Genomic DNA, 57,671 nt, shown 5'->3' on the forward strand with positions numbered 1-57,671 from the left:
CGGGATGAAATAGATTTAGTAGAAATACATGAACAAAAGTCTTTAGGCAAGTTTGGCACATACAACTACATGGTAATTGTTCTAAAAAGTGCCGTTAAAATAACCATTACCCAATTCACAGTTCCTCTTTTGGCTTACGACAACATTATGCAATCCTTTTTAAGGGAAAAGCCACGTCAGTATTATAAAAAGACATTTAATTATATCAGGCTGTAAACTCACAGAGCTTGTCGAAGATTTTAAAAATGGACAGTGGTTCCAAAGGCCTAATGACATAATGCTTTGAATTTATCTGCTTAGTGGCAGTATCTGCTGATCTAATCCTCCGTCAACCCTTTGTAAACATCCTTTTACGAAACAATCTTAGCGGAGCATTTGTCGTATATTTATGTGTGAGCGAGGGTAGTAAAATCGCTCATTCACTCACTCCATAATTCAGTAACTAAAAATGTCATATAATCAATTAACCCCCGAAGAAGAATACGTAATACTGCATAAAGGCACCGAGCGCCCATTTACCGGCGACCTGCTTAATAATAAAGCACAAGGCGTATATGTGTGCAAACGTTGCGATACGCCACTTTACCAGTCAGAAGATAAATTTGAATCTTTTTGCGGTTGGCCAAGTTTTGATGATGAGATACCGGGCGCGGTAAAACGCGTACGCGATGCTGATGGCAGAAGAGTAGAGATCGTATGCGCTAATTGCGGTGCCCACCTGGGCCACGTTTTTGAGGGAGAGTACATGACCCCTAAAAACACCCGCCATTGTGTAAACTCTATCTCCATGAAATTTGTGCCGATAGAACAATTAAAGAAATAATCACATCACCGGGACATTAATATCATCCCCACGGTTGTAAAAACCGGTGGGGATTTTTCTTTTTCCACATTAATTGTTGTTAAGAAAACGGAAAAAAAATTGGTGCAGATAAGTGCTTGAAAAAGCGCGTTTTTAGAGCCTTTTACCTTTGAGTTTTAGGGTTGTTTATAACGTGTGGAAATCGCACAAATGCCGATGTATTTTTGTTTTGATAAACAATATTTTTTGTTGTGGTAGGCTATAATAAGTTGATGGTTAGATGCTTAAAATTTTAAAGCACTTACAATAATCTCAATGTCATCTTGCCGATTGTGGACAACTTATAGGTGATGTTAAGAACTTAGACTATCTCGGAATTGCCTGATGCCCTATCTTTGAATTACAAGTTCTTTCAAGTACTATCTATGATGCCGGTTACCTACTGGCAAATTTGAAAAATGAACCATATTGTATGTGGTTTAGAACGTGCAACTAATAACAAGTTGAAGAAGGCAAGAGGGGTTTGAAATTGAGTGAGTAATATGCGCAAGTCGATGTCGACTGCTAATTTTTTATAACTCGCCATGGTAAACCTGTCTGCTGTTGTCACGTAGGTAAATTGAATATGAACGCGTAACGGAGCTATTAAAATAATATAAAGAGGCAATGCAAGAGGAAACCGAATTACTGTTAAAAGAGAACAAAGACCGCTTTGTTATCCTGCCGATAAAGTACCCGGCAATATGGGAAATGTACAAAAAGTCTGAAGCCAGTTTCTGGACAGCAGAAGAGATAGATCTTTCTGATGACCTTAAACACTGGGAAAGCCTAAACTCGGGCGAAAGACACTTTATATCACACGTACTTGCCTTTTTTGCTGCCAGCGATGGTATTGTAAATGAAAACCTTGCAGTGAACTTCATGAGCGAAGTGCAATTGCCGGAGGCGCGTTGTTTCTATGGTTTCCAAATCATGATGGAGAATATCCACTCTGAAACCTACGCATTGCTGATCGATACTTACATCAAAGATCCGGTTGAGAAAGATCGCCTGTTCCACGCTATTGAAACCGTGCCTTGTGTAGGTAAAAAAGCAGAGTGGGCGCTGCGTTGGATAAACAATGGTTCGTTTGCAGAGCGTTTGGTAGCATTTGCCGCTGTTGAAGGTATCTTCTTCTCAGGTAGTTTCTGCTCTATCTTCTGGTTAAAGAAACGCGGTTTAATGCCGGGCTTAACCTTTAGTAATGAGCTGATCTCTCGTGACGAAGGTTCGCACTGTGAGTTTGCTTGTTTGCTTTACAGCATGCTGGAGAACAAGCTGAGTAAAGAAGCTGCAACAGCTATTATCACTGATGCTGTAGAAATTGAAAAAGAGTTTGTTACCGATGCATTGCCCGTAAACCTGATAGGTATGAACGCTAAACTGATGCAGCAATACATCGAGTTTGTTGCCGATAGATGGTTGGTAGAGCTGGGTTACGATAGAGTGTATAACGCAACCAATCCGTTCGACTTTATGGAGATGATAAGCTTGCAGGGTAAAACCAACTTCTTTGAAAAACGTGTTGGTGATTATCAAAAAAGCGGTGTAATGAATAGTGCCGAAAGCAAATCATTCTCGTTAGACGAGGATTTTTAAGGGTAGAGACCAGAGATTTGTGATTAGAGATTAGGAAAAGAAAATCATGAAATCCACTAATCAGGCAGATCAAGGTTCAGAAAAAAGAGAACAAGAATAATTAATATATAAACTTAAACCATCCGGCGGGCGGCCGGGTAAATAAGGAGGCGGTAAAAAAATGTTTGTAGTAAAAAGAGACGGCAGAAAAGAGTCGGTTAAGTTCGACAAGATCACAGCTCGTATTGAGAAGCTGTGCTACGGGTTCAAGCTGGTTGATCCAATTGATGTAGCGAAAAAAGTAATTGAAGGTTTGTTTGATGGGGTTACCACATCAGAGTTGGATAACCTTGCAGCAGAAACAGCAGCATCATTAACCACCAAACACCCTGATTATGCTTTGCTTGCATCGCGTATTGCGGTATCAAACCTGCACAAAAATACCACGAAGTCGTTCTCTGAGACCATGAAACGCCTTTATGAGTACATTGACCCTAAGACAGGCAAAAGCGCTGCTTTATTGGCTGATGATGTACACGAGATCATCCAAAAAAATGCAGATATCCTGGATAGCAGCATTATCTACGACCGCGACTTCGGTTTTGATTACTTCGGCTTTAAAACGCTTGAGAAATCATACCTGTTAAAATTGGACGGTAAAATTGCCGAGCGCCCTCAGCATTTGTTTATGCGTGTATCTGTTGGTATCCACAAAGAGGATATCGAAAGCGCAATCAAAACATACAACCTGATGAGCGAGCGCTGGTTTACGCACGCAACGCCTACTTTATTTAACGCCGGTACACCAAAACCTCAAATGTCATCATGCTTCCTGTTAACCATGAAGGATGACAGTATTGAGGGTATTTATGATACATTGAAACAAACCGCCAAAATATCGCAAAGCGCGGGTGGTATTGGCCTAAGCATCCACAATGTGCGTGCAACAGGATCATATATCAGCGGTACAAACGGTACGAGCAACGGTATTATCCCAATGCTGCGCGTGTTTAACGATACTGCCCGCTACGTTGACCAGGGTGGTGGCAAGCGTAAAGGCGCTTTCGCTATCTATCTTGAACCTTGGCATGCAGATATCTTTGAATTCCTGGATCTGCGTAAGAACCACGGTAAAGAGGAAATGCGTGCACGTGACCTGTTCTATGCCCTTTGGGTATCAGACCTGTTCATGAAGCGTGTTGAGGCAAACGAGGACTGGAGCCTGTTTTGCCCGCATGAAGCACCTGGTTTAGCTGATTGCTTTGGTGCCGAGTTTGAAGCTTTGTATACTAAATATGAAAGAGAAGGACGCGCACGTAAAACCATCAAAGCACAAGAGCTTTGGTTTGCCGTGTTAGATTCACAAGTTGAAACCGGTACGCCTTACTTGCTGTACAAAGATGCTGCTAACAGCAAATCAAACCAGCAAAACCTGGGTACTATAAAAAGCTCAAACCTTTGTACCGAAATTATCGAGTACACTTCTGCCGATGAGGTAGCGGTTTGTAACCTTGCTTCTTTAGCATTGCCACGCTTTGTTATCGATGGTAAGTTTGATCATCAGAAATTATATGATGTTACCTACCAGGCAACGTTAAACCTTAACAAGATCATTGATCATAATTTTTACCCGGTAGTAGAGGCAGAGCGTTCAAACCTGCGCCACCGCCCGGTTGGTTTAGGTGTACAGGGTTTGGCTGATGCTTTTATCCTGTTACGTTTACCTTTCGAGAGCGAAGAAGCAAAACAATTGAACAAAGAGATCTTTGAGACCATTTACTTTGCCTCAATGACGGCTTCTAAAGACCTGGCTATAAAAGACGGTGCTTATGAAACTTTCAAAGGTTCACCTTTATCAGAAGGTAAATTCCAGTTTGATCTGTGGGATGTTAAACCGGCAAGTGATCGTTGGGATTGGGAGAACCTGCGCCTGGATGTAATGAACCACGGTGTACGTAACTCATTATTAGTTGCGCCGATGCCTACAGCTTCAACATCACAAATTTTGGGTAATAACGAGTGTTTTGAACCATATACTTCAAACATATACACCCGCCGTGTATTAAGCGGAGAGTTTGTGATCGTTAACAAACACTTGTTAAGAGACCTGGTTGACCTTGGCTTATGGAACAACACCATGAAAGACAGGATCATCAGCGCAAATGGTTCTATTCAGGATATTGCCGAAATACCTGCCGATATCAAAGAACTGTACAAAACAGTATGGGAAATTAAAATGCGTAACATCATTGATATGGCAGCCGATAGGGGTGCTTATATCTGCCAGTCGCAGTCGCTTAACTTGTTCATTAATTCGCCAAATGCATCTAAACTAACTTCAATGCACTTCTATGCATGGAAGAAAGGCCTTAAAACAGGTATGTACTACCTGCGTACGCAAGCTGCGTCACAAGCTGTTAAATTTACAGTTGAGAATCAGGGTGGTAAAAACATGGAAGCCGTTATACCAGAAGTTGTTGGTAATACCAGCGAAGAGGAAATGCCGGCAGGCCCAACCTGTTCAATGGAAGAAGGTTGCGTTACCTGCTCTGCATAATTTCGCCTAATACGATATAAATAGAATTAAGTAGTCGGAAAGTCAGAAAGTCCGCACAAGTCCGAAAGTTAAAAGATGTTTTCTCATCTTTGCTTTCGGACTTTTTTATTGATCGATTTTCCGGCTTTTTGGACTTTCGGTCTTCCCAACTTCCTACTCAAAATATGCTCACCTCCGCCAAACACGAAATACTCCATTGCGAACGCTGCAGCAAGCCGTTTGAGTGTAAAGCCAATGCCTACACCAAATGCCAGTGCAGTACTGTGCAGTTAAGTATAAATGAGGTACAGTACGTAAGCGAGCTATATGATGGCTGCTTGTGCGCCGGTTGTTTATTGGAGTTGCAGAAGGAGTATCAGGAGAGTTTGTAATTCTTAATCCTGTGTTTCACAGTCTCAACGTTTTCATTATCTTAGGGCAACATTTAAACTATTCTTTATCACAACATGTACCCTAATTCCCCAAGGAAAACTGCACTGCGGGCCTCTTTCATTATCTTAATGTTAAGCACCTTTTTCTTATTGCCGGCTAATGCACAACGCCGGGGCCTTGGCCTAAATGCTGACGGCGACCTGCTTGGCGGTAGCAACAGCAGCAGTGGTGGCGGCTCTACCGTTGATAGGGAGAACGGTTGGGGTGTAGCCATTAACCTTGGTTATGAAAGTCCTGACAAGGATCTTAGGGATTATTACAAAGCTGCACCTACTTTCGGCTTAACAGTTATAAAGCGCTTAAACAACTGGCGTTTCTCCGGCAGTGCCGATTATCGTTCATATAAACCCAAACAAGACGTTTTTGTGACCGAGAGTGATTATGGTAATGCATATACGGCTTTCAGTAATTTCCGCGGAATAGGGTTATATGCGGGCATAGCTTATAGTTTACCAATTACTGATGCGGTTGAAATTTATGGCGGTATCAATGCCGGTTCGGTATTTATAAGCCAGTCTTTTTACACTGAAGATGATGCCGGAAATCAGTTTTCATTTTCGGGCAATTCATCTTTAAACTACCTGGGTCCAAAACTTGGGGTTAATTTTGCAAGCGCCGGTAATATCACCATCGGTATTGAAGGTAGGTATGGCTTAAACATTACCGGCTTTAACTCAAATACACAAACCGGTACAGAGGTTTACAAGGGGTTCAGTGCGGCGTCGGCTAATTTAATGCTAACTTATAACTTTTAAGCCTGTCTGGCGTGCCAGTTAGGCTTGCGGTCTTCAAGGTTGGCTTCGATGATACCGTAAATCTCTTTCGCTTCCCCATTGACCCAGTTCAGTCGAGTCCAGACCCTATCATGAGAACCATTTGGCCCCTTAAAATAAAAGTACAGCGCGGTAACTGATCTGCCTTGTGATAGCTTGATATCTGTTATATCACCCCATTCAATAATAAAATTTTGCGAATGGTCTACAACGCCTATTTGATTTATCTCGAAAGCTATTTTTCCTCTCAACATAGGAATAGTGTACCTTATAGTTATATATAAAAAGATAGTGATGAGTGTAAGCACTGCTGTACCATAATATAATTCATCTACAATATTTTTTGAAAGTGCTTTAGAAAACGGACTGCTTATGAGATATAAAGCCCATGCTAAAAGTCCATAATTAATTAAGCAATAACTCCAACTATAGCGGTACGTTATTTTGTCCTCCATTAGGTAAAAGATAGCTTTATGTTGCGTGGTGTTGCCATTTGAAGTTGCGTTCTTCTAAATTGGCTTCAATAATACCAAAAACATCCTCGTCGTCGCAATCTACCCAAGTTAGCGACATTTTGATGCAAGTTTCGCGGCCATTAAAAAGGTTGTAATAACAATGCAGGGTAGAGAAACCTTGCGTATTATTGGCAAGCCTCAGGTCGGTAATGTCAGTCCACTCTATAATTACGTTTTGCGGGTAATAAATAATGCCTTGCTGGTTTATCTCTAAGGCAGTACTTTTCTTAAACGCCGGTATAACGTATTTGTAGGTGGTAAAAGCTGCGTAAACCATGAAGAACGCAAAAAATACGCTCATCACAAATACGCCGCTAACGCTGCCAACGCTAAAGTAATCATAAAGGTCTATTCCCAGCCAAACCACAGGAATAGCAAAAAAAGAAGCGTATAGCAGGCTGCTGATCAAGCTATAGCGAAAACTGATCTTTTCTTCACGTGCCATAAGGGTGATAATTGGTTAAACCTAATATACATAAATTTATTTGCAAGAAGTTCACAGTTTTTTGGGTTTCATATAGATTGCCTATCTTCACGCACTCATAAAAAGCATACTTAAATTATGAAATTGTTAGAAGGAAAAACCGCACTGGTTACCGGTGCTTCAAAAGGGATAGGCCGCAAAATTGCCGAAAAATTTGCTGAACATGGTGCCAATGTAGCTTTTACTTATTTGTCATCTGTTGAAAAGGGACAAGCCTTAGAGCAGGAACTGCAAAGCTTTGGTACCAAAGTAAAAGGTTACCGCAGCGATGCTTCTAAGTTTAATGAAGCAGAAAAGCTTATAAATGATATTGTTGCTGATTTCGGTGGTTTAGATATTGTGGTAAATAACGCCGGTATCACTAAAGATGGCCTGCTGATGCGCATGACCGAAGACCAGTGGGATGAGGTGCTTGACGTAAATCTCAAGTCGATATTCAACGTTACCAAAGCGGCTTCAAAAATTATGATGAAAGTACGTAAAGGTGTGTTCATTAACATGAGTTCGGTTGTTGGTGTGCAGGGCAATGCCGGCCAGGCTAACTATGCAGCATCAAAGGCGGGTATCATTGGTTTCTCAAAATCGGTTGCAAAAGAATTAGGTTCACGCAACATCCGCACCAACGTGGTTGCACCGGGCTTTATTCGCACCGAAATGACCGACGTATTAGACCCTAAAGTTGTTGAAGGCTGGGAAGCAAATATTCCATTAAAACGCGCAGGAGAGGTTGACGATGTGGCCAATGCCTGCGTTTTCCTGGCATCAGATATGGCAGCATACATCACCGGGCAGGTTATCCCTGTCGATGGTGGAATGCTGTAGGTCTAAGTCAAAATTCAAAATTAAAAAGTCAAAGGTTGCGGAGTGCGGCTTTTGGCTTTTTAATTTTGGTATCTTATCCCAAGATCTGCTGATACAGCTTAAAATAATCCTCAGCCATTTTTTCTTTAGAGAATTTTGAAGCAGCCCAATCGTGGCAGTATTGCCTGTTGATGGATGGGATGCTCTTGATCGTGTCTACAGCTTCATCAATTGTGTTGACTAAAAAACCCGTTTTTTCGTGCTGTATCAACTCCGGCATTGAACCTTTGTTGAAGGCAATTACAGGAGTTCCGCACAGCATGGATTCTGCCACGCTCATTCCAAATGGCTCGGCAAAATTGATAGGGTGGAGAAGGGCAAGGGCATTACCTAAAAGTTCGTTACGTTTTTCCGGGCCCGCTGAGCCTACATAAACTATCTGCTCGTTTAAGTGTGGCTCAACCTTTTCGCGCCAGTAGTTCTCATCTTGCTTGATACCAGCTATGAGTAATCGCTTGTTTGCCTTCTTAGCTATTTCTATGGCTTCTGCAGCGCCTTTATCATGATGAATACGACCAAAGTACAGCAGGTAGTCTTTAGGCTTCTCTGTAAACTTAAAATCTGCGGTGTCTAAACCGTTGTAAACCGTAGCCATATATTCCAACTCCGGGCTGCGGTCCGCATCGCTTATAGATACATAATGCCCGCGCTTATTATACTTTTTATAAACGGGTATTATTCTCTGCGATGAAAAGCCATGTATAGTGGTAATAACCGGGGTATTGATAAGCCCGGTATAAGTTAGCGGCAAAAAATCAAAGTTGTTATGAATGATATCAAACTCGCCGGCTTTTTCCATCAGGTTGCTGATATGCAAACACTCGAGCACCTTAGCATCCTGCGTTCGGTCTTCCTCATAGCCTTGTTCGCAAATTGCATCCAGTTTGCCTGCAGTAATGGAGTCGCCGGTAGCAAAAAGGGTAACATCAACGCCAAGCTTTATCAAACCTTCGGCAATGTTAGAAGCAACCTGTTCCCATGGCCCGTAATGCCTGGGCGGTGTGCGCCAGGCAACGGGAGCTAAAATCGCTGCTTTCATTTTTGTTAGCAGATCTTAACTTTTTGTTCCAATTTGTTGTACTCGTACTCCAGTTCAAAAGCTTTAAGCACTGTGAGGTGCGATATCATGTAGGCAAGCGTACTTTCTGCGCCCTGGTTACGGTTAATACCGGTAGGCAACAAGCCATCGCAGCAGCCTTTTGTTTCGTGATCATAAAGCGGTGCGCGCAGTGTATTCTCACCCAGGAACCATTTGTAGCTTAGGAACATCTTTTCAATATACTCAGGCTTACGGAAAGTTTGATAGGCCTGGAAGTGCATCAGCACCATGGCCATAGTTTCTATAGCTTGCTGATCGAAAGTAGGAAATGTACCGCCGCGGTAGTACCAGCCATCGTTACCAACTGGGCTTAAGTAACCATTTGATAATGTTAACTGATCAAGGAAAGCCATGGTTTTCATTGCTACTTCCTTGGCTTTAGGGCTGCCCGTAATTTCGTAAGAATGAAGTAGCGCTAAAGGCAATATAGCATTGTCATAGGTCATGCTTTCTTCAAACCATTCCCAGTCATCAGAACGGGTATTGTCGTAAGCATCCAATAATGGTTGCGTTAGGCGTATCAACTCGGCAACCATACCTTCGTCGGTTGGGTAAACCTGCAGGTACAGCGCAATACCGATAATGGTATTTGCCTGGCCGCGGATATGTTTAAGTGCTTTAAAGTGAGTGTATGATTTATGAAACAGCTCTAAAGCAAATTCGCGGTAAGAGTTGCTGGCAGCACAGCTAATCAAATGACCCAGAGCCCAGATGGTGCGGCCAAATGAATCCTCTGAACCTACCTCATCCAGGTAACGCCTATCAAAGCTTAGGAAGTTACGGAAGTTACCGTCATCCGTTTGCATGTAGTGAATATAGCTCAGGTAGATAGGGAGCAGGCGATAAGCTTCGCTGCTTTTGTTACGCTGGTAGGCCATTAAAGCCATTATCAGCGCACGGGCGTTATCATCAAGGCAGTAACCCTCTTTTAAGTTAGGGATACCGTATTTGGCATGCTGAACGATACCGGTATCGTCAGTTAAACGCAGTACGTGCGCCAAGCTAAACTTTGGTAATATCTCAGGATCAACGATGCTGTTTTTTAATATCTTGTCGCTAAAGTCGTGCCTTGCAGAAGCCTCTTGTGCTACTTTGATGAACTCGGCACCAATTACCGGCCAGCGCAGATGCAAGCCGTACTCATAGGCGTTTTGTTTTAATTCTTTCAGTTGTGCATCATCGCCCAATAACTCGTTAATTGTGTCAGCTAAAGCATCTGAGTTTTTAAAATCAAACAGACGACCACGGTCATCAGCCAACAATTCAGTTGCGTGCCAGTATGGGGTTGAAACTACTGCTGCACCTGCACCAACGGCGTATGATAATGTACCGCTGGTAATTTGCGCTTCGTTAAGATAAGGGGTTACGTATACCTCTGCTGCGGTAAGGTAATTGATCAATTCATCTTCGGCAACAAACTTGTTGATGAATGCCAGGTGTTGCGATACTTTCAATTGAGCAGCTAAACTTTTAAGGTGGTCGCGGTATTCCTCGCCCGAGCTTTTAATAACGCCGGGGTGGGTGTTACCCAATACCACATACATCACATCCGGGTGTTTCTCTACAATTTTGGGTAGTGCCTTAACAACCGTTTCTAAACCTTTGTTACGGCTTAACAAACCGAATGTTAACATTACACGGCGATTCTTAAACTGGCTTAAGCTTTTAACCGGGTTGGGTTCTGGTGCTTCAACATCAGGTACGCCGTGCTCAATTATTTGTATCTTCTCTGCAGGTATATCGTATATGGTGGTTAAAAACTCCACTGCGCGTTTGCTCATTACAATGATCTTTGATGACTGCTCGGCAATCTCGCGGATAACGATACGCTGTACGTAGCTTGGGTCTTTTAAAACCGTATGCAGTATAGAGATAAGTGGTTTCTCTAAACGGTTTATCAACGGTAATACATATATGCCGCTCTCTCCACCGTAAATGCCAAACTCGTGTTCCAATATCACTGCTTCTACGTTACTGGTGTTGATGTAAGATGCTGCGCGGATATAATCCTTTTGATGATTTTGACGGATAACGAATTTAACGTGCGATGGGTATTCGTACTCTTGCAGATCCTCAGAATCATTTAGTGCAACTACATAACCACCATCAAGCGGATCCTTCCTGTCCGGGAAGTTAGCGTTAATGGCGTTCATTAAGTTGTGGTTAAAGGTAGCAATACCACATTCTCGCGGCGGATAGGTTGATATATAAGCGATTTTCATAGTGTATGTAGAGGTCCGTTATTTATTGCTTAGTTGTCAAGATGCGTTAAAAACACTAATTGACCCGAAAACTGTGCACTGCTGACCTTAAATAAGGCTATTATAGCCATACAGCGGATCAATTTACGCAGGCATTAACCTATATGCATAAAGTATACCATAAACATCAATAAAAGCCCGTTACAGCATTTATTGAAGCATTTTTGATAGCATAAAGGTAAAACTAATAGTTGTTCGGATGATAACTGCTTAATCTTCTGTATGTTGGGCGATGGCTTGCACAATGATATGGCAAGCTTTAACAAGCTCTTCTGTCGTAATAATTAAAGGCGGTGCAAGGCGCATGGAGTTACTACAGTGCAAAAACCAGTCTGTAATTACACCATTTTGTATACAGGTGTCGATGATTCTCTTATTAGTATCAAAACTTTCAAATTCCACAGCCAGCATAAGGCCCTTGCCGCGTATCTCTTTTATAGCCGGGTGCTGCAATTCGCGGCGGATAATTGCTTCTTTCTCCGCAACGTCATCTATCAGGTTCTCCTCAAGCAAAACATCTAAAGCTGCCAGCCCCGCAGCACATGATACCGGGTGCCCGCCAAAAGTAGTGATGTGCCCGAGGATAGGGTTCTCTTTAAATGCCGACATGATCTCTACCGATGACACAAACGCACCTACGGGCATGCCGCCGCCCAAGGCTTTAGCCATCAGCAAAATATCCGGAACGATATCGAAATGCTCAAAGGCGAACAATTTGCCTGTACGGCCGAGCGCGGCCTGTATCTCATCTAATATAAGCAGCGTACCTGTTTCAGAACAGCGCTTGCGCAGGGCTTGCATCCACTCGTAGTCCGGAACCCTGATACCCGCCTCGCCCTGTATGGTTTCGAGGATAATGCAAGCGGTTTGATGATTGATGAGTTCAAGATCATCATGATTATTCAATCGCATAAAGCCAATGCCGGGTAGCAATGGGCGGTAGGCTTGTTTAAATTCCTCGTTACCCATAACACTGAGTGCACCATGTGTGCTGCCATGGTATGAGTTATTAAACGCTAATACATTTGGCCTGCCGGTGTAACGCTTAGCAAGTTTGATAGCTCCCTCAACAGCTTCGGCTCCTGAGTTGGTGAAGTAGACGGAGTTTAACGAGTCCGGTAGAATACTCACCAGTTTTTCAGCAAAGCGCACCTGCGGGGTTTGTACATATTCTCCATATACCATCAGGTGCATGTATTTCTCTGCCTGATCCTTTACAGCCTGCACAACTTTAGGGTGGCTGTGGCCCAGGTTACTTACGCCAATGCCGGAGATAAGATCCATATAACCTTTGCCACCTTCTTCATAGATATACACACCTTCGGCACGGTCAAATTCCAACAGTAGCGGGAAGTGAGTGGTTTGTGCATTATTGTTAAGAAAAAGCTGGCGAAGGGTGAGCATATTCTTTAATTGTAATTTGCAAAGATAGATAAGTTGTAAAGTTTAGGGCTGCGGTATAAACAAAAAAGCAGCGCTTGTGCACTGCTTCTATATTTTGTTCAAGTTAGTGACCTTTCAAATGTTACAACTTTCCAACCTTCTAACAATTTAATTGCCTGCCCTGATGCTGCGTTCGCTTAATTGTTTAATCAGTTCATCTGTAAACTCGCGCTCGCTTTTGTATAGAAGGCTTACCTTCTCAGGAGGAAGGATCTTCATAAACTCATCGCGGTAGCGCTGGCGTATCTCAACCAGTTGTTTTTCGTAAGCTATTTCTTTATCTACCTGTTCGGTACCGTTTGCAGCAGCGGTAGAGTTGTTTGCACGCTTTAATATACGTACTGCAGTAAGGTCTTGTTGGTATTGGTTATACAGGGGCCAAAACTTACGCGCTTCGTCACCGGTAAGGTTTAACTGCTGCCCTATAAAGTTATTTCGTGCAGCCAATATTTTCTGGCCTTTACCAGTACGCGGGCGGTTAAACTGTGCGTTAGGTGCCGCCTGGCTGCGGAAACCCGCACGCAGACTGTTCACCTGTGCAAAAGCATCAACCCCGGCTACTGCCAGTACACCAATAAATATGTATTTTAAAAGCTTACTCATGTTAGTTAACATCCAAATAGTCCTGTAAATCTTGCGACAGGGCATCTGTATTTATTTGTTCTTCGTTGGCATTCTCCAACAGCTGGCGATTATCGCTTGCGTCTATATGCAGCTCTAAATAGTCCTTTATCTCATCTGCCGGTATTTGCGACAGTTGCGAATGCAGGTAGCTTCTTTGATGCTCAACCGGTTGTGGTACTTGTGCATTCCTTAAAAAAGCACCGGCGCCAATTATCAAAGCTAAACAAGCAGCTGTTGCATACTTAAAGGTATTTGAAGCCCAAAGTTTACGTACAATGGTTTTACGGATAACCTCTTCGCGGCCAACGCCCGTAGTTTTAGCCAGTATATTTTTATTCAGTGTTTCAAAGTAGTTTTCAGGTACTTCAAACACCGGTTCTTTTTGTAAAATTTCTACCGCTATACGGCTGTTTATCTGTTGTTGCAGGTTATCAAAATATCCGGCAGGCACAGTAAAGCCAATATCTTCTTTGTTTGCTGCATCCTCAATGGCAATGCGGCTTTGTATGTTAGCGCTAAGCTGGTCAAAATATCCCTGCGGAACAGCAAAAGACGGCTCGTTTGGATCTGCCGCCGCCTCAATATTTATCCTGCTTTGGATATTGTTAGTTAAATTCTCAAAATAATCTGCAGGCACGGCAAAGCCTTGTGCCGTATCATCAGTTTTTAAACCCTCAATGTTCACCAGGGATAATATGCGCTGACCGGCCTCTTCAAAATAGCCGGCTGGCACTGCAAACGGCGTTTCTTTCGAAAACCGTTGAAGTGACATTTCTTCACCTGCCCATTCCTTATTCTCCATATCGCTTTTCATACATCCTTATAGATGACTTTACTTTCAAAAGGTTTAATACTAAATTAAAAATTAATCATTTGATAGTATAAAGCTCTCTATCTTTTTTCACTGCGAGGTGATATGACGCTTTTAGTGCACCAACGCTTGTGCCTAAAACCTCGCTCATTTCTTCGTACTTCATATCATCAAAGTACTTCATGTTAAAAACCAGGCGTTGCTTGTCGGGCAGTGTTAAAATGGCCTGCTGTAACTTCATTTGTATCTTATCGCCGCTGAACTGATCAGAGCTTGATAAAGTATCAGACAGTTCATAGTCCACATCGTCAAGTGAGACGTTATTTTTTTGTTTCTTTTTATTTAAGAAGGTGATGCACTCGTTGGTAGCTATACGGTACATCCAGGTGTACAATTGTGCATCATTACGGAAACCGGGCAGGTTTTTCCAGATCTTTATAAAAACATCCTGCGTAATGTCATCGGCATCATCATGGTCTATCACCATGCGCCGCACGTGCCAATATATTTTCTGCTGATATTTTTTCAGCAATATATTAAAAGCCTCGTTGCGGGTTTTCTCGTCCCTAAACTTGCTTAAAATTTCTTCGTCTTCTGCCTGTATGGCCATTTATTGAATTTTAATCTACTTTAATAAGTATAAAGCGTTTTTGTTTGAGATATGTTTTAACTACGGTTATTTGCCCAGCAGTTCAAGCACCTGCTGTGATGATGCTTTGGTATCAACCTTTTCAATAATATGGGTAATTATGCCATCGCCATCTATCACAAAAGTTGTGCGGGCAGTACCCATATATTTTTTTCCGTACATATTTTTCTCAACCCAAACGCCATAAGCCTCAACTATGCTGTGTTCAGTATCGGCTATCAGCGTAAACGGCAATTGATATTTGGTTTCAAACTTTTTGTGCGATTTTTCATCGTCAACACTTACACCTATCACCTCAAAGCCTTTACCTGCAAGCGATTGATAGTTGTCTCTAAAATCGCATGATTCGGCCGTACAGCCAGGGGTATCATCCTTTGGATAAAAATAGAGTATAACGTTTTTACCCTTGTAATCAGACAATGAAACAGGGTTGCCATTCTGGTCGTTTGCGGTAAAATCCGGGGCTTTGTCGCCGGCTTTAAGTTGGGTTGCCATGTTTTCTATCGGTTAAAATCTGCCTTAAATGTAGATGTGTTGTTTTTAGCATCAATAACAGTAAACTCAAAAGTGTGTTTGCCCGGGGAAATGCTACCGTCAAATGTATAACTTAATATCTTGGTTTTAAAGTTACGTTCAACCAGTACCCATTTTCCATCTATTTTACCGGCATAACTTTTAATGCCCGATAGGTTATCGCTCATTCTAAGCTTGATCGCCTTGATAGCACCTAAGTTTGCGCCGTTGCGGATATTAATAGGTGTAATGATTGGCGCTACCGTGTCTATTTTTATATAATAATCGCCAAAGGCACGTGCCGAACCTTTTACCCAGCCGTTCTCCCAGGTGCTTGGGATAGCGCCCGTTGCGGCGTTTACTATCACAGCCTTTTCAGCATTGGCACCCAGGTCTGCATCTGGTTTTATCCAAATATCAAAGCTATCGTGTATAGGTGTAAGCTTGTTGTGCAGGCGGTGAGTAGCAGAAAATGCGCCCGGTTTAGCGGGTAGTTCTGAGTAAATAAAGTCCAGATCATCATATAGGTTACCCGCCGGAATAATCACCTTAACCTTATTGTTGACAAATTTACTCTCTCTATCGTAATGCAGCAATGTTCCCTCCGGTTTAGCCGGAGCAAGATTGGCCGACGAGGTGTTAGACTGCACCTTCAGGTTCAATGTAGAAGTATTACCTGCCACATCTTTAACCACAAACTCAACGTCGTGTAGTTTATCATCGTTAAACGCTAAGATACCCCGGTTAATGGATTGAGGATAAAGCGTGATGCGACTGCCCGGCAGGATAAAGCATTTCTGCATCCAGCGGCGGGAGGTGAGAAAGGCCGGATAATCGATGTAGGCGTTTATAGCATGGGTTTGATCAAAGGCGAAACGCTCTACCGAGAAAGTGTACATGGTTGTGCCATCCAGCTTCATCTCAATAGAATAAATGCCGTTTTTATTGGCTGATGCACTATTCCTGTCCGTAACCGAGATACCGAAACCTGTGTTGCCGCTAAGGGTTAACACCTGCGGTTTCAGTAAATGATAGCTGTTGCCTGCGCCACCAACGGCCAAAAATTCTTTAGGCGTTTTATCGCTGAAGGGGTTGCCGTTAAGATGATATATGCCCAGTGCCGTAATGGTTGGCGGTATCTCATCAGGGATGGTTAGGCCAAAGAGCTGCGGATTGATGGTCTCTTGTGTTGTAGTGTCTCGTAATTCAAAGTGTACGTGTGGGCCTGCAGATGCGCCCTCGTTACCTGATATGGCAACTACATCGCTTTTTTTAACAGGGAATACACCAGCTGGTATGGCGATATCGGCCTCGTAACTTTGATTTTTGTACTGCCAGTCGTGGATGTATTTCTCCACCTCGGGCATAAAGTTGTTGATGTGGCCATAAACCGAGATGTATCCGTTTGGATGGGTGATATAAAGGGCTTTGCCAAAGCCACCGAACTGGATGCGCACCCGCGATATGTATCCGTCATAAACCGCATGCACAGGATAGCCTATACGCTGGTTGGTGCGAAAATCTAACCCGGAGTGAAAATGATTCGGCCTCAATTCGCCGAAAGAACCTGCGGTAGATGGTGGCAGATCAAGCGGGTAACGGAACTGGTCTTTAGGGTATTGCCTGGTTTGGATAACATCCTGCGCACTGGCAGTAGTAAATGCAAAAAAAGCAATTATTGATAGAAAAGTACTTTGTGTTCTATTTAACATGGGTATGTGATCTCGCTAAGAAGCAAAGCCGCTCTGTTTAATGAATGGGCTCCCGGAGAGATAATGTTTTATTTAACGTGAAAATCTAAAAGCTTTTCGCCCTCTAAAAAACCTTCGAGCCTGTCGCCAATGGCAACTTTACCAACACCTTCGGGCGTGCCGGTAAATATCAGGTCGCCTTTCTTTAGCGTGATGTATTGGGATACAAAGGCAATGATTCGCTCGAACGAGAAAAGCAGATCTTTGGTGTTGCCTTGCTGGCGCGTTTCGCCGTTAATGTTTAAGCTGAAGTTGATGTTATAGATATCGGCAAAGTTTGCCTTTGGTACAAAATTACTAACAGGTGCCGAGCCATCAAAAGCTTTAGCCAGCTCCCATGGCAAGCCTTTTTCTTTGTGTTTAGATTGAATATCACGCGCGGTAAAATCAACCCCAAGGGCTATCTCCTCAAAATAATTGCCCGCAAATTTTTCGCTGATGTGTTTGCCTTCTTTGCTCACCTTTAATACAAGTTCTATCTCGTGGTGCACATCCTGCGAAAACTCGGGGTGGTAGAATGGTTTGTTATCCTTTAAAAGCGCTGTATCCGGTTTCATAAATATCACCGGGGTAGTTGGTACCGGGTTGTTCAGCTCTTTTGCATGCTCTGCATAGTTGCGGCCAATGGCAATTATTTTCATAGGCACGCAAATTATAAACTATGCGAGGTAAATCCTAAAATTGAAACAGAAAAAGAATAAGGGAAGAATTGGATGATTAGTAAACTACAGAAATACGCCTGTTCACTGTTTCGTTACCAACAACAATGCGCAAAAAGTAAAAGCCCTTTTGTAGTTTATTAGCAACACTAAAGGTGAAGTTTTGATCGCCGGTCTCAACACGCTGCGAAGTAAGCGTAAGCACATCATTACCTAAAACATCCATTATCTTAACATTTACGGTAGCGTTGCGCGATAGCGTATATTTTAGGTTGATAACATCGGTTACCAGTGTAGTTACCTGCACGTTGGTTAACAGTTTATCATCTGCTCGCGGCAGATTGATCTTAGCACTTGATGTAGCGGCAGGCTTAAGCGGCGGTAATGCGAGATGTAAACCTGTTTTTAGAATTGATTTGTTTTGGCGGGCACGAAGCGCCCGCAAATATGATGAATCGCTCTTTTGTGCATTAACTCCTCTTGCAAGCGCAAAGTTAACCGCTATTGCAAGCACAATTACAGTTAACCAGGAATTAATATAAGTAGACCTTTTCACCATATGTATAATACACGTTTCGCAAAAGTATAAATAAACTTAGTATCAATTTTAAATCGATACAGATAAATAATACTTTTAACAAATTTTAACAAAAAGTAGTTTTAATAGTTACTACTTGCAATAGACTTATACGCTTTATTATAGTTTAAGTTGTAATTGTTTTTTTAAGTAGTTTTGCATCGATTTTAAAACAACTGTGTCAAGTCATAAAGATCTACAACGTCTATCCGCCGCCGGTCTGCTTATTAGTTTAGGGATAATCTACGGCGATATAGGTACATCACCGCTGTATGTGTTTAAGGCCATAGTAGGGTTAGAGCATTCAACCAATTCGCAGCCGCTTACGCAGGCACTTGTATTGGGCGGTGTATCACTTATATTTTGGACGCTTACGCTGCAAACAACACTCAAATATGTAGTTATAACCTTACGGGCTGATAACAAAGGCGAGGGTGGTATATTCTCACTTTTCTCTTTGGTGCGGCGTAAGGCAAAGTGGCTTATTGTGCCCGCGGTTGTAGGTGGTTGCGCTTTGCTGGCCGATGGTATTATTACCCCGCCAATTACCATCTCATCTGCTATTGAAGGGCTTACCGCGTATTATCCGCGCCTGCCAACGGTACAGATCGTTATTGGTATTATAGCCATATTATTTATTATCCAGCAGTTTGGTACCTCTTTAGTAGGAAAGGCCTTTGGGCCGCTAATGTTCTTATGGTTCACCATGATGGGTGTTTTGGGGATTAGTTACATTGTGCAAATGCCGGTGATTTTTAAGGCGCTTAATCCTTATTATGCCTTCCAGCTATTAACATCAAGCACCTATGATGCGTTCATCATACTGGGTGCGGTTTTCCTGTGTACTACAGGCGCCGAGGCCTTATATTCAGACCTGGGCCATTGCGGGCGCGATAACATCCGTATCAGTTGGATCTACGTTAAATCCTGTTTGGTGCTAAACTATTTGGGTCAGGCGGTTTGGTTACTGCAGCGCGAGGGCAAAGTGATAGACCTTAGCGTTAACAACCCTTTTTACAAGATAATGCCCGACTGGTTCCTGATATATGGTATCGGTATCGCCACAATTGCGGCGGTTATTGCCAGCCAGGCGCTTATATCAGGTTCGTTTACGCTTATTGCAGAGGCGGTTCGGTTAAACCTTTGGCCAAAGGTTAAGATCAATTATCCGTCCGATCAGAAAGGACAATTATATGTGCCAAGCGTTAACTGGTTGCTTTGCGCAGGTTGTATTGGCGTTGTGTTATTGTTTCAGCACTCCAGTAAAATGGAAGCGGCCTATGGGTTAAGTATTACCGTAGCCATGTTGATGACCACCATATTGGTTTCTAAATTCTTACAGCGTAAAAAAGTACCAACGTATATCATCATATCGTTTTTTGCGGTATATGTGATCATAGAGGGTATCTTCCTATTGGGTAATCTGGTGAAGTTTATACACGGCGGCTGGTTCACTTTATCAATCGGCTTAATACTGTTCATCATCATGTGGACCTGGCACATTGCCCGCAGGATCAAAAACCGCTATGTTAAGTTTATTGAGATTGACGATTATTTCAACATTATAAAAGAAATGAGCGAGGATGAGAGCGTACCTAAGTATGCTTCTCAACTTGTTTACCTAACAAGTGCCAATTTCAACTCAGAAATAGAATCAAAGATCATTTACTCTATTCTACAAAAACAGCCAAAACGTGCCGATGTGTATTGGCTGGTACACGTTGATGTGGTTGATGAACCTTATAAACGTGAATATGAGGTAGATTTTTTGGTGCCCGGTAAACTGATCCGTATCGACTTTAAATTAGGTTTCAGAGTTGAACAGCAAATTAACCTGTTGTTCCGGAAGGTAGTTGAAGACCTGGTTAAGAACGGGGAGGTTGATATTACCAGTAAGTATAGATCCCTTAACAAGCACAAAATTGTTGGCGACTTCCGCTTTGTGGTTATCGAAAAAGTTATCTCACGCTCTCATAATCTGTCGTTATACGAGAAAGCCGTTATGTTCATCTATGGGCAGCTTAAGCGGGTGAGCCTTTCAGAAGAGCGCAACTTTGGCCTCGATCTGAGTTTCGTTACGGTTGAAAAAGTACCGCTAATGCTTACCTCGCCAGATTCGGTAAATATAACAAGGGTTAAACCGTAAACTGATTTCTCTTAAAGCCCCCGCGGGGAAGTAGTATCGTTATAGGAAAGGGCAATCCAACCGGATTGCCCTTTCTTTATTTTATTGTTGACTAACTAAGTCAGCCATCCTGATGCGCCGTTACAAACCGGAATGCGTTCACGAGCGTTCACGATGTTCACGATGTTCATGTGCGTGAACATCGTGAACATCTGGTATTCGACACCCTTATTGGTGCATTAAATTCAAGGTCGGACCTTACTCTTTTTTATCAGAAAATGCTGTTTCAGATTTCTGTTTGCCCAACACGCTATGTTTATAACCGTAGCTAAAATATATCACTAAGCCAATAACTAGCCAGGCAAGGAAACGGATCCAGCTTTCATACTCCAACTCGGCCATCAGGTAAAAACAGCTCAACAAGCCTAAAACAGGTATAAGTGACAATTTTTTAATAAACGCAAACACGGTAAGCGTGAATGATAACATCAGGAATAAGAAATAAGGGAACTTATGGTGTAAAGCTTCGCCTTCAAATAGATTAGCAATCCAATGGCGGCCAAAGAACACACCAATGATGAACATTGCAGGTACGATGAATTGTGAATTAATGTAAGGCAAATGGAACTTACCTTTAACCGCTGCTTCGCGAGGTAACAGTAATACACCGCCACAAACCAGTACAAATGCAAACAGGGTTCCTATGCTTGTTAAATTAGTAACCTCGGTAAGGTTTAGGAACAATGCCGGTACAGCCACAACAAACCCGGTTACTATAGTAGCAAATGATGGTGTATGAAACTTAGGGTGAATGCGAGAAAAAGCCTTTGGTAATAAACCATCCCGGCTCATGCTCATCCATATACGGGGCTGGCCCAACTGGAATATCAATAACACACTTGCGGTAGCTATCACTGCGCTTACAGAGATCACATAGCTTATGTTTTTTAAGCCGACTTTTGAAAATACAAAAGCCAATGGATCGCCTACCTGCAGGTCTTTATAGTTAACCATACCGGTTAGCACTAAAGCTATCAGAATGTACAAAATGGTACAAATAACCAGCGAGTAGATCATGCCTTTCGGAAGGTCGCGCTGGGGGTTCTGACATTCCTCAGCGGTGGTAGATATAGCATCAAAACCAATATAGGCAAAGAATACGCCCGAAACACCTTTCATAACGCCACCGAAACCGTTAGGCAAAAACGGGTGCCAGTTGGCCGGTGTAACGTAAAAGAAACCAATGACAATAACGGCCAGTACCACCGCAATTTTAAGATAAACCATGGCATTGGTAGCCTTTTTGGTTTCGCGGATGCCTATATAAACTAAATAGGTGATAATGATAACAATAAGCAATGCGGGGATATTGGCGATAAGCCTGAAATTGCCGGAACCCGGAGCTGTAGACCATGCCTCAGCAGCGTGTCGCAGTCGTTCGGTAATATCTGCGGTATGGCCGCTTGCTGTTAATTGCTGTATCTGTTCATGTGCTTTAAAAGCGGAGAAGTAATCTAATGTAACCCATGCCGGTAAATGGATGTGGAAACCCTCTAACAGGTTAACGAAGTATTCGCTCCAGGAGATAGCCACTGCGATGTTACCGATGGCATATTCCATCAACAAGTCCCAACCTATGATCCAGGCGATAAGCTCACCGAAAGATGCGTAGGCATAAGTGTACGCACTGCCCGCAACCGGTATGCGCGATGCAAATTCAGCGTAACACATGGCAGAAAAACCACAGGTTATAGCCGTTAAAACGAACAAAAGCGTAACGCCCGGCCCGCCGTTAAATGAAGCTTCGCCGATGGTTGAAAATATACCTGCACCAACAACGGCTGCAATACCCATTAGGGTTAGATCTTTGGTAGTAAGTGCTTTTTGGAGGTGCGATGCCGTGCCGGGATGCTCGCTGTCGCTAAATCCGCTGGCAACATCGGCCAGTATTTTAGATACGGACTTTTTTCGAAATATACTTTTCGACATGTATTGAGGTCAGTTTTCTTTTAATCAAACATAGCCATTTTTTTGCATTGAAGAAGTATATACCTTACTTTGTGCCAATGAACACCGGCGCTAAAGACGTTTTGCATAGGGTACGTACCCTTTTTATCCCTTATATTATTCTGTTTTGCGCCTGTTTGATCATCAAGCTGCTTTATACCCGTTCTGAGATATACTTCGCGGTAAATAAACACTATTCAGACTTCCTGGACGCGGTTGAGCCATACATCACCCACCTGGGCGACGGCTGGACTATGCTGGCGCTTGCTGCTGTAATACTGCTGTTTAGTTATCGTGCAGCGTTACTTACTGCCAGTAGTTACGCAATTACAGCGCTTACGGCACAAGCCTTAAAATATGCTTTTGATTTTCCCAGGCCGCGCATCTACTTCCAGGATCAACTTTATAAAATTCACTTTGTAAAAGGTTTGTACATACTTGCGGTACACAGTTTTCCGTCGGGGCACACAGTTACTGCCTTTTCTATGGCAATGGTAGTTACTTACTTAGTTAAGAATAAGAATTGGGGATTTGCTATGCTGGTATTCGCCATGATGGTTGGCTATTCGCGCATGTATCTAAGCCAGCACTTTTTTGAAGATGTGATGGCCGGTTCGGCAATAGGCGTATTTGTTACGCTGGTTTGGCTTACCTTCTTAGATAGCCGTAAATTTATAAACAGCCCCCGTTGGTGCCGGGGGCTGTTAACTAAATAGCTATTTAAGCTACCGCTTTTTTCCTGCGGATAACCAATATAGTAGCGATGATCAATATCAATGCTGCGCCACCAAAAATACCCACTTTGGCTATGGTAGACATTCCCTTAGCATTGCTCAAATATTGATCGGTGCGTTGTAACTCCGGAGATACCTTCAATGATGCAGAATACTCTTTGTATTCGTTTTTCGCAAGGTCTTTGCTTAGTGCTTCATAGTAATACTCAATGGTGTAAGTAACATCTTGTGTGTATAAGACAATGAAGTTCCTTGATTTTACACCGGCACCTTCGTCAACCTCAAGCGTAAATGTCTTGGCTTTAAGGTGGCCTACGGTAGTATCACGCAGGTTCATCACGTCGCCGTTACTTTGGCCTTTAATGCCGGCCACGTAATCTTTAAGAACCTTGTTCAGGTCTTTCTCTTTCTGCAAAGGCTTTTTGTCCTGGTTAGGTGCACGTATAACGGTCATGTAACCATAAGCACCGTTTGCATTGTATATAGACTGACCAAGGGTATCCTTTTTTGTGTACTTAGCCGGTAACGAGATGGTGATCAAGCTATCAATCTTAACCGGCTTTAATGGTACTTGTGCCTGTCCAAAACTTGTGGCGGCCATAAGTACCAAACCTAAAAATGCAATTAACTTTTTCATGCTATAATTAACCTGAAAAACACTTATAGGTTTTAAAATATCTCAAATTAGATGCCTTTATAGATATTTAAACGATAGATTATTAGATATTTATATAGTATTATTACTTATGTTGTCGTAACGAAATTTTGTAATAATAAACAAAAAACCCTCTCGTTTTTCGAGAGGGTCTTTGTAGCAAGTGTGTTAAATCTTATCCATTTCAGCTTTAACAAATTCTGCCAGTTCTTTGACGTACCCGGCACTAAAATCAAATTTTATACCGGCTGTTTCATATATCTCCTTAATGGTTTTTGTGTAACCCAATTTTAATGCATCAAGGTATTGCTGCAACCCCTTCTCGGGGTTTTCCTTGTAGTTTTTCCAAACAGCTATTGCACCAAGCTGTGCCATGCCATACTCGATGTAGTAAAACGGCACTTCAAAAATGTGAAGCTGTTTTTGCCAAAGGTTTTCTTCTGCAGTTTTAAGTCCGCTCCAATTGGCAAAGCCTGCACCAAAAGGCTCATAAATTTTCAACCAGGCTTCGGTGCGCTCGGCATCGGTATGATCTGGGTTGGTGTAGATCCAGTGCTGAAATTGATCTACCACGGCTACCCATGGCAGTGTTTTTAATACATCGTACAACTGATCGCGTTTGGCGCGCTTGAGATCTTCCTCATTCTCAAAGTAAACATTCCAGTTATCCATCGAGATCAACTCCATTGACATGGAAGCCAGTTCCGCTACCTCGCTTGGGCAATGTTTAAAATCATTCAGCTCAAGGTCGGCAGTAAGGAAAGTATGTACGGCGTGGCCACCTTCATGTACCATGGTAGTAAGATCGCGGAAGGTGTTAGCAGAATTCATGAAAATAAATGGGGCACCTGTTTCTGACAGCGGATAGTTGTAACCACCCGGTGCTTTGCCTTTGCGGCTCTCCACATCAAACAGGTTATTCTCTTTCATGATCTCCAGGCGTTCACCTAAATAGCGGTTGATGTTTGAGAAACACTGAATGGATTTCTCGATCAATTCGCCGCCATTGTTAAAGGGTTTCAAGGCGGCTCGACCGTAAGGGTCTACATCCATATCCCACGGTTTAAGGATTTCAATGCCTAAAGCCTCACGGCGTTGTTCTGCAAATTCACGAAGCAAAGGTACAACCTCGGTTTCTATCGCTGAGTGGAAGGCATAACAGTCCTGAGGTGTGTAATCAAATCTGCCTAAAGCCTGGAACATGTAATCGCGGAAGTTTTCGAAACCGGCATTTACGGCTACTTCGTGGCGCAAGCCACGCAGGTGATCAAACAGTTCGTCCAATTTTTCTTTATCCTGCAGGCGGCGGGCAGTGATCTTTTCCCAAACTTCCTGGCGTTTAGCACGGTCGGTATCTTTTAAAAATACTGATGCTTGTTCAAGCGTATATTCTTTATCGCCAATATGTACCGACATAGAACCGGTTATCGACTGGTATTTCTGCTGCTCAACCTGTATCTGCGTTTGCAGCGGGATATTCTCTTCACGGAAAAGTTCTAACTGCTTGCGGGTGCTGCGCAGCATGATGAAGTATTTTTCATCATTTAGCTGATCTACAAACTGACTATTAATTAATTTCTTATTTAGCTCATTGTTATATGGAGCTGTTTTTGGCTCTATTTCGGTGGCAAAGTATTGAAAGCTTTCCAGTAATTCTTCGTTAGTGGTATCGCAGGTCATGCGGATATAACGCCATGCAAAATCCTCTTCTAAAGCAGCTTGCAGCTCGCTGCCATCCTTAAGCCATTGCTCCAGTTCTTCAACAGAATTAATGGGGCGCTCTAATAATTCTTTGTATATCGGTTCCAGTGTTTCCCATTTTATTTCAAGGTTCTCCGGAATGTAGGTACGTGTTTTCTTGTGGATCATATAACAAATATGCAGATAAGTGTGTAAAGTCTGAATTTTATGTCATAAGCACAAAGTCAAAAAAAAGTTTGGTTTACTTATCCCGTTCCTATTGCTATCGGGATGCGCTTGTCGACCCTCTCTTCGCTACACGAAACGAGGGTGTTAAACAAAAGAACCCCTCTTTGCGTAAGCAGAGAGGGGCAGCTAAACTTATAGACCGTGTCATTGCGAGCGATAGCGCGGCAATCTCAGAGGACGAGCACGCCGATCAGCCTATGAGATTGCCGCGTCGTCCCGATAGCCATCGGGATGCCTCGCAATGACATGGTTTTGAAATAGTTTATTCAGGCTTGTATATCGTCCTTGCTACTTCTCTTATTCCATCTTCGTAACTTGTAGGTTTAAAGTTAAAGGCACGTTCAAACTTGTCGCTGTTAAAATTATAGTCGTGGTCGGTTTGATAATACATTTCTACCGTGCCGGCTATCAGTTTATTAAATAAACCAAGCGCCCACAGCATAAATTTATTAATACGCATAAACTTTGGTTTAACGCCATAAATGGTTGCTGCTAACTGCAAAAATTGATGACCGGTCATTACAGGGGCGGTGGGCAGATGCCAAATTTGATTATCACTCTCGGGCGATTGCCCAAGCAGGTACATTGCACGCCCGGCATCAGGAATGTAAATAAAGTTGTGCAGCTTACTTGGGTCGCCCATCCATTGGGCACTTTGTTTCTTGGCATATTTGGCAAGCACCATCAGGTCTAAAAAGGCGTTGGTGCTGGTAGTGCCGTAAAAATCAGGTGCGCGGGCTATAGTCGCGTTAAGCTTTCCCGCTTTAACCTCATTCATCACCATTGCAGCAATCTCGGCGCGTACCTCTCCTTTTTTGCTAACGGGTTTGTAAGGCGTTTCCTCTGTTATAGGGCCGTTAACCAAGCCATACATGTAAATGTTATCAAAGAAGATCATACGGGCATTATACTCTTGAGTTACTTTGATAACGTTACGTATAATAACCGGCCACTGCTGGCGCCAGATATCGGCATCATAAACCAGCCCAGCACACAGGTAGATCACATCAGAACCTTTTGTAGCTTGCCTTAGTTGTTCGAGCTCCAGCAGATCTGCCTTTTGCCAGCTTACATTTTCAGCTTTAACATCCACCGGGCGGCGACTAACCAGGCGTACTTTTTTTTTGTTTTTTATGAGTTCATCTGTAAGGGCATTAGCCACCGGGCCACCTGCACCTAAAATGGTATGTATCATGTTTTTTCTATTTTGGTATGATACAAAGTTGCGAAAGCGCTGGCCTTGAAAACGTTATCTTAAGATAAGAAATTAGTGAAGTAGGGTTGGAGATTAGAGATTAGGTTTTGTCTCTTTTTTTAATTTAGGTCTTAGAATTTAGCTTTTAGATTTTAGGATTTCTAAACCAATATCCTTTTCCTTATCCGCGATAGCGAAACAGGGGTTATACCCAAAAAATTGGCTATGTAATGCTGCGGCATCCTGCGGATGATATCTTTCCCGCTTTCTAAAAGTTTAAGGTAGCGTTCCTCCGGGGTTTGGGTGATGAAGGCTGTAACACGGTCTTCGTAGCAAATAAGATAATATTCGGCAAGCAAGCGGCCAAAGCGTTCTATTTTGTAGGCCAGCATAGGGTTGTTTAGCATGGCATCCCAGTTTTTTTTGCTTACGGTGAGTATGGTAGTTGGCTCAAGCGCCTGTATATAACTTATGGAAGGTTCGCCGGTGAGGAAGCTTTTGTAAGAGCTCACATAATCATTCTCAAAGCTGAAGTAGTTGGTAATATCTTTACCATCGATAATGTGATAGTACCTCACTGATCCGGATAGTACAAAGCCCAGCGTTTTGCAAACCTGGCCCGGCTCGATGAAATGCTCTTTCTTTTTTAATTTAAGTATCGAGAGATGTTGTATGCAAACGATCCACTCCGCCTCGTTGAATTCAACGTAAGCGGCCGCATGTTCGCGAAATTGGTTAAGTTGTTGATTGCTTAACGCATCCATACCCTGTCTAATAAAAAGAAGGCGGCAAATACAACACTGGCAATGCCATTTGTAGTCATGAAGGCAAGGTTAACACGGCTGAGATCGTTAGGTTTAACCAACAGGTGCTGGTAAATAAGCATACTGCAGAAAAATACAATACCTATGTAGTATAATAACCCAACATGCGTATAAATCACCGGCATAACAATAAACGCTGCTGAGAAGACATGCAGCACGGTTGACAGCCTTAATGCATTCACTTTACCTAACCACGCGGGAATGGAGTGTAGTTTTTGGTCACGGTCAAAATCTTCATCCTGCAGGGCATAAATAATATCGAAACCGCTTACCCAGCATAGTACCGATAGTGAGAAGAATATTGGCGTAAGCGCAAATGCACCTGTAACTACCAGGTAGGCCCCAATAGGCGCTAACGATAAGCCCAAGCCGAGTACCATATGGCAAAGTGCGGTAAAACGTTTGGTGGCACTGTAACCTAACACCACTAGCAACGCCACCGGCGAAAGGTAAAAACACAAAGGGTTAATAAACCAGGTGGTTACTATAAATAAAGCGCAATTAGTTAAGGTAAATGTTAACGCCGCTGCGGGACTGATACGCCCTGCCGGGATATCGCGCTGTTTGGTACGGGCGTTTTTGGCATCAATGTTCCTGTCCAGATAGCGATTAAATGCCATGGCCGAGTTACGGGCGAACACCATACATAAAAGCATCATCACCAGTTTTTGCCACTCAAATTTATGGTCGGTGGTAGTAACAGCCAAAAAGAAGCCTATAAAGGCAAACGGCATGGCAAAAATGGTATGCGAAAACGTAACGAGCGAGAAATATTTTTTCATTGTCTTAATTCCTCTCTCAAGAGGGGTAAGGGTATGTGCTTATTGCAAAACTACTACTTATAGTGTTCATCGTCAAACACTGGCTTCTCAAATCCCTGGTTGATGGAATCGATAAAGTTCAATACTTCATCACGACCTAAAAGGTTTTCTGCCGAGGTAATGAAAAACTGTGGTGCTTCTTCAAACGATGCCAGCAATGCCTTACGAAACTTTGCTATATTCTGGTCGGTTTTAATATTGCTCTGTTTATCAGCTTTTGTAAATATGGTGATGAAAGGTAGGCCTTTCTCTCCAAGCCAGTTGCAAAACTCAAGGTCGATCTTTTGCGGCTCAAGGCGGCTATCGATCAAAACCATTACGCATTGGAGGCTTTCACGCTTATCCAGGTAACTGCGAATAAATTTGTTCCAATCTTCTTTTTTGCTTTTAGAGATACGTGCATAGCCGTAACCGGGCAGATCGACTATATACCAGTTCTCATTGATCAAAAAATGATTGATCAGCTGGGTTTTACCCGGCGTTTGCGAAGTCTTAGCCAGCCCTTTTTTCTGCGTTAGCATGTTAATAAGCGAAGACTTACCCACGTTTGACCGACCAATGAAAGCATACTCAGGCTTTAACGGTGGCGGCAGCTTGGAGATCTGCGTATTGCTGCAAATGAAATCGGCAGTTTTAATGACCATAGTACAAAGGTACGGTTTATTATTTTGTTGGGGTGATGTTGTAAAGTTGGAAGGTTTGTAAGTTGAAATGTTACTAATCTCGAATAAATGTTTAAACATTTATTTTACAATAAGTCGACACATACCTTTTAGATACCCCCTAACTTTACAACATTAGAACCCTACAACGTTCCAACGCAACGCAACGTTTCATTATTCCAACAATGGAAAACTACAAAATACCTGCCCAAACACGCATCGGTCACGTTCATTTAAAGGTGAGCGATTTGCAGAAGTCTTTAGCATTTTACCAGGATCTGTTAGGTTTCGAGTTGGTGACCATGTACGGCAACCAGGCCGCTTTTATATCAGCAGGAGATTACCATCATCATATAGGGTTAAACACCTGGCAAAGCAAGGGTGCCCCACGAGCGCCCGAATATGCACCCGGTTTGTTCCATACTGCAATCCTTTATCCGGAAAGGAAAGACCTTGCCGCCATTTTCAAAAGATTGATGGATAATGGCTACCCGCTAACTGGCGCATCAGACCATGGTGTTTCTGAAGCCCTTTACCTGGACGACCCCGACGGTAATGGCGTCGAGCTTTATTGGGACCGACCGAGAGAAGAATGGCCCTTGGATTCGGAAGGAAACCTCACTATGTTCACCCGACAACTGGATGTGCGTGGTTTATTGGCAGAACTGGACTAACTATTCGTTAAGCATAAATTTATCCACGCCGGCAGCGGGTTTCCAATTGCTTTGCGGCTCAAAATAATGCCATAATAATGCAGACACGTTTTTGATAAGTATCCCGGCCTCGTTTTCGGGCGTCCAGCTTTGATCTTTATTATTTTTAGTGATGATGGAGAAAACATAGTCGCCGTGCGGGGCATTTACCAGCACAGTTTCTGAACGCGAAGCATCTACTGCACCCTGTTTGGAGATTGCCTGTACATAGGGCGGTATTTGCGAAAGCGCATGTTCATCCCAATAAATGCGGTTAAGCGTACGATACATGCGCTCGCTTGCAGCAGGACTTACGGCCTTACCGTCTCTTATCAGCTTAAATAGCTTACACATTTCATACGGCGTAGTTACACCCCAGCCGTAGATGTTACGCATAGCTTCGCGCCCTGGTGTGCGCGAATTTACCCGCATCACCTTAAAGCCATTTGCTGCAAGCCAGTTATTAATGTACTCCCCGCCAACAAGTTTTTGCAGCCATAGGCTTGCCGTGTTATCGCTCATGGTGATCATCAGCATGGTCACTTTGCTTAGCTGGATGGTGTCGCCATTTTTGAAAGAACCTAAAATGTCTTCGCCGGCGTAAAGCAAACTATCGCGGTAAACCAGTTTCTGATTGTATTTAAGTTCGCCCTTTTCAATTTTGTCCATCACACCGTTCAGGATGCTCACTTTTATCATACTGGCGGTAGGGAATAGTGTATCGGCGTTGATGGCAGCCGTTTTCCCGGTTTTCAGATTATGCACATATACACCAGCCGTACCGTTAAAGTTTTTTAATAAACCCTGCAATTGAGAAGTAAGTTTGGCATCAGTTTGGGCAAAGGTGCTTAGGCTTATGATGGAAAGGAAAAAGGTGAGGGTGCGTTTCATATTGTAAGGTAAATATTTTCTTTTGATGAGAGTTCTTGATTTTCAAATAACGTTTGGATTTATGTGCGTCTGTCTGCTCATTGCCGCAGGGGCTACTTCTTTTGTCTTGATATAAAAGAAGCAAAAGATCAACGTTTAGCGATTAACTTAACGCCACCGAGCCTATGCGGCCTTAGCAAAAGGCTGCAAGCACAGGCATTGCCACAGCAGAGACTTTAAAACGTTTTGCGGCAGCCGCGACTTTTCTTTGGTGGCTTTTTTTTGAGAGAAAAGAAAGTAACATCCACAACCAATCATAGCACTACACCCCATTCCTAATGAAAAACGAATGAACACAAACAACAATAGCGCTTGTTACATAACTATGCCCAGCAAAATCTCTCAAACCATCCTAAAAATGGCTTCCCAACGAGCACCCGATAAAACCGTTTGCCCGAGCGAGATAGCGAGAGCCCTGTTCCCGGATGATTGGCGCAAACACATGGCCGATATCAGAAATGAAGCCATTAAGCTGCAGGAAGCAGGCGAGGTGCAGATAACCCAAAAGGGTAAGGCAGTGGATGTTGAGCACCTTAAAGGGCCTGTACGTATCAAATTTATCTCCCCGCAATCCTAATAATTTTGCATTTTGCAGGCATGTCATTAACCTGGGGTACTGTTTCCGGCTGGTGGTTGCCGCTTTGCGTAGTGCTTGGGCTGTTGTATGCATGGCTCATGTACCGCAAGCCGCTGCAATTGCAAAAGGGCCTAAGGTACGGTTTGTTTGCACTCAGGGCTGTAGTGGTGAGTTTACTGGCTTTATTGCTGTTGTCGCCGCTGGTACGCACTGTAAGTTATCAGCCGCAGAAACCCCTGATATTGATAGCGCAGGATAATTCACAATCGATAAAGTTATTCAATAGAAAAGGTAATAACACTCTCCGAAGCGGCTGGGATAGCGAACTTCAAAAGCAACTTGGTGACAATTATGAAGTCCATGCCTTTCATTTCGATAAAGACTTAAGAGACGGCCTGTCGCAAACCTTTAACGGCAAACAAACCAACATCGCAGCGGCGCTTAAACAACTTAACGACCTATTTGTAAACCAGAATATCGGCGCTATTGTGCTTGCTACAGATGGTTTATACAATACCGGTGCAAATCCCTCATATGAGTCGCGCAATATCAAGTCGGCTATTTACACCGTTGCTTTAGGCGATACCACGGCGCGTAAGGATGTATTGATCAGCAATGTTAACTATAACAAAACCGCTTTCTTAGCTAACGATTTTGAGATAGAAGTTGCTGTAGAGGCTTACCAAAGTAAAGGCCAGCAAACGCAGCTTAGTATCACCGAGGATGGAATGGTTGTACATCAGCAAAGTATCGGCATTACTTCTGATGTATTTAAAAAAACGATCCCAGTAAAACTCAATGCAGACAAAAAGGGCCTGCGCAAGTTTGTGATATCCTTGTCGCGGTTAAATAATGAGCTGTCATACGATAACAACACCGAAACCATTTACATGGAGGTACTGGATGCCCGTCAAAAAGTATTGTTGATGTACGATGCCCCGCATCCCGATATTGCCGTAATAAAACAAGCAATCGAAAGCAACCGGAACTTTGAAGTGAAAACAAGCTTAGTCGCCGATGCGTCAAGCTTAAAACCTGCTGATTATACCTTAGCTATATTATATCAATTGCAGGCAGGTAGTTATGCTAAGCTACGTTCCATCATGCAGACCAAAGTTCCGTTATGGTTTATCGGCGGTGCGCAAACAGACCTTAACGGCTTTAATGACCAGCAAAAGATCCTGAATGTTGATGCCCCCCGCTCGGAGAGCCAGGAAGTATTTGGTATGCCGGTACCGGGTTTTTCTGCATTTACATTAAGCGACTCCACACAGAAAAAATTAGAAACGCTGCCACCGCTGCTGGTTCCGTATGGTAATTACAAAACGGGCAACGCTGCACAGGTTTTGTTGAAACAGAAGATAGGCAATGTGGTTACCAATTATCCACTTATGGCTTTAGGCGACGACGGCGGCCTCAAAGTAGCGGTACTTGCAGGTGAAGGCCTGTGGCGCTGGCAACTGGCAGAATATAAGGCTTACGAAAACCACCACGCTACGGATGAACTGTTGAGCCAAACCGTGCAATACCTAACCGCCAATGCCAACAGGCAGCGTTTTAGGGTTTATGCTTCAAAAAATGTTTTCGACGAGGGCGAGAATGTGCTGTTGAATGCAGAGCTTTATAATGACGCCCTGGAATTAGTGAACACGCCGGATGTGAAGATCAACCTAAAAGATCAACAAGGAAAAAACTTTAGTTTCCTATTTACGCGCAATGGGCAAAGTTACCAACTAAATGCGGGCACGATGCCGGTTGGCACGTATAGTTATAATGCTTCAACAACGCTGGGTAAACAAACCTTTAAAGCAGAAGGACAGCTTACGGTTAAACAGCTTAACCTGGAGGCACGCCAAAGCGCGGCAGACCATCAATTACTCCGCGAAATGGCCCAACAGTCAGGCGGTAAAATGATTTATCCATCCCAGATAGATCAACTGGCTGACTTGATCAAAAAGAATGACAACATCAAAACCATTGTGTACGAAGACAAGCGGTATAATGATCTTGTAGATCTAAAGTGGGTATTTTTCCTGCTTTTGGTGCTGCTAAGTACAGAGTGGTTTTTGAGGAAGAGAGCTGGAGAGGTGTAAAAGCCCTAATTTCTTCTTACATTTTAACGAAGTTGTCAGTCTGATTTCTATGACAAAAGCAAACTGATTTGATAGGGTTGCTGTTTTTTAATGACGGCAAATATTCTGTGAACGATCTTGTTCCTGACAGCGTTCAATGCGCTCATTCGGTTCTTGCCTTCAGCTACTTTACGTTGGTAGTAATGCTGCAGGTCATTTTTAAGTCGGATAGCACTCATGGCAGCCAGATGCAGTACAGATTTGATCGCTTTATCAGCATACGTTGATACCTGGTGCCGTCCCCTTATCGAAGTACCGGAACTATTAGCAAAGGGGACGACGCCACTATAACAAGCCATCTTTCTTGCCTCTGTGATCAGTTCAAAGCCTTCTGTTTTGGCAAGCATCATCCAGGACAATACTTTGCCAACTCCCGGTACAGAACGGATCAGGTTCACCTGCGTGTCCATTTTTTCATCAGCACGAATGACCATTTCGATATCTGTCTCTATCTTTTTGATCTGCTTGCCAATCAGGGCAAGTTGTTCTTGGTTCATTTTCAACAGATATTTGTATATGCCCAGGTGTTTCATCTTGGCGTAGTCATGCTGTTGTTTAAGTAGCTGAACTTTGGTTTTGATCCGGCTGTTACGCTCGGTAAGCAGGATCTTTAGTTTCTGAATGGTTTGAGAGGATGGTTTCCATTGCGGAAGCTCTGCATGGCTTTTCTTAATAAAGGCTGCTATTCTTACTGCATCTATCTTGTCGTTCTTTCCTCTGACAAGACCCAGGCTCTTTTTTAGATGCAATGGTGGTACAACAAAGATGCGATGCCCCGTTTCTTTGAATGCTTCATATAAGTTCCAATTGTAGCGACCTGTATTCTCCATACCGATGATCAGTTGTTCTTTGTAAGAACTGAAGAACTTTTTGATGCTCTTTACCTCATTCTTGATAACAAATGATAATTGCCCCTGTTCGTTACTTACACAGATATCCAATGTCGCGCTGCTCACATCGATACCAACAATTGTTTGCTTTTGCATAATTTTGTCTTGAAGTTTTATTGATCGGGATCATCAACATACTCAACTCCTTGATAATGGGTCTCCAGCCCGAATTTCTATTTGAGTTTCTTGTTGATGAAAAGGGGCAGGGTCTTCTTCAGATTATGAGCCATTAGCTCAGAGCCTAAGTCATAGTTCACCCTGCCTCCTCGCGATCTTTTATCCTACTAAAATAATTATGCAAATCTAAAGGAGCTTGTCGAAGACCTATCAAAGCGATAGATGGTTCGACAAGCTCACCATGACAACCTTATTTCAATATCATGTTCATATTTTAATCACATAAATCATGGTTCATTACAAAATAGTATACTTGCGACACTATGAAAAAGACATTAACACTTCTTTTCGCAATCTCACTATTCGCAAGTTTAAGCTACGCGCAGCAGCGCCAGTTGAACATTGGAACCTACAATCTTCGTAACGCCAACCGTGGCGACTCTACCGCCGGAAACGGCTGGGGACAGCGCTTCCCCTGGGCAGCCAAGCTTATCCTGTTTCAGGACTTCGATATTTTTGGTACGCAGGAATTGAAATATCATCAGATAACTGACCTTACTGATAGTCTGCCTGGCTATAAATGGCTGGGAGCAGGCAGGGATGATGGTAAACTCGGTGGAGAGTTTTCTGCCATATTTTATAAATCAACCCGTTTCCAGGCATTAAAGCATGGCGATTTTTGGATGTCGACTGTTACTGGTAGGCCAAATAAAGGCTGGGACGCAGCTTTGCCGCGGATATGCAGTTGGGCGCAGTTCAAGGAAATTAAAACCGGTTTTACCTTCTACTTCTTTAACCTGCACATGGATCACATAGGCGTGGTTGCACGCCGCGAAAGCGCCAAACTTATTCTTAAAAAAATACAGGAAATGGCCGGTAATACAGCAACTATCCTAACCGGCGATTTCAACGTAGACCAAACATCAGACAGCTATGCAGTTATCAATAATTCGGGCGTATTGAAAGATACCTATGTGTTGTCGCCCATGAAAATGGCACCGAACGATACCTTTAATGATTTTAACGCCAATACTGCAGGCGATAAACGCATAGACCATATCTTCGTTACCAAAAACTTTAAGGTGCTGCGCTACGGTATCTTAACCAATACCTACCATGGCCGTACACCATCAGATCATTATCCGGTTGAGGCGGTGATAACTTATTAGGTTATGGTTCATGGTTGGTAGTTCATGGTTAATAGATAAGTGCCGATAGACCATGGTTCAATTTATAAGATCAACAGAGAGCCATGATCTATGAACTATCAACCACAAACTATTAACTAAAACATCTATCTTCGTTTCATGTCGCCCACTGAAGCAAAAGACCGTATACAGGCGCTTACTGCCGAACTTAAAAAGCACAATTACAACTACTATGTGCTGGCTATGCCAACCATTTCTGATTATGATTTTGATCAGAAACTGAAGGAACTGGATAAGCTGGAAAAGGAATTCCCGGATTTAGCAGACCCTGAGTCGCCTACGCAGCGCGTAGGGGGCGAGGTAACCAAGGAGTTTGTTACCGTTAAGCACCGCTGGCCCATGCTTTCTTTGGGCAACACCTACAACGAGCAGGAACTGATAGATTTTGACCAGCGCATACGCAAAGCCATCGGCGACAATTTTGAATATGTGTGCGAACTAAAATTTGATGGCCTGTCCATGAGTCTCACCTACCAGGATGGTAAACTGGCGCGTGCCGTAACCCGTGGCGATGGTACGCAAGGTGATGAGGTAACTACCAATGTGCGCACGATCAATACCATCCCAAAGAAACTGGTGTCCGGTAATTATCCTGAGCTGTTTGAAATACGTGGCGAGGTATTTATGCACCTTAAAGCCTTTGAGCGTTTAAATAAGGAACGGTTAGATAATGGCGAAGTTCCTTACGCTAATCCCCGCAATTTTGCATCGGGTACTATTAAATTACAAGATTCTGCAGAAGTCGCCCGTCGCCCGCTCGACTGTTTCCTGTATGGCTTATATACCGAAAAACAACTCTTTAAAACCCATTGGGAAAGCCTGCAGGCGGTAAAGGAATGGGGTTTTCATGTAGATGATCACAGTCGTTTATGTTCTGATATAAAAGGCGTGCTCGATTTTATCAATCATTGGGACACAGAGCGCTATCATTTAAGTTATGATATTGATGGTATCGTTATTAAAGTAAACAATTACTCGCAGCAGCAGGAGTTGGGCTTTACAGCTAAATCTCCACGCTGGGCCATATCTTATAAATTTAAAGCCGAGCGCGTAGAGACCGAATTACTCGCAGTTACCTACCAGGTTGGCCGTACGGGTGCCGTTACGCCTGTAGCTAATTTGAAGCCGGTATTATTGGCCGGTACTACCGTTAAACGCGCTACTCTGCATAACGCCGATGAAATTACTGAACGTCTTAAACTGCATGAGCATGATACGGTTTTTGTGGAAAAAGGGGGCGAGATCATCCCTAAGATCATCAGTGTAAATTTGGATAAACGTAAACCAGGTGCAGAGGCTATCAAATATGTTACCCGTTGTCCTGCGTGTGACACACCACTACTGCGTACAGAAGGGGAAGCCGCGTGGTACTGTCCTAATGACGAAGGCTGCCCGCCGCAGATAGTTGGCAAGATACAGCACTACATCGGCCGTAAGGCCATGAATATAGATGGCCTGGGCGACGAAACCATCTTGACTTTCTACAACCAGGGTTTTGTTCGCCATATCAGCGACCTTTATGATCTGGAACAGCATGCGTCCGAGTTAAAGCAAATGGGTAGGTTCGGCGAAAAGTCGATCAATAATATGCTGGAGGGTATTGAGAAATCTAAACAACAGCCATTTGAAAAGGTATTGTTTGGACTGGGTATCCGTTACGTAGGCGAAACCGTTGCCCGTAAACTGGTAGCACATTTTAAAACCATCGATAGGTTAATGGCTGCTACCGTTGAGGAGTTGACTGCCGCCGAAGAGATAGGTGGGCGAATTGCGCAAAGCATAACCGAATACTTTGCCGACCCCGTGCACAAGCAGGAGATTGAGAAACTGCGCGAAAAGGGATTACAATTTGTTGCCGAAGAGAAAGAAGTAGTTTTAGCAAGCGATAAGCTGGCAGGTAAAAACTTCATCATCTCGGGCACGTTTGAGAAATACTCGCGTGATGAGCTTAAAGATATCATTGAGCAAAACGGCGGTAAGATATTAAGCAGTATCTCCGCCAAATTGAATTATCTGGTAGCCGGCGAAAACATGGGCCCATCCAAATTAGAAAAGGCTACCAAGTTGAACATACCTATCATCAGCGATGAAGAGCTGATGGCTTTATTAAAATAGACATCTACCAAACATGACTGCCATTAAGTGGGGTATCATAGGCTGCGGTGCCGTTACCGAAAAGAAAAGCGGGCAAGCCTACAATAAAATTGACGATAGTAAACTGGTTGCTGTAATGCGCCGCGATGCTGAAAAGGCCGCAGATTACGCACGGCGCCACCATGTTGACCGTTGGTATAACGATGCTGAGCATTTACTGAATGATCCGGAAATTAATGCGGTTTCTATCGCTACCCCACCAGATTCGCACCTGGAATATGCAAAGCGCGCCATCGCTAAAGGGTTGAATGTTTATGTAGAAAAACCGGTTACCCGCAACGCTGCTGAGGCACAAGCCATGGCCGATGCTGTGCATGCCGCAAACGCTAAGCTTACCGTAGCGCATTACCGCAGGGCTTTACCCATGTTTTTGCATGTCAAAAAACTGATAGATACTAATGCCATAGGTGATATCCGAACAGTGCAGATAAGGATGTGGCAATCCCAAAGACCAATATTGGTCGAGCAAAATGCCCCCAACTGGCGCTTGCAACCAGAGGTATCGGGCGGTGGTTACTTTCATGACCTGGCCCCTCATCAGCTGGACCTGATGCTGTATTTCTTTGGCGAACCCGCAGTTTACAGCGGCTACAGCTTAAATCAAGGTAAATTTAGTCCGGCGGATGATCACGTAACCGGGCAGATCATCTTTAAGAACAAAATTGTGGTTGATGGATCCTGGTGTTTCAATGTTGCTAAAACCGAGATCACAGACAGGTGTGAGATAGTAGGTACTAATGGGAAGATTACCTTCCCGTTCTTTGGTAATTTTGTTACCTGTAAAATAGGCGAGGAAGAAGAAACCGTTGACTTTGTACAGCCCGAGCATATTCAACAGCCGATGATCACTAAAATCGTATCCTATTTTAAGGGAGAAGGGCCAAACCCCTGCACCATAGATGAGGCGATTGTACTGATGAAAATTATGGATGCTTTTACCAATTCTAATGATTTAGGATTATCTTAGCGTATAAATTTCAAATGAAAAGGATAATCGGCATCATCATTTTTGCTGCTTGTTTAAGTATAAAAGCATCTGCTCAAACATTTGATGTGCCGGTAAATTATCGCTTTGATAAACAGACCAATTACCATCTTTACGAACTGGATATTGTAAAGGCTGCAGACTGGCTTCAGAAAACACATTGGGGAACCGAAACTAAAAAGACAGAGGCTGTTACTCAGTTTGTTTTGAAGTGGGCGCAAGGCGTGCCTTACATTACGGTAGAGCTGAAACCAGCCATTATGGATCTGGCCGACGCTAACCCGCAACTGGGATTTATTTACATGGCACAATATTGTAAGTACACCATACAACATCCAGACAATTTTAATACTGTTGATTCAAACGTAGATGCGCTTAAGGCAGTTATTGCAAAATACCAGGCCGAGCCTACTCGTAAACGCGATACACAGGTTGAGCGTTTAATTGAAATAGACAAAGCCAGCCAGCTTGAAGAATGGATCAAGAACGATTTTACACTTTAACAAAAAAGACCTCTCGGGCTATTCATAATATTATTAACTTTTTTGCTTTGGCACTTTTGCGCCTTCTTTTCGCGCTTCTGACAGGCCTATCGCAATAGCTTGTTTTTTACTGGTAACTTTTTTACCTGATCCGCTTTTAAGCTTACCTTCTTTCATCTCATGCAAGGTCTCACCAACCTTTTCACTTGCTTTTTCTGAATACTTTGCCATGGTGTTTTAATTTTAATGCTACCCTTAATTTGAGCAAAGTATCTGCCAAACATTAACGATCTCTGAAAATCGCATTAATGTTCAAACAACTATTAAGTGTTATAAACACACCTTAAATAAAAACATTAGCCTGCAAAACCTGTTCACAACTTAAAGTAAATTAATACCCCATGCCCGAAAAAAAAATAATTGCTCCGTTTTATGAACGCCTCGCGCTCATCCTTATTGGTTTATGCGTGTTGGGCTATTTAGTAATAGTCGCTAAAGAACTTTTAGATCCGCTTATCTTCGGATTCCTGTTCGCCATTTTGCTACTGCCTGTATCAAACTTTTTTGAGCGTAAGTGTAAGCTGCCACGCAGTGCCAGTTCATTTCTTTCGATAATACTATTAATAAGTTTTGTTGGCGGCATACTATACCTGGTAGGTAACCAGATATCCGGTATTGCCAACGACTGGCCGATGCTTAAAAACCAGATAAACCAGTCTGTTAACGATCTTCACAAATGGGTCGAAAATACATTCCACGTAAATACTGACGCGCAAATGGGTTACGTGAATGATACTGCTAAGAAATTGATGTCATCTGGTGGTGCAGTGCTTGGTACTACCTTTGGCGCGGTATCGTCGTTAGCGTTGTTCTATATCTTCATCCTCATCTTTACCTTCTTTATTTTGTTTTACCGCAGGCTGCTTATCAAATTTATCACCTGGGTATTCAACGATAACAATAAGGCTACGGTTATGGATATCGTCGAGAACATCCAAAAGATCTTACGCCAATACATATTCGGCCTGGTTATCGAAATGGTGATCGTTGCAACCATGGCAATAGCTGTGTTTTGGATCATCGGTATCAAGTATGCGGTTTTGTTAGGTTTGATCGTTGGTCTCTTTAATATAATTCCATACATCGGCATATTTACCGCATTGCTGCTAAGCACGCTGGTAACTTTCGCTACCGGTACCGTTAGCCAAACGCTTACTACCGCAGCTGCTGTTATTGGCATACACGCAATTGATGCCAACTTCCTGTTGCCTGCAATAGTAGGTTCCAAAGTAAGATTGAACGCCTTAATTTCCTTTATCGGGATAATCATTGGTGAGATGATATGGGGCTTATCGGGTATGTTTTTATCCATACCGGTGATGGCTATTATGAAGATCATTTTTGATCGTATAGAAGACCTTAAGCCATGGGGATATCTACTTGGCGGAGATTATGAGTATAAAGAATCTGCCAAGGAAAAAATGAAAACAGAATAAATCAGCGAACCTGGTTTATCATGTCGTGAATGCGAATAAATAGGGTAATGCCGTAGGCCATCAATACTACAGTATTTACAACCAGCAGCCAGTTCATATCCGGTTTGCTGTATTTTTGCCGGACGCATATAACAAGTAAGGTAATAAAACCTAAGATGAGCAATATGGGTGGAACAAACGCCCATATTTGCTTTCCGTCAAGATATACATGGTCAAGCTTGTTATTCTCATTCAGTAAGAAGGCCAGGGCTACCATCAACAGCACAAGAAACAACTTGGTAACAATTTTGGCAGCAAGTTTACTCGTTTTCATGCCGGCCAAATTACTAATTTTGCTATAATGAACCGTCTGCCTAAAATCATACTTGTTTTATTGTTGCTGATGCCTGCCACGTTGTTTGCGCAGGTTGCAAAGCCATCTTTTAAAATTGTGCCATTGGGTGTACTGGGCGGGATAGATGAAAGTAATCTATCTGCTTACATGATAGCACCAATTGGCTCAAATAATTACGCATGCCTTGATGCCGGCACTATTCACTACGGGCTTGAGAAAGCTGTTAAGAATAAGGTATTTAGATCACCCGCAGAAGAGGTGATGAGGCATAACATTAAAGGCTACTTTATTTCACACGGGCATTTAGATCATCTGGCCGGTATGGTGATCAACTCGCCGGAAGACACTGTGAAAAATGTATACGGACTGACATCAACCATTGAAACGCTGAAGACCCATTACTTTACCTGGGAAAGTTGGGCAAACTTTGCAGATGATGGCGGGGCACCGCAATTAAAGAAATATCACTACAAAATACTTACACCAGGAGAACAGCAACCTGTTGAAAACACCGAAATGATGGTAACGGCTTTTCCGCTTAGCCACTCCAATCTTACCAGCACGGCATTTTTAATGAAAAGCGACGACAACTATGTGTTATACCTGGGCGATACCGGGGCGGACGCGATTGAAAAAAGCCAGAACCTTAACAAACTTTGGGCTGCTGTAGGACCTTTGGTTAAAATGGGCCGTTTAAAAGCACTGATGATAGAAGTGTCTTTCCCTAATGAGCAGCCCGATAAAAGCCTGTTTGGCCACCTTACACCTAAATTATTGATGGCAGAGTTGGGTCAGTTGCAGAAAATAGCTGGTGAATCAGTAAAAGGATTGAACGTTGTGGTTACCCACTTGAAACCTCCAGTCAAAAGCATCCTCAAAATAAAGGAGCAGCTAAGAGCGGGCAACACGCTTGGCGTAAAACTCACCTATCCCGAGCAGGGAAAAATGCTGCTTTTCTAATTTTTATCATCCAGCAGGTCTACGCAGGTTTTAGAAAGTTTCTTTAGTCGCTCATTTAGCGTTGCCAACCCTGTTTTATCATTGATATTGTTGTAGTACAATTTGATGAGCTTAAGCGTATCATCGTCAGGGTCGCAGGCCTGTGCTTTTTCCAAATGGGGGAGTGCTTTGCGGACAGCAGCGATGTAAGCTGCACCGCCCGATGCCTTTAGCGCTTCAGCTTGTTTGGCGTATTGATAGCCTAATCCTCTTTGCGCTACATAATAATCCGGAACGGCTGCCACTACCTTTTCGTAATATTCGATGGCTTTAACAGACTGATCGTTATTTTCGTAAAGGTTGGCAATGCTGTAATAGAAGTTATTGCGTGCACCCGGCTTCAGCTTGTCAACGTTAGGAATGAGGTCTGCGCCAAGGTCCAATGCCTTTTCGGTTTCGCCTTGCATGCGGGCAAGGTTATAGTCAAGGTATTTGTTATAAACTTCTTCGGCTGTTTGGGCTTTGCAACAACAAACAGCAGATACAAAACTTATGGTGAAAAGCAGTTTTTTAAGCATGGTTATTTGGTATGACTTGTTTGATGAAAAGAAGTAAATTCAGATAATTTATTTCCTCATAGCGAATTGATCCAATATTTTTCCAAGAATTACCCGAGTGTATTTTACAATTGAGTTCTGCATTACTACAATCATAAGTTAAGATCTTATCTTTAAAAGTGATCTGCCAAAAGTCAGATGTAAAGTTCGATTCGACTTCTATTTTTTCGTTCAACTCAAGCAAGCAAAGATTGTAAAGAAAAACAGGCCAATCATTAGATAATTGTTTTTGGATGTCAAAAGCAAATTCTTTGGCCCTTTTTAAGCTTTCATCAAACGAACCAATAACCTCTGCTTTATTACCGTATTGGTTTGTTAAAACAAATTTGAAACAGCCGTTAGATACTTCATCAAAATTTAAATTCCAACCAGGCAAAGATTTCAAAGTATTCATTTCAACTCATTCAATAATCTGAACATCTTCTCCCTTATGGCGCTGCCGGTTCCGCTGTAATTATTTACCATGATAGAAAAACACAGTTGGCGGCCTTCATGCGTTTGGAAACCGGCATAGGCTTGTACGCTGCTAATGCTGCCGCTTTTCATCTTCATATCATTATACACGGGCAGGCTTTCATAAAAATCATCAAACCAGGTAGCTGCACGGGCGGATTGTAAGATACGCGCCATGGTTGAGGTGGTGATGTGGTCCTCCGGCGATAAGCCGCTGCCATCAAAAATGTTCATCGATCGTTTGTCGATACCTTTCTGCTCCCAAAATGCTTTTAAAACATTCACACCATCGGCAGCCGTTGCCGTTTTACCAGACTTAAGTGAAATGGTTGCCAGCAATTGTTCGGCGTAAAGGTTAACGCTTTTCTGGTTTAGCCAGTAAACTATCTTGCTCAACTCCGGCGAAAGGATAGTAGTTAACGGAGTTGATGCCGTTAGTACCGGTTGGTTTTTCTCCGCAAGCATGTTGGTCGACTGCGGGTCGCCATTTATGGTTATGCCTATGCGCTTAAGCGTATCTGACAAGCGCAGTGCTGCGTCAAAAGCAGGGTCTGGTATGGCGGCAGAAACACGCTTTTTGGTTTGATCTACCGCGTATGTTCCCCGTAGGTACATCACTTTACTCCCAAATGAAGGCAGATATGGGTAAGCCTGGTCGCCGGTTTTTGCGGCACCATTGGTAAGCTCGCTTTTGTACTGCAGATAGTTGGTCTCCGGGTTTGTACCTGCTACGGCTATGGGGTTCCCAACAGCGCCCGTTCGTAGCAAAATATCAAACTGGTTCTCGCGCCAGCATAATCCGGCAATGCCTGCACCGTAATAGGTGCCTAAGTCCTGCCAGATCCACCCGTCGGGAATAGACTGCTTGTTGTAGGCGCCGTTATCACCTATGACCCGACCATTTATTTTTTTAATACCTGCTTTTTTCAAAGCAGTAACCATGGTGTTTAAAACTACGTTCTCTTTGGTATTGGCATACCGCCAGCTACCCAATGTAGGGTCGCCGCCGCCTTTGATGATCACGTCACCGGTAAGCGTACCATCCGCAGCCAAAGTGCCGGTATATCCTAACTGCGTTTGAAATTGAAAATCCTTACCCAAAACATTGAAAGCAGTAATGCTGGTCACTGTTTTTAGCGTAGAACCCGGCGCTAAGCCCATATCCGGGTTACCGCCGAAGATCATCTCGCCGGTTTTTGCATCCATTACAGTTAATGATACCGCACCGTATTTGCACTGCTCATCAGTTTGTAAGCGGGTAAAGGCATTTTGCAGCCGCTTTTGTAAAGTAGATTGAGCGCAAAGGCTGTTGGTGATAAATAAAAGACTAACTAACCAGGTCCGCTGTATCGTCATTCTTGATGTTTCTTTTTGAGATATAATAAATTGGGATGCCTATAAGCACAATGCCTAATCCATATTTAACGTAATCGCTTTTGTAAACGCATAACAAAATACAAAAAGCTACACCCATTAAAATATAAATGGCAGGTAGGACCGGATAACCAATGGCTTTATAAGGCCTTTCTGCATCAGGGCGTTTAACTCGGAGGATGTAGATACCGATAATGGTAAGCACGTAAAATACAACCACCACAAATGATATCATATCCAGCAGGTCGCCGTATTTACCGCTTAAACAAAGCACTGAGGCTACAATTGCCTGTATCCACAACCCGAATTCGGGTACAGCATTTTTGTTCAGTTCGGCTGTCTTTTTAAAGAACAGGCCATCCTTGGCCATGGTATAGTAAACGCGCGCGCCGGAGAGTATCAGCCCGTTGTTGCAACCAAAGGTGGATATCATGATCATGAGGGCGATAACATACGTGCCAATGTTGCCGAATATCACATGCGAGGCCGCAACGGCCACACGGTCTTTATCAGCGGTAGCAATATCATGTAATGAAAGCACACCGGTGTAAACCACATTCGCCGAAACGTAGATGATCGTAACGATCAATGTACCCAACATCATGCTCAGGGCCACATCGCGCTTAGGGTTCTTCATTTCGCCTGCTACAAAGGTTACGCTGTTCCAGGCATCGCTGCTGAAGATAGAACCCACCATAGCTGCAGCAATAGCGCCTAATGCCGTGCTTAAAGTTAAAGCGGTTACACTGCCATCTTTATTCAGGTTGTGTAAGTCCCAGGCGTTTGCCCAGTTGGCTTGCCATATATCGCCTTTAAAAGCTAAAAAGCCAAAACCTATTAACCCGAAAAGACTTAAAAGCTTTGTTAATGTAAACGTGGTTTGTATCAGCTTGCCACCCTTAACACCTTTTGTATTGATAAAAGTGAGGAAGAATATAAGCACGATGGAAACTATCTGCGCCGCACTGATCTTTAATGAACCGATGCTGACTAAAATGTTATCCTCGCTAACGGCAGGGATAAGATAGGCCGTAAACTTGGAGAAAGCTACGCCCACCGCAGCAATGGTACCGGTTTGTATCACCGCAAAAAAACTCCATCCGTACAGGAAAGCTATCAGTTTGTTATAAGATTCCTTAAGATAAACGTATTGTCCGCCTGCTTTAGGGAACATAGCACTTAGTTCGCCATAGCTTAGGGCAGCTGTAAGCGTCATGAAGCCGGTAATGATCCAAACAGCTATAAGCCAGCCAGATGAGCCTACATTGCGAATGATATCGGCGCTTACGATGAATATCCCTGAACCGATCATGGAGCCTGCTACCAGCATGGTGCCATCAAGCAAGCTCAACTCGTGTTTCATTTTTGAGGAAGAAGACGAAGAATTATCAGCCATTTAAGATTTAGTTTAAGAGGCTTAAGTTAGGAATAAAATTATGTTTAAAGCAAACGGGCTAAGGGTTCCGTTACGATGGATATAACTAATCAGCGTATTTATTTGGCTAACTGCTAAATAATTGCCGATAACCTATTGCAAATAAATTAATTTACTATTTTGCAGCAACCAATTATAATAAGCCTCAGGCTTTTAGTTCGCACACTTCATAAACTAATCTAATTATATGGATCTTTTGAACACTTACTTAATTTATTTGATCCCTGTTATGGGCGTTATAGGTTTGCTTGTGATGGCAAGCAAATCTGCCTGGGTAACTAAACAGGAAACTGGCGATGCATCAATGAATCAACTGGCCGGTTACATTGCCGACGGCGCAATGGCATTCCTTCGTGCAGAGTGGAAGATACTGAGCTATTTTGTGGTATTAGCCGGCATATTACTGGCATGGAGCGGAACCACTGTTGGTGAAAGATCAAGCCCGGTAATTGCCATCTCTTTCCTGATAGGGGCTTTCCTTTCTGCATTTGCGGGTTATATTGGGATGCGCATTGCAACCAAGGCTAACGTGCGCACTACACAGGCCGCCAAAACCAGCCTGGCAAAAGCATTAAAAGTTTCGTTTACCGGTGGTACCGTAATGGGTCTGGGGGTAGCCGGTTTAGCTATCATAGGTTTAGGTTCGCTATTCATAGTTTTTTACACCATGTATGTAAAAAGCAAAGGTTTAGATGTTAACGGTGAAGCTATGGAGAAAGCCCTTGAGGTTTTGGCCGGTTTCTCGTTAGGTGCTGAATCTATTGCACTTTTTGCGCGCGTAGGCGGTGGTATTTACACCAAGGCTGCAGACGTAGGTGCCGATCTTGTGGGTAAAGTAGAAGCCGGCATTCCCGAGGATGATGTGCGCAACCCTGCAACCATTGCTGATAACGTTGGCGATAACGTAGGCGACGTAGCGGGTATGGGTGCCGACTTATTTGGTTCTTATGTAGCTACAATGCTGGCAACAATGGTGCTGGGCCGCGAAATTGTGTCTGCCGATAACTTCGGCGGTATCGCCCCGGTTTTGTTACCCATGGTTATTGCCGGTTTAGGTTTAATATTCTCGATAGTAGGAGCATCTTTTGTTAAGATCAAGAACGAAACAGACAGTGTACAAAGTGCCTTAAATATGGGCAACTGGGCATCGATTGTGCTAACCGCCATTGCCACTTATTTTTTAGTACAATGGATGCTGCCTGCCGGCGACATGCACCTGAAACGCGACCTTGATGCAAGCGGTGCTATCAAAGCAGGTTCATTGGTTTTTACCAAGAATGGTGTTTTCGGTTCTATCCTGGTAGGTTTGGTTGTGGGTACGCTAATGTCTATCATCACCGAATACTATACAGCAATGGGTAAACGCCCTGTGCTAAGCATTATCAAGCAATCATCAACAGGGCACGCTACTAACATTATTGGTGGTTTGGCAATCGGTATGGAATCAACCGTATTGCCTATACTTGTTTTAGCTGCCGGTATTTATGGTTCATATTTCTTTGCGGGATTATATGGTGTGGCTATCGCTGCTGCCGGCATGATGGCTACTACAGCTATGCAATTGGCCATCGATGCTTTTGGCCCGATTGCCGATAACGCTGGTGGTATTGCAGAAATGAGCCAGTTGCCACCGGAAGTTCGTCATCGTACAGATAACCTGGATGCCGTGGGTAATACTACTGCAGCCACCGGAAAGGGATTTGCTATCGCTTCAGCTGCTTTAACTTCACTGGCACTGTTTGCAGCATTTGTAGGCGTGGCAGGCATAGAGCATATTGACATTTACAAGGCCAATGTTTTGGCCGGTTTATTTGTGGGCGGTATGATCCCTTTCATCTTCTCGGCTTTGGCAATTTCGGCGGTGGGCCGTGCAGCAATGGCAATGGTAGAAGAAGTTCGCCGCCAGTTCCGCGAGATCCCGGGCATTATGGAATACAAGGCAAAACCCGAGTACGAAAAATGTGTGGCTATCTCAACCCAGGCATCCATCCGCGAGATGATCGCGCCAGGTTTGATCGCTTTGGTAACCCCGCTGATCATCGGTTTCGCCTTTGGCCCGGAAGTGTTGGGTGGTTTGTTAGCCGGTGTAACCGTATCAGGCGTGTTAATGGGAATTTTCCAGAGCAACGCAGGTGGTGCATGGGACAATGCAAAAAAATCTTTTGAGAAAGGGGTAGAGATAAACGGCGAAATGTATTACAAAAAATCGGAGCCTCACAAGGCTTCGGTAACAGGTGATACCGTAGGCGATCCGTTCAAAGATACCTCAGGCCCATCAATGAACATCCTGATCAAACTGATGTCTATCGTATCGCTGGTAATTGCCCCACACTTAAATAGTGAGATCAATAATAGCGAGCACATCCAAAAGCAGCTAAAAATACAGTCGATGAATAACACAACGCATGTGATCAAGACTGATAAAAAGATCTGATAAAGTTTTAAATGCAGAAAGCCTTCGCTAACCAGCGAGGGCTTTTGTGTATATTGGCACTGATGAAGAAATCCATTCTTTATATACTTTGCCTTTATAATATCTACCTGTATCTGGATGATATCTTCGCGATTTTGAAGATAGACATTGAGCCACCTACACTTGATAGCCTCATGTATTTTGATGCTGCTGTGGTGTTATTTGGCGGGTTGGTGTTTGGTTATCTGCTCCGCAGGCAAGGCGATAAAAAATTAGGCTGGGTGATGACGATCTTGAATCTTGTTTTAACACCTTGGTTTATTTGGAGGGCTTTGCCATGAGAACGTTATGTCTCACTTTAAAAAAACGTCTTTTTACAACTTTTGTCAGTCTGAGCTTGTCGAAGACCTTGCGCGATGAGTGGTTCGACGTGGTCACCATGACATGAACGTTCACAAAATATTATTTAGCCCACTTTTATTCTGTTAACAACTCCCATACCCTTGTTACATTCTGTTCTTTAAGTTTTCAATTAAATTAACTACGTTTGGGCTAAGTGTTTTTAAAGTTTTACTAAACTGATCTATTAATTTAAAATGAAGGTATTTGTAAAAAAATCTATTGAACAATTAACTTCCTCTGCAGATGGAGAGGGTAGCCTAAAGCGAACGCTTGGTGCGGGCAGCCTGGTTGCATTGGGTATTGGTGCAATTATCGGTGCCGGTTTGTTCGTAAGGACTGCTGCTGCTGCCGGTGAACACGCTGGTCCGGCGGTAACCTTATCATTCATTGTAGCGGCTATTGGCTGTGCTTTCGCCGGTTTGTGCTACGCTGAATTTGCTTCTATCATTCCTATTGCCGGTAGTGCCTATACGTATGCGTATGCTACTATGGGCGAGATCGTTGCCTGGATCATAGGCTGGGCCTTAATATTAGAATATGCGCTGGGCGCCGCCACAGTATCCATAAGCTGGAGCGAGTATCTTAACAAGCTCCTCGGGGGTGGGATACCCTATGAGTGGTGTCACTCGCCAATGGAATCGGTAATGATCAACGGACATAGCGTACACGGTATCGCTAACTTACCTGCATTGCTTATCCTGGTGATTTTATCCTTACTTTTAATAAAAGGTACACAAGAATCGGCTACGGTAAACGGTATAATCGTTTTCATTAAAGTAGCTATCGTATTGGTATTTATCGCTATTGGCTGGCAGTACATTAACCCTGCTAACCACCATCCATACATTATCCCTGCTAATGCACCTGATGTTATGCAGGAGAACGGGAAAGCCTATTCTTATGCGCCGTTCTTTAACCACGGCTGGGGCGGTATCATCAGCGGTGCCGGTGTGGTATTCTTTGCCTTTATTGGCTTTGATGCGGTATCAACTGCAGCACAGGAAGCTAAAAACCCGAGCCGCGATATGCCTATTGGTATCTTGGGTTCATTAGTGGTTTGTACTATCCTTTATATCCTGTTCTCTTGGGTATTAACTGGTGTGGCTCCTTATACCGATTTCATGAAATCTGGTAAAGAAGCTTCTGTAGCATTTGCTATCAGCAATTACATGCACGGTTATGGCTGGTTATCAACCTTAGTTACAGTAGCTATTCTGGCTGGTTTCTCTTCGGTTATCCTGGTGATGCTGATGGGCCAATCAAGGGTATTTTACACGATGTCTACCGATGGTCTATTGCCAAAAGTATTCTCAGATCTTCACCCTAAATTCAGAACGCCATACAAGAGCAATATGATCCTGTTCATATTTGTAGGAGCATTTGCGGCATTTGTGCCGGGCAGCGTAGCAGGCGATCTAACCTCTATCGGTACCCTGTTTGCATTTATCCTGGTGTGCGTGGGCGTTATATTGTTACGTAAAACTGACCCAGACCTGCCTCGTCCGTTCAAAACCCCGTTGGTGCCATTGGTACCTATATTGGGTATGATCGTTTGTGCCGGTATGATAGTAGGTTTACCAAGCGAGACACAAATAAGTGCATTAGTTTGGATGATATTAGGTTTGCTGATCTATTTCGGTTACAGCAAAAAACATAGCAAACTCGGCACAGCAGGCGACATACTGCCAAAAGCTGCCGATTTTGAAAAACAGTAATTTTTTGATTACGACATATAAAAAGGTTCTGCATTGCAGAACCTTTTTTGTTTTCATGGCTTTTGTAAGGGCATGAAGGTGAACAAGATGATTTGGGTGCTGGTATTAATAGCCGTAATAAATTCAATGGGGTTCGGCATTATTATACCCCTGCTTTATCCTTACGGCAAAAAGTTTGGCGTTACCGAGCACACCATTGGCTTGTTGACTGCAGCCTTCTCCATGGCACAATTCGTAGCTACGCCTATCCTCGGGTCCTTGTCAGACAAATGGGGTCGCAAGCCAATCCTCATCATCAGTTTGATAGGGACGGCTATTTCTTTCGTTTTATTTGGCTTGGTTAACAGCGTTTTAATGCTCTTTGCTGCCAGGATCCTTGACGGGTTAACCGGCGGAAACATCTCTGTTGCCCAAGCCATGATCTCTGATATTTCATCGCCAAAAGCCCGGGCCAAAAACTTCGGGATATTAAGCTCTGCCTTTGGATTTGGTTTTGTTATCGGCCCGGCTGTGGGTGGTTTGTTGAGTAAGTTTGGGATGCATGTGCCTTTCTTTTTTGCCGCAGGAATAGCGGTGTTGGGCGTAGTACTATCGTTTATTTTCCTGAAAGAGACCAACCACAACAAAAATGCAAAAAAGCAGGGCGGGGGTTTTAAAATCTCTTCATTGATAACAGTTTTAAAAAAGCCCGTGATCGGTACGGCAATATTTACCGGTTTTTTGCTGACCATGGCCCAATTTGCCATGATAATCGGTTTTCAAACCTTTAGCGTTGATGATCTTAAATTAAGCACATCACAAACCGGGTTATTCTATGCTGGTTTTGGTATCACGGGCATTTTGATGCAATTGCTTGTGCCCGCTATAAAAAAGCTGATCCCCTTGCAATCGGTTATTTTGCTGATCTCTACAATATTTTGTTTTGGGATGATGATGCTCACCGGATTTGCTACCGCTTTGATACTGTTTGCCATTTCAATAGGCGTCTACGGATTATTCAACGGCTTACGTAACCCAATGCTTAATGCCATCATCGCCGACCATAACGACGAAAAGGAACGCGGCGAGGTGATGGGAGTAAACCAGGCTTATATATCCATAGGGCAAACATTGGGGCCAATTACGGCCGGGTTAATAACGGTAATTTCGGTACATAGTGTTTTCTTTTTATCGGCTTTCTATATTTTAATTGCACTTTTGTTTAGCATTCGGTTAATAACAAAAGAAAAGCAATCCTAAGCTATGCATCCATTCATTTTTAAAGAGATATTATCTGTTACGATGATTCTCTTTGCTATCATTGATATAATGGGCACCATCCCTATTATTATACAGATGCGCCAAAAGGTTGGGCATATCCAATCAGAGAAAGCAAGTATAGCCGCCCTGGTGCTGATGATAGCCTTTTTATTTGTAGGCGACGAACTACTTGCCATCATCGGTTTGGATATATCTTCGTTTGCGATAGCCGGTTCCATTGTGATATTTATCATCGCACTGGAGATGATATTGGGTGTTACTTTCTTTAAGGAAGAAGTGCCGGAAGCTGCGTCGATTGTTCCCATAGCATTCCCGCTTATAGCCGGTGCTGGTACCATGACAACTCTGCTTTCCCTAAAGTCCCAATATCAAACACAAAATATAGTAGTAGGTATTTTACTGAACACCCTGGTTGTTTATTTGGTGCTTAAGAACGTAAAATGGCTGGAAAAACTTTTGGGTAAAACTGGCTTGCACATATTGCGTAAAGCCTTTGGGGTGATATTGTTGGCGATAGCCATAAAATTGTTCAGAAGTAATTCCGGACTATAAAAAGAAATAGCCGCATTAGGCGGCTATTTCTTTTTATATTTTTTTACCGGCTCCTGCCAACTTCAATGGCTTGTTTAATAGCCTTGGCATCAGCTTTTGAAAAGCCGTGTGCCTCTACTTTATTGCCGTTATGATAAAAGCGAATGGTTGAGAAACCGATAAGCGGGGTATCTATCTCAACTGCCGATATGCTGTTATAAGCAACAGTGGTTTCATCGCCGCTAAAAAAGCCGGGGATCCTAACCGTAATGCCGGTTGGCTCTACAATAACCTGTGCCGGGAAAATCTTGTTACCTTCGGAAAGGCGTGATGCAGTATATTTCATTTTGTGCAGGGATAAGTTTAAAAAACGTTTATAATGTAAAGGTATTGTTCCCACGCTACAGAACCTAACGAAAGTAGATGATCAAGATAATCTTAACTGCATGTGTTGATGCTGAACACCCAAAAGGGTTACCTCAGTTATTACTTTAAAACCTAACCGTTCGTAAAGGCGCTTAGCCTCCGGGCGGCTAACTAAGAGGCCTACCGTATCATGCCCTTCTTCTTTTATTTTATAACACATGGCCTTTATTAACTTACTCCCTAAGCTGTGGCCCTGCCATTGGGGTAACACAGCCAGGCAATCTATATAATATTCGCCGGTTTGGGTCTCGTCTTCGGGTTCACCCGCAAAACCGTTTTTCTGTTTTATATGATCGAGGAATGGTTTGCGTAATTCCTGCAGCTTTATACCATCATAGGCCATTATCATGCCCGCAATGTTTCCATTCTCTTCTTCAACCAATATGTTTTGATAGCTATATTGATTGTCCTTTGCAGCCACAAATTGGCTAAACAGATCTGTTTGTACTTGCAGATCATCACTATTGGCGAATTTGGTGGCAAGCGGGCCCATAGCCAGCAGTATTAAAGGTACTATTGATTTTGCATCGTTCGGATTGGCGTCCCTTATCATATGGTAAAATTGCTTAATATTTTGTTAAACAGCGTTTATAAATAAAATAATAAGGTTATTTAATACTTAATTTATTAAGCTAAGTTTGATAAGCCAACACCTGTTTAATGATCGTTATTAAAAAGCACGACCTACTAAGGAAGGAGCTTATCAAACAATTTTACTATAACAAACGCCTTACCCTAACCCAATTAAGTAAACTAACGCATAAAAGTTTGCCGCTGGTTACCACAACAGTAAATAACCTGGTTGAGGAGGGTTATATACTGGAACACGGGTTGGCACCGTCAACAGGTGGCAGGAGGGCATTATCATTTTTGCTGAACCGCCATCTAAAGCGCTACATAGTGGCGGTAGCAATAGATCAGTTTGTTACGCAGATAGTGATGTATGATATGCATAACAACGCAAAGATTGCCCCGGAAACTATCGAAATATTGATCACTAAAGATGATCCCTCGACGTTGGGAAAACTTACCGGGTTTATCAGGAGTTATATCCGGCGGTCAGGAATACCGGCAGAGCAAATATTAGGTGTAGGAATTGGCATGCCGGGTTTTGTCAACGCTGATGAAGGTGTAAACCACAGCTATTTTAAACCGGTGGGAGGTACCAGTCTTAAAGAATATTTAGCTAACGAAATAGAACTATCGGTTTACATTGATAACGATTCCAGCCTTATTGCACTTGCCGAACTAAAATTTGGCGCAGGGAAAAAGCACAAGGATGTATTAGTTGTTAACGTAGGCTGGGGCATTGGTTTGGGCATGATAGTAAACGGTCAGCTGTTTAGAGGCCACACAGGCTATGCCGGCGAGTTTAGCCATATACCACTTTCGCAAACTAACAAGATGTGCTCCTGTGGTAAACGTGGCTGTCTGGAAGTTGACGCCTCATTACTGGTGATGATAGAAAGGGCAAAGCATGAAATTGACAGCGGCGCCAGCTCAAGTATGGAAAAGATATATAAAAGCAGTAAGGAGTTGCCGGTAGAACATTTTTTAAAAGCTGCCCGTGCAGGCGATCCGTTGGCTGTATCGATATTATCTGATGCAGCATTTTTGATAGGGAAGGGGATATCAACCCTGATACATATCATGAACCCGGGCCTTATTGTACTTAGTGGAAAAGGGGCCACGGCGGGTAAGATCTTAATGGCACCTATACAGCAGGCCATTAATGAGTTTTGCATACCATGGCTGGCCGAGCAAACAGAGATAGAGGTATCGCAGTTGGCGGCCAATGCCAAGCTGTTAGGTGCCGCAACACTGGTAATAGAAAGTTGCGATTTTAAATAAAAAGATAGCCCGGCTTAGCTGGTGCAATAAAGATTTAAATATTTGATTGAGGTTAGTTAAAGCTGACCCGGTTCGCCGGGGCAGCTTTTTTTGTTTGCTTGAGAAACAAGGATATTGCAGCTTTCAATATCTCTGCGATTTTATACACGTTAAAGGCCAGCCGATAGAAGGAACCTTGCAACCTTATAAGCAGGCGACAAAAATGCTGATAACCGCTAATGCGCTATGTAACAATATTATTGCGACTTAATGGATATGAGAATGTTTAGTACTTGTATTATATTAGGCTGTTATTCTTACGCCAATTATGAGAAGTTCCCTAATTAAACCAGGCGTGTTGCTGGCAGCTATTTTTATGCTTGTGAGTAATGCCTTTGCCCAAAAAGACCAATCAGGTGCCGATCCTGCATTTTTACATAATCTTGCTACAAAATGGCAGGCTCATTGGATACAGATAGGATATCCGGAGGATAGTTTAAATCATCCCTCACAATACTTTAGCAAACAATTTGACTCATCAGGGAAAGTTAAGCAGGCCAGGTTATTTATTACCAGTCGTGGCTTGTACGAGGCTCAAATTAATGGCAAGCGGGTAGGTAACGCATATCTTACTCCCGGTTGGACAAGTTACAATAAACGCATAGCTTACCAAGCCTGGGATGTGACTGATCTTGTTAAAAAAGGCGATAATATCCTGCAGGTAACTTTGGGTGATGGCTGGTATCGCGGTGCCCTGGCGTTTGAGAACAGGCGTAATTATTTTGGTACTAAGTTATCCCTTATCTGCCAGCTTGAAGTTACCTATACTAATGGCCGTAAAGAGATCATTATCTCTGATGATTCCTGGAAAAGCGGAGAAGGGCCGATCAGGCAATCTTCCATCAATAACGGAGAAACTATCGATCACAATCGTGTAATGCAAATAGATAAGCCCGTCAGGATTGCCGACGATTATGCAGGTAAATTAGTGCCAACAGAAAGTTACCCGGCAACCAAACATGAAGTATTTAAACCAATCAAAGTTATAACCACTCCCAAAGGAGAAAAGGTGCTGGATTTTGGTCAGAACCTGGTTGGCTGGGTGATGCTGAAAGTTAAAGGTAAGCAGGGCGATACCATTACCATACAGCACGCCGAGGTATTAGACAAAGCAGGAAATTTTTACATCGCAAACTTGCGGGGAGCACAAGCTAAATCCACCTATATTTTAAAAGGGCAGGGCGAGGAATTTTTTGAACCTCATTTTACTTATTTCGGTTTCAGGTACATCCAGATTAAAGGGCTTAGGGCAGATCCTGATCCTGAAGACTTTACTGCAGTTGCTATTTACGCAGATATGCAACCGAGCGGCACGTTTGAATGCTCTAACCCTATGCTGAATAAACTTCAGCATAATATTCAATGGGGGCAAAAAGGTAATTTTCTTTACGTACCTACAGACTGCCCTCAGCGCGATGAACGCTTGGGTTGGACGGGTGATGCACAAGTGTTCGCCCACACAGCAGCGTATAATTTTGATGTGCAGTATTTTTTTAAGCAATGGATGGTTGATGTGGCGTTAGACCAGCGGAAAGATGGGGCAGTCACTTTTGTGGTGCCCGATATTCTGGATGGTGCAGCAGGCAGCGCCGGTTGGGGCGATGTATCAACTGTTGTGCCCTGGACCATGTACCAGGTTTACGGCGATAAAGAAATATTGCAGCAACAGTATGAATCGATGAAAAAATGGGTTGGTTTTATGACCCAAAACAGCACAAATGATCTATGGAACAAAGGCGACCATTTTGGAGATTGGCTAAGCTACCATTCGCCTACCGATGATGGCAGCGATGCCATAACAGATAAGTATGAAATAGCGCAGTGCTTTTACGCATACAGCACACAACTGGTTATCAACGCTGCACGTGTTTTAGGTAAAACAGAAGATGTAAATTACTATTCAGCATTGCTTAACCGGATTAAAGATGCTTATCGTAAAGAGTATACAACTTATAGCGGTCGCATACTAAGCAATACTCAATCGTCTTATGTGCTTGCCCTGCAATTTGATATGCTGTTAGAAAAAGACCGCCCAACGGCGGCATCTTACCTGGTGAGTAAAATAAGGGCTTACGACCATCACCTCACTACCGGTTTCTTGGGAACGCCATACCTTTGCCATGTGCTTTCGCGATTCGGGCATACAAAGGAAGCTTACCGGCTCTTGCTACAGGATACATATCCAAGCTGGCTGTACCCCATTAAAATGGGTGCTACAACCATTTGGGAGCGATGGGATGGTATAAAACCCGACGGTAGCTTTCAAACTACGGCCATGAACAGCTTTAACCATTATGCTTATGGCGCCATAGGCGATTGGATGTACCAGCATATAGCAGGTATACAGGCAGGCAGCCCGGGTTATAAACAAGTGATCATTCGCCCTGATCTGGGGGGCGGGTTAACCTGGTGCAAGGCATCATATATCTGTCCTCAAGGTAAGATAATTGTTAGCTGGAAAATAGCCGATGGGAAGTTTACACTTGATGCAACCATTCCTAAAGGAAGTGCCGCTGTTGTTTACTTACCGGATGCTGAAGGAAAAAATATTCAGCAGAAAAATATCTCCGCCGGGAATTACCACTTTAGCAATTAACAAAAAAGCTCCCGGCACAACCGGGAGCTTTATGTTTTTACCATTCTTTTAAAGCTTCACCTTCAAAAGAGATGCCCGGCCAGCCGTTCAATATAAACTGCCTTATGTTTTGATGATCAGTACCGGTAGGATTATTCAATACCGATTGGTAATGCTCTGCAAATAGATACAAGGTATCTTCCTGGCTTAAGCCGTTTAACTGCGCAAAAGCAAAAACTTTTGCGCTGCCTTGGTTTTGTGTTG

At 43.2% G+C, this 57,671-nt stretch carries 54 protein-coding genes and 2 pseudogenes (2 of these 56 cut by a window edge); 26 read left to right on the forward strand and 30 right to left on the reverse strand.

Annotation, left to right across the window (positions count from 1 at the left end; all coding sequences use genetic code 11):
* From INP83_RS08645 to INP83_RS08670, 6 genes are all read left to right on the forward strand, one after another.
* A protein-coding gene (locus INP83_RS08645) for a hypothetical protein (protein WP_219127092.1) crosses the window boundary here: on the forward strand, positions 1–216 show its end. 294 nt of this gene lie to the left of the window's left edge; only the last 216 of its 510 coding nucleotides appear in the window; its start codon lies beyond the left edge, outside the window; its stop codon occupies positions 214–216.
* A gap of 232 nt (positions 217–448) precedes the next feature.
* The gene (locus INP83_RS08650; RefSeq protein ID WP_146268716.1) at positions 449–823 is read left to right on the forward strand and encodes a methionine-R-sulfoxide reductase; all 375 of its coding nucleotides are present in this window, start codon (positions 449–451) and stop codon (positions 821–823) included.
* A gap of 645 nt (positions 824–1,468) precedes the next feature.
* Positions 1,469–2,440 carry a ribonucleoside-diphosphate reductase small subunit gene (locus tag INP83_RS08655; protein WP_146268715.1) on the forward strand — a complete coding sequence of 324 codons (972 nt, stop codon included), beginning with the start codon at positions 1,469–1,471 and terminating at the stop codon, positions 2,438–2,440.
* A gap of 160 nt (positions 2,441–2,600) precedes the next feature.
* Positions 2,601–4,976: a ribonucleoside-diphosphate reductase subunit alpha gene (locus INP83_RS08660; protein WP_146268714.1), complete on the forward strand. Its 2,376-nt coding sequence runs from the start codon at positions 2,601–2,603 to the stop codon at positions 4,974–4,976.
* A gap of 164 nt (positions 4,977–5,140) precedes the next feature.
* Positions 5,141–5,347, forward strand: a complete 207-nt coding sequence (locus tag INP83_RS08665) for a cysteine-rich CWC family protein (RefSeq protein ID WP_146268713.1) — start codon at positions 5,141–5,143, stop codon at positions 5,345–5,347.
* A 129-nt stretch (positions 5,348–5,476) separates the two neighbouring features.
* Positions 5,477–6,163: a hypothetical protein gene (locus tag INP83_RS08670; RefSeq protein ID WP_219127093.1), complete on the forward strand. Its 687-nt coding sequence runs from the start codon at positions 5,477–5,479 to the stop codon at positions 6,161–6,163.
* Here INP83_RS08670 and INP83_RS08675 read toward each other — a convergent pair.
* Positions 6,160–6,636: a hypothetical protein gene (locus INP83_RS08675; protein WP_219127094.1), complete on the reverse strand. Its 477-nt coding sequence runs from the start codon at positions 6,634–6,636 to the stop codon at positions 6,160–6,162. The genes INP83_RS08670 and INP83_RS08675 overlap by 4 nt on opposite strands.
* A 16-nt stretch (positions 6,637–6,652) precedes the next feature.
* Positions 6,653–7,141: a hypothetical protein gene (locus INP83_RS08680; RefSeq protein WP_219127095.1), complete on the reverse strand. Its 489-nt coding sequence runs from the start codon at positions 7,139–7,141 to the stop codon at positions 6,653–6,655.
* Positions 7,142–7,258: 117 nt separating this feature from the next.
* Here INP83_RS08680 and fabG point away from each other — a divergent pair, with 117 nt between their 5' ends.
* Positions 7,259–8,002 (forward strand): 3-oxoacyl-[acyl-carrier-protein] reductase, encoded by a 744-nt coding sequence (gene fabG, locus INP83_RS08685; protein ID WP_219127096.1) that lies wholly within the window; start codon positions 7,259–7,261, stop codon positions 8,000–8,002.
* Positions 8,003–8,075: 73 nt separating this feature from the next.
* On the opposite strand, the gene INP83_RS08690 is transcribed toward fabG, so the two are convergent.
* The 10 genes and pseudogenes from INP83_RS08690 to INP83_RS08735 all read right to left on the reverse strand — a co-directional run bounded on the left by INP83_RS08690 (position 8,076) and on the right by INP83_RS08735 (position 18,410).
* Positions 8,076–9,080, reverse strand: a complete 1,005-nt coding sequence (locus INP83_RS08690) for a glycosyltransferase family 4 protein (RefSeq protein WP_219127097.1) — start codon at positions 9,078–9,080, stop codon at positions 8,076–8,078.
* 5 nt (positions 9,081–9,085) lie between these two features.
* Positions 9,086–11,362 (reverse strand): glycosyltransferase family 4 protein, encoded by a 2,277-nt coding sequence (locus tag INP83_RS08695; RefSeq protein ID WP_219127098.1) that lies wholly within the window; start codon positions 11,360–11,362, stop codon positions 9,086–9,088.
* A gap of 249 nt (positions 11,363–11,611) precedes the next feature.
* Entirely contained in the window at positions 11,612–12,805 is a 1,194-nt protein-coding gene (locus tag INP83_RS08700) for an aspartate aminotransferase family protein (protein WP_219127099.1), read from the reverse strand.
* Positions 12,806–12,952: 147 nt separating this feature from the next.
* Positions 12,953–13,447: a hypothetical protein gene (locus INP83_RS08705; RefSeq protein WP_219127100.1), complete on the reverse strand. Its 495-nt coding sequence runs from the start codon at positions 13,445–13,447 to the stop codon at positions 12,953–12,955.
* A 1-nt stretch (position 13,448) separates the two neighbouring features.
* Positions 13,449–14,282, reverse strand: a complete 834-nt coding sequence (locus tag INP83_RS08710; RefSeq protein WP_219127101.1) for a hypothetical protein — start codon at positions 14,280–14,282, stop codon at positions 13,449–13,451.
* 51 nt (positions 14,283–14,333) lie between these two features.
* Positions 14,334–14,889, reverse strand: a pseudogene (locus INP83_RS08715) (RNA polymerase sigma factor).
* A gap of 66 nt (positions 14,890–14,955) precedes the next feature.
* The gene (bcp, locus tag INP83_RS08720) at positions 14,956–15,423 is read right to left on the reverse strand and encodes a thioredoxin-dependent thiol peroxidase (RefSeq protein ID WP_146268702.1); all 468 of its coding nucleotides are present in this window, start codon (positions 15,421–15,423) and stop codon (positions 14,956–14,958) included.
* A 5-nt stretch (positions 15,424–15,428) separates the two neighbouring features.
* Complete coding sequence (locus INP83_RS08725) at positions 15,429–17,153, reverse strand: M23 family metallopeptidase (RefSeq protein WP_219127103.1); 1,725 nt, start codon at positions 17,151–17,153, stop codon at positions 15,429–15,431.
* A 68-nt stretch (positions 17,154–17,221) separates the two neighbouring features.
* Positions 17,222–17,833, reverse strand: coding sequence for a fumarylacetoacetate hydrolase family protein (locus INP83_RS08730; protein WP_219127104.1), 612 nt, complete (start codon positions 17,831–17,833; stop codon positions 17,222–17,224).
* 76 nt (positions 17,834–17,909) lie between these two features.
* Positions 17,910–18,410 carry a T9SS type A sorting domain-containing protein gene (locus INP83_RS08735; RefSeq protein ID WP_219127105.1) on the reverse strand — a complete coding sequence of 167 codons (501 nt, stop codon included), beginning with the start codon at positions 18,408–18,410 and terminating at the stop codon, positions 17,910–17,912.
* 196 nt (positions 18,411–18,606) lie between these two features.
* Here INP83_RS08735 and INP83_RS08740 point away from each other — a divergent pair, with 196 nt between their 5' ends.
* Positions 18,607–20,574, forward strand: a complete 1,968-nt coding sequence (locus INP83_RS08740) for a KUP/HAK/KT family potassium transporter (RefSeq protein ID WP_146268698.1) — start codon at positions 18,607–18,609, stop codon at positions 20,572–20,574.
* Between the two features lie 237 nt (positions 20,575–20,811).
* Here INP83_RS08740 and INP83_RS08745 read toward each other — a convergent pair whose 3' ends face one another.
* Positions 20,812–22,542: an amino acid permease gene (locus INP83_RS08745; RefSeq protein ID WP_219127106.1), complete on the reverse strand. Its 1,731-nt coding sequence runs from the start codon at positions 22,540–22,542 to the stop codon at positions 20,812–20,814.
* A gap of 47 nt (positions 22,543–22,589) precedes the next feature.
* Between INP83_RS08745 and INP83_RS08750 the strand changes: the two genes are divergently transcribed.
* Entirely contained in the window at positions 22,590–23,276 is a 687-nt protein-coding gene (locus tag INP83_RS08750; RefSeq protein ID WP_219127107.1) for a phosphatase PAP2 family protein, read from the forward strand.
* 4 nt (positions 23,277–23,280) lie between these two features.
* Here INP83_RS08750 and INP83_RS08755 read toward each other — a convergent pair whose 3' ends face one another.
* The 6 genes from INP83_RS08755 to yihA form a co-directional block, all read right to left on the reverse strand.
* Complete coding sequence (locus INP83_RS08755; RefSeq protein WP_146268695.1) at positions 23,281–23,931, reverse strand: hypothetical protein; 651 nt, start codon at positions 23,929–23,931, stop codon at positions 23,281–23,283.
* Positions 23,932–24,117: 186 nt separating this feature from the next.
* Positions 24,118–25,818: a M3 family oligoendopeptidase gene (locus INP83_RS08760; RefSeq protein WP_219127108.1), complete on the reverse strand. Its 1,701-nt coding sequence runs from the start codon at positions 25,816–25,818 to the stop codon at positions 24,118–24,120.
* Between the two features lie 322 nt (positions 25,819–26,140).
* Positions 26,141–27,073 carry an NAD-dependent epimerase/dehydratase family protein gene (locus INP83_RS08765; protein ID WP_146268693.1) on the reverse strand — a complete coding sequence of 311 codons (933 nt, stop codon included), beginning with the start codon at positions 27,071–27,073 and terminating at the stop codon, positions 26,141–26,143.
* Between the two features lie 161 nt (positions 27,074–27,234).
* Positions 27,235–27,837: a Crp/Fnr family transcriptional regulator gene (locus INP83_RS08770; RefSeq protein ID WP_146268692.1), complete on the reverse strand. Its 603-nt coding sequence runs from the start codon at positions 27,835–27,837 to the stop codon at positions 27,235–27,237.
* Positions 27,825–28,679, reverse strand: coding sequence for a UbiA-like polyprenyltransferase (locus INP83_RS08775; RefSeq protein WP_219127109.1), 855 nt, complete (start codon positions 28,677–28,679; stop codon positions 27,825–27,827). The genes INP83_RS08770 and INP83_RS08775 overlap by 13 nt, the downstream gene beginning before the upstream one ends.
* Before the next feature lie 53 nt (positions 28,680–28,732).
* Complete coding sequence (yihA, locus tag INP83_RS08780) at positions 28,733–29,362, reverse strand: ribosome biogenesis GTP-binding protein YihA/YsxC (protein WP_146268690.1); 630 nt, start codon at positions 29,360–29,362, stop codon at positions 28,733–28,735.
* Positions 29,363–29,565: 203 nt separating this feature from the next.
* On the opposite strand from yihA, the gene INP83_RS08785 reads away from it, so the two are divergent.
* Positions 29,566–30,054, forward strand: a complete 489-nt coding sequence (locus tag INP83_RS08785) for a VOC family protein (RefSeq protein ID WP_219127110.1) — start codon at positions 29,566–29,568, stop codon at positions 30,052–30,054.
* Here the strand turns inward: INP83_RS08785 and INP83_RS08790 are convergent, their stop codons facing one another.
* Positions 30,055–30,963 carry a serine hydrolase gene (locus INP83_RS08790; protein WP_219127111.1) on the reverse strand — a complete coding sequence of 303 codons (909 nt, stop codon included), beginning with the start codon at positions 30,961–30,963 and terminating at the stop codon, positions 30,055–30,057.
* A 364-nt stretch (positions 30,964–31,327) separates the two neighbouring features.
* Between INP83_RS08790 and INP83_RS08795 the strand changes: the two genes are divergently transcribed.
* Together INP83_RS08795 and INP83_RS08800 are read left to right on the forward strand one after the other, a co-directional pair.
* Positions 31,328–31,579, forward strand: coding sequence for a DUF3253 domain-containing protein (locus INP83_RS08795; protein WP_219127112.1), 252 nt, complete (start codon positions 31,328–31,330; stop codon positions 31,577–31,579).
* 20 nt (positions 31,580–31,599) lie between these two features.
* Positions 31,600–33,672 (forward strand): hypothetical protein, encoded by a 2,073-nt coding sequence (locus tag INP83_RS08800; protein ID WP_219127113.1) that lies wholly within the window; start codon positions 31,600–31,602, stop codon positions 33,670–33,672.
* A 47-nt stretch (positions 33,673–33,719) separates the two neighbouring features.
* Here the strand turns inward: INP83_RS08800 and INP83_RS08805 are convergent, their stop codons facing one another.
* Positions 33,720–34,697, reverse strand: a complete 978-nt coding sequence (locus INP83_RS08805) for an IS110 family transposase (RefSeq protein WP_146273464.1) — start codon at positions 34,695–34,697, stop codon at positions 33,720–33,722.
* A 344-nt stretch (positions 34,698–35,041) separates the two neighbouring features.
* Between INP83_RS08805 and INP83_RS08810 the strand changes: the two genes are divergently transcribed.
* From INP83_RS08810 to INP83_RS08825, 4 genes are all read left to right on the forward strand, one after another.
* Positions 35,042–35,887, forward strand: a complete 846-nt coding sequence (locus tag INP83_RS08810; protein ID WP_219127114.1) for an endonuclease/exonuclease/phosphatase family protein — start codon at positions 35,042–35,044, stop codon at positions 35,885–35,887.
* 138 nt (positions 35,888–36,025) lie between these two features.
* Positions 36,026–38,041: an NAD-dependent DNA ligase LigA gene (gene ligA, locus INP83_RS08815; RefSeq protein WP_219127115.1), complete on the forward strand. Its 2,016-nt coding sequence runs from the start codon at positions 36,026–36,028 to the stop codon at positions 38,039–38,041.
* Between the two features lie 13 nt (positions 38,042–38,054).
* Positions 38,055–39,047, forward strand: a complete 993-nt coding sequence (locus INP83_RS08820; protein ID WP_219127116.1) for a Gfo/Idh/MocA family protein — start codon at positions 38,055–38,057, stop codon at positions 39,045–39,047.
* Between the two features lie 14 nt (positions 39,048–39,061).
* Positions 39,062–39,568: a hypothetical protein gene (locus tag INP83_RS08825; RefSeq protein ID WP_219127117.1), complete on the forward strand. Its 507-nt coding sequence runs from the start codon at positions 39,062–39,064 to the stop codon at positions 39,566–39,568.
* 33 nt (positions 39,569–39,601) lie between these two features.
* Here INP83_RS08825 and INP83_RS08830 read toward each other — a convergent pair whose 3' ends face one another.
* Positions 39,602–39,778, reverse strand: a complete 177-nt coding sequence (locus tag INP83_RS08830; RefSeq protein ID WP_219127118.1) for a DUF6496 domain-containing protein — start codon at positions 39,776–39,778, stop codon at positions 39,602–39,604.
* A 170-nt stretch (positions 39,779–39,948) separates the two neighbouring features.
* On the opposite strand from INP83_RS08830, the gene INP83_RS08835 reads away from it, so the two are divergent.
* A complete protein-coding gene (locus INP83_RS08835; RefSeq protein ID WP_146268681.1) occupies positions 39,949–41,043 on the forward strand; it encodes an AI-2E family transporter in 1,095 nt (364 codons plus the stop codon).
* A gap of 1 nt (position 41,044) precedes the next feature.
* Here INP83_RS08835 and INP83_RS08840 read toward each other — a convergent pair whose 3' ends face one another.
* Entirely contained in the window at positions 41,045–41,356 is a 312-nt protein-coding gene (locus INP83_RS08840) for a hypothetical protein (RefSeq protein WP_219127119.1), read from the reverse strand.
* Between the two features lie 27 nt (positions 41,357–41,383).
* On the opposite strand from INP83_RS08840, the gene INP83_RS08845 reads away from it, so the two are divergent.
* Positions 41,384–42,337, forward strand: a complete 954-nt coding sequence (locus INP83_RS08845; RefSeq protein WP_219127120.1) for an MBL fold metallo-hydrolase — start codon at positions 41,384–41,386, stop codon at positions 42,335–42,337.
* Here the strand turns inward: INP83_RS08845 and INP83_RS08850 are convergent.
* From INP83_RS08850 to dacB, 3 genes and pseudogenes are all read right to left on the reverse strand, one after another.
* Complete coding sequence (locus INP83_RS08850; protein ID WP_219127121.1) at positions 42,334–42,894, reverse strand: hypothetical protein; 561 nt, start codon at positions 42,892–42,894, stop codon at positions 42,334–42,336. The genes INP83_RS08845 and INP83_RS08850 overlap by 4 nt on opposite strands.
* On the reverse strand, positions 42,887–43,327 hold the full coding sequence (locus INP83_RS08855; protein ID WP_146268677.1) for a hypothetical protein: 441 nt from the start codon (positions 43,325–43,327) through the stop codon (positions 42,887–42,889). The genes INP83_RS08850 and INP83_RS08855 overlap by 8 nt, the downstream gene beginning before the upstream one ends.
* A pseudogene (gene dacB, locus INP83_RS08860) lies at positions 43,324–44,622 on the reverse strand (D-alanyl-D-alanine carboxypeptidase/D-alanyl-D-alanine-endopeptidase); the annotation flags it as partial. The pseudogene dacB and the gene INP83_RS08855, both read right to left, overlap by 4 nt.
* On the opposite strand from dacB, the gene INP83_RS21340 reads away from it, so the two are divergent.
* Positions 44,591–44,683, forward strand: a complete 93-nt coding sequence (locus tag INP83_RS21340; protein ID WP_370630614.1) for a hypothetical protein — start codon at positions 44,591–44,593, stop codon at positions 44,681–44,683. The pseudogene dacB and the gene INP83_RS21340 sit on opposite strands and share 32 nt — an antisense overlap.
* A gap of 30 nt (positions 44,684–44,713) precedes the next feature.
* On the opposite strand, the gene INP83_RS08865 is transcribed toward INP83_RS21340, so the two are convergent.
* Positions 44,714–46,156 carry an APC family permease gene (locus tag INP83_RS08865; RefSeq protein ID WP_219127123.1) on the reverse strand — a complete coding sequence of 481 codons (1,443 nt, stop codon included), beginning with the start codon at positions 46,154–46,156 and terminating at the stop codon, positions 44,714–44,716.
* A gap of 226 nt (positions 46,157–46,382) precedes the next feature.
* On the opposite strand from INP83_RS08865, the gene INP83_RS08870 reads away from it, so the two are divergent.
* The 5 genes from INP83_RS08870 to INP83_RS08890 all read left to right on the forward strand — a co-directional run bounded on the left by INP83_RS08870 (position 46,383) and on the right by INP83_RS08890 (position 52,537).
* The gene (locus INP83_RS08870; protein WP_219127124.1) at positions 46,383–48,629 is read left to right on the forward strand and encodes a sodium-translocating pyrophosphatase; all 2,247 of its coding nucleotides are present in this window, start codon (positions 46,383–46,385) and stop codon (positions 48,627–48,629) included.
* A gap of 62 nt (positions 48,630–48,691) precedes the next feature.
* Positions 48,692–48,949, forward strand: coding sequence for a hypothetical protein (locus INP83_RS08875; protein WP_219127125.1), 258 nt, complete (start codon positions 48,692–48,694; stop codon positions 48,947–48,949).
* A 255-nt stretch (positions 48,950–49,204) separates the two neighbouring features.
* Positions 49,205–50,725 (forward strand): amino acid permease, encoded by a 1,521-nt coding sequence (locus INP83_RS08880; protein ID WP_146268671.1) that lies wholly within the window; start codon positions 49,205–49,207, stop codon positions 50,723–50,725.
* Between the two features lie 72 nt (positions 50,726–50,797).
* Complete coding sequence (locus tag INP83_RS08885; protein ID WP_219127126.1) at positions 50,798–51,964, forward strand: MFS transporter; 1,167 nt, start codon at positions 50,798–50,800, stop codon at positions 51,962–51,964.
* Between the two features lie 3 nt (positions 51,965–51,967).
* Positions 51,968–52,537, forward strand: coding sequence for a MarC family protein (locus INP83_RS08890; RefSeq protein ID WP_146268669.1), 570 nt, complete (start codon positions 51,968–51,970; stop codon positions 52,535–52,537).
* Between the two features lie 43 nt (positions 52,538–52,580).
* On the opposite strand, the gene INP83_RS08895 is transcribed toward INP83_RS08890, so the two are convergent.
* The gene (locus INP83_RS08895) at positions 52,581–52,862 is read right to left on the reverse strand and encodes a hypothetical protein (protein ID WP_146268668.1); all 282 of its coding nucleotides are present in this window, start codon (positions 52,860–52,862) and stop codon (positions 52,581–52,583) included.
* A gap of 81 nt (positions 52,863–52,943) precedes the next feature.
* Positions 52,944–53,495 carry a GNAT family N-acetyltransferase gene (locus tag INP83_RS08900; protein WP_219127127.1) on the reverse strand — a complete coding sequence of 184 codons (552 nt, stop codon included), beginning with the start codon at positions 53,493–53,495 and terminating at the stop codon, positions 52,944–52,946.
* A 107-nt stretch (positions 53,496–53,602) separates the two neighbouring features.
* On the opposite strand from INP83_RS08900, the gene INP83_RS08905 reads away from it, so the two are divergent.
* Positions 53,603–54,793 carry an ROK family transcriptional regulator gene (locus tag INP83_RS08905; protein ID WP_219127128.1) on the forward strand — a complete coding sequence of 397 codons (1,191 nt, stop codon included), beginning with the start codon at positions 53,603–53,605 and terminating at the stop codon, positions 54,791–54,793.
* A gap of 307 nt (positions 54,794–55,100) precedes the next feature.
* A complete protein-coding gene (locus INP83_RS08910) occupies positions 55,101–57,428 on the forward strand; it encodes a family 78 glycoside hydrolase catalytic domain (protein ID WP_219127129.1) in 2,328 nt (775 codons plus the stop codon).
* 37 nt (positions 57,429–57,465) lie between these two features.
* Here INP83_RS08910 and INP83_RS08915 read toward each other — a convergent pair whose 3' ends face one another.
* A protein-coding gene (locus INP83_RS08915; protein WP_219127130.1) for a HopJ type III effector protein crosses the window boundary here: on the reverse strand, positions 57,466–57,671 show its 3' portion. The gene runs 136 nt beyond the window's last position; only the last 206 of its 342 coding nucleotides appear in the window; the start codon falls outside the window, past its right edge; its stop codon occupies positions 57,466–57,468.

Origin of the sequence: Mucilaginibacter sp. 21P, assembly GCF_019331605.1 — a bacterium.
GTDB classification, from domain to species: Bacteria; Bacteroidota; Bacteroidia; order Sphingobacteriales; family Sphingobacteriaceae; genus Mucilaginibacter; species Mucilaginibacter achroorhodeus.

Excerpts from the sequence above, each read along its gene's own strand:
- INP83_RS08650 (WP_146268716.1), top strand. The coding sequence starts at position 449 with ATGTCATATAATCAATTAACCCCCGAAGAAGAATACGTAATACTGCAT.
- INP83_RS08655 (WP_146268715.1), top strand. The coding sequence starts at position 1,469 with ATGCAAGAGGAAACCGAATTACTGTTAAAAGAGAACAAAGACCGCTTT.
- INP83_RS08660 (WP_146268714.1), top strand. The coding sequence starts at position 2,601 with ATGTTTGTAGTAAAAAGAGACGGCAGAAAAGAGTCGGTTAAGTTCGAC.
- INP83_RS08665 (WP_146268713.1), top strand. The coding sequence starts at position 5,141 with ATGCTCACCTCCGCCAAACACGAAATACTCCATTGCGAACGCTGCAGC.
- INP83_RS08670 (WP_219127093.1), top strand. The coding sequence starts at position 5,477 with ATGTTAAGCACCTTTTTCTTATTGCCGGCTAATGCACAACGCCGGGGC.
- INP83_RS08675 (WP_219127094.1), bottom strand. The coding sequence starts at position 6,636 with ATGGAGGACAAAATAACGTACCGCTATAGTTGGAGTTATTGCTTAATT.
- INP83_RS08680 (WP_219127095.1), bottom strand. The coding sequence starts at position 7,141 with ATGGCACGTGAAGAAAAGATCAGTTTTCGCTATAGCTTGATCAGCAGC.
- fabG (WP_219127096.1), top strand. The coding sequence starts at position 7,259 with ATGAAATTGTTAGAAGGAAAAACCGCACTGGTTACCGGTGCTTCAAAA.
- INP83_RS08690 (WP_219127097.1), bottom strand. The coding sequence starts at position 9,080 with ATGAAAGCAGCGATTTTAGCTCCCGTTGCCTGGCGCACACCGCCCAGG.
- INP83_RS08695 (WP_219127098.1), bottom strand. The coding sequence starts at position 11,362 with ATGAAAATCGCTTATATATCAACCTATCCGCCGCGAGAATGTGGTATT.
- INP83_RS08700 (WP_219127099.1), bottom strand. The coding sequence starts at position 12,805 with ATGCTCACCCTTCGCCAGCTTTTTCTTAACAATAATGCACAAACCACT.
- INP83_RS08705 (WP_219127100.1), bottom strand. The coding sequence starts at position 13,447 with ATGAGTAAGCTTTTAAAATACATATTTATTGGTGTACTGGCAGTAGCC.
- INP83_RS08710 (WP_219127101.1), bottom strand. The coding sequence starts at position 14,282 with ATGAAAAGCGATATGGAGAATAAGGAATGGGCAGGTGAAGAAATGTCA.
- bcp (WP_146268702.1), bottom strand. The coding sequence starts at position 15,423 with ATGGCAACCCAACTTAAAGCCGGCGACAAAGCCCCGGATTTTACCGCA.
- INP83_RS08725 (WP_219127103.1), bottom strand. The coding sequence starts at position 17,153 with ATGTTAAATAGAACACAAAGTACTTTTCTATCAATAATTGCTTTTTTT.
- INP83_RS08730 (WP_219127104.1), bottom strand. The coding sequence starts at position 17,833 with ATGAAAATAATTGCCATTGGCCGCAACTATGCAGAGCATGCAAAAGAG.
- INP83_RS08735 (WP_219127105.1), bottom strand. The coding sequence starts at position 18,410 with ATGGTGAAAAGGTCTACTTATATTAATTCCTGGTTAACTGTAATTGTG.
- INP83_RS08745 (WP_219127106.1), bottom strand. The coding sequence starts at position 22,542 with ATGTCGAAAAGTATATTTCGAAAAAAGTCCGTATCTAAAATACTGGCC.
- INP83_RS08755 (WP_146268695.1), bottom strand. The coding sequence starts at position 23,931 with ATGAAAAAGTTAATTGCATTTTTAGGTTTGGTACTTATGGCCGCCACA.
- INP83_RS08760 (WP_219127108.1), bottom strand. The coding sequence starts at position 25,818 with ATGATCCACAAGAAAACACGTACCTACATTCCGGAGAACCTTGAAATA.
- INP83_RS08765 (WP_146268693.1), bottom strand. The coding sequence starts at position 27,073 with ATGATACATACCATTTTAGGTGCAGGTGGCCCGGTGGCTAATGCCCTT.
- INP83_RS08770 (WP_146268692.1), bottom strand. The coding sequence starts at position 27,837 with ATGGATGCGTTAAGCAATCAACAACTTAACCAATTTCGCGAACATGCG.
- INP83_RS08775 (WP_219127109.1), bottom strand. The coding sequence starts at position 28,679 with ATGAAAAAATATTTCTCGCTCGTTACGTTTTCGCATACCATTTTTGCC.
- yihA (WP_146268690.1), bottom strand. The coding sequence starts at position 29,362 with ATGGTCATTAAAACTGCCGATTTCATTTGCAGCAATACGCAGATCTCC.
- INP83_RS08785 (WP_219127110.1), top strand. The coding sequence starts at position 29,566 with ATGGAAAACTACAAAATACCTGCCCAAACACGCATCGGTCACGTTCAT.
- INP83_RS08790 (WP_219127111.1), bottom strand. The coding sequence starts at position 30,963 with ATGAAACGCACCCTCACCTTTTTCCTTTCCATCATAAGCCTAAGCACC.
- INP83_RS08795 (WP_219127112.1), top strand. The coding sequence starts at position 31,328 with ATGCCCAGCAAAATCTCTCAAACCATCCTAAAAATGGCTTCCCAACGA.
- INP83_RS08800 (WP_219127113.1), top strand. The coding sequence starts at position 31,600 with ATGTCATTAACCTGGGGTACTGTTTCCGGCTGGTGGTTGCCGCTTTGC.
- INP83_RS08805 (WP_146273464.1), bottom strand. The coding sequence starts at position 34,697 with ATGCAAAAGCAAACAATTGTTGGTATCGATGTGAGCAGCGCGACATTG.
- INP83_RS08810 (WP_219127114.1), top strand. The coding sequence starts at position 35,042 with ATGAAAAAGACATTAACACTTCTTTTCGCAATCTCACTATTCGCAAGT.
- ligA (WP_219127115.1), top strand. The coding sequence starts at position 36,026 with ATGTCGCCCACTGAAGCAAAAGACCGTATACAGGCGCTTACTGCCGAA.
- INP83_RS08820 (WP_219127116.1), top strand. The coding sequence starts at position 38,055 with ATGACTGCCATTAAGTGGGGTATCATAGGCTGCGGTGCCGTTACCGAA.
- INP83_RS08825 (WP_219127117.1), top strand. The coding sequence starts at position 39,062 with ATGAAAAGGATAATCGGCATCATCATTTTTGCTGCTTGTTTAAGTATA.
- INP83_RS08830 (WP_219127118.1), bottom strand. The coding sequence starts at position 39,778 with ATGGCAAAGTATTCAGAAAAAGCAAGTGAAAAGGTTGGTGAGACCTTG.
- INP83_RS08835 (WP_146268681.1), top strand. The coding sequence starts at position 39,949 with ATGCCCGAAAAAAAAATAATTGCTCCGTTTTATGAACGCCTCGCGCTC.
- INP83_RS08840 (WP_219127119.1), bottom strand. The coding sequence starts at position 41,356 with ATGAAAACGAGTAAACTTGCTGCCAAAATTGTTACCAAGTTGTTTCTT.
- INP83_RS08845 (WP_219127120.1), top strand. The coding sequence starts at position 41,384 with ATGAACCGTCTGCCTAAAATCATACTTGTTTTATTGTTGCTGATGCCT.
- INP83_RS08850 (WP_219127121.1), bottom strand. The coding sequence starts at position 42,894 with ATGCTTAAAAAACTGCTTTTCACCATAAGTTTTGTATCTGCTGTTTGT.
- INP83_RS08855 (WP_146268677.1), bottom strand. The coding sequence starts at position 43,327 with ATGAATACTTTGAAATCTTTGCCTGGTTGGAATTTAAATTTTGATGAA.
- INP83_RS08865 (WP_219127123.1), bottom strand. The coding sequence starts at position 46,156 with ATGGCTGATAATTCTTCGTCTTCTTCCTCAAAAATGAAACACGAGTTG.
- INP83_RS08870 (WP_219127124.1), top strand. The coding sequence starts at position 46,383 with ATGGATCTTTTGAACACTTACTTAATTTATTTGATCCCTGTTATGGGC.
- INP83_RS08875 (WP_219127125.1), top strand. The coding sequence starts at position 48,692 with ATGAAGAAATCCATTCTTTATATACTTTGCCTTTATAATATCTACCTG.
- INP83_RS08880 (WP_146268671.1), top strand. The coding sequence starts at position 49,205 with ATGAAGGTATTTGTAAAAAAATCTATTGAACAATTAACTTCCTCTGCA.
- INP83_RS08885 (WP_219127126.1), top strand. The coding sequence starts at position 50,798 with ATGAAGGTGAACAAGATGATTTGGGTGCTGGTATTAATAGCCGTAATA.
- INP83_RS08890 (WP_146268669.1), top strand. The coding sequence starts at position 51,968 with ATGCATCCATTCATTTTTAAAGAGATATTATCTGTTACGATGATTCTC.
- INP83_RS08895 (WP_146268668.1), bottom strand. The coding sequence starts at position 52,862 with ATGAAATATACTGCATCACGCCTTTCCGAAGGTAACAAGATTTTCCCG.
- INP83_RS08900 (WP_219127127.1), bottom strand. The coding sequence starts at position 53,495 with ATGATAAGGGACGCCAATCCGAACGATGCAAAATCAATAGTACCTTTA.
- INP83_RS08905 (WP_219127128.1), top strand. The coding sequence starts at position 53,603 with ATGATCGTTATTAAAAAGCACGACCTACTAAGGAAGGAGCTTATCAAA.
- INP83_RS08910 (WP_219127129.1), top strand. The coding sequence starts at position 55,101 with ATGAGAAGTTCCCTAATTAAACCAGGCGTGTTGCTGGCAGCTATTTTT.